Origin of the sequence: Cyanobium sp. CH-040, assembly GCF_024346135.1 — a bacterium.
GTDB lineage: Bacteria > Cyanobacteriota > Cyanobacteriia > PCC-6307 > Cyanobiaceae > NIES-981.
On the sequence record NZ_JAGQCJ010000010.1, the window covers coordinates 55,631 to 110,073 of the forward strand.

The following is a 54,443-nucleotide window of genomic DNA, read 5'->3' on the forward strand; positions in this document are numbered from 1 at the left end:
CAACAACCTCAGCCCCCGCTGCCTGCTGCTGGCGGAGGATGGCGCGGTGCGGCTGCTGGCGCTGGAGCAGGCGGCTCCACTGGGCAACCCGCCGCCCCAGACCCCCGAGCAGCGGCCCCTCGAGGATCTCCTCTACCTCTCTCCGGAGGCCAGCGGACGGCTGCAGCGGACCCCGGACCGTCGCAGCGATCTCTACGCCCTCGGCATCTGCCTCTACGACCTGCTCACCGGCCGTACCCCCTTCGCCGCCAGTGATCCGATGGCGGTGATCCATGGGCACCTCGCCCGCTCTCCCGAACCGCCCCACCAGCTCGAGCCCGGGATTCCGGACGCCCTCTCGGCCCTGGTGCTCAAGCTGCTGGCCAAGCAGCCCGACGACCGCTACCAGACCATCCACGGTCTGCTGGCCGACCTGGGGGAGTGTTCCAGCCAGTTGCAGCGCCTGGGGAGGATCGAGCCCTTCGCCCTGGGCAGTGCCGACCGCGGCGATCGCCTGGTGATTCCCAAGCGGCTGTTCGGCCGTGCCAGCGACCGCCAGCGTCTGCTGGTGCGGGTGGAACAGGCCCTGGCGGGGGCGGTGGCGATGGTGGGGCTCAGCGGGGCGGCCGGGGTCGGCAAATCGAGCCTGATCGACTCGCTGCGGCCAGCCCTGCAGCACCGCCGCTGCCTGGTCGCGGAGGGCAAGTGCGATCAGCTGGGGCTGAACATCCCCTACGCGCCCCTGATCCAGTGCTTCGCGGCGCTGGCGCGTCAGGTGCTGAGCCAGGACGCGGAGGCTCTGCAGGCCTGGCGCCGGCGGCTGCAGAGCGCTCTCGGGGGTGCGGCCCAGCTGCTGGTGGAGGTGCTGCCGGAACTCGGGCTGATCCTCGGGCCCCAGCCCCAGCCCGAACCGCTGCCCCCGGTGGAGGCTCAGAACCGCTTCCGCCAGGTGGTACTGCGCTTCCTGGCGGTGTTCGCCCAGCCGGACCATCCCCTGGTGCTGGTGCTGGACGACCTCCAGTGGGCCGATCAGGGCTCCCTGAGCATCCTTCGGGAGCTGCTGCTCCGCGACGGCCTGGCGAACCTCCTGGTGATCGCCGCCTGGCGGGATCAGGAGCTGGGGCCGGCCCATCCGCTGCCGGCGATGCTGCAGCAGCTCGCCAGTCAGGCAGCCCGGCTGGAGACCATCCAGCTCCAGCCCCTGCAGGCTGACGACGTGAACCACCTGCTGGCGGCCTGCTTCAGCTGCCCGGCCGCCGAGTGCCGGGAACTGGCCCGCCGGTTGCAGGACACCACCGGCGGCAACCCCTTCTTCATCAACCAGTTGCTGCAGAACCTCTTCCGCGAGGGTCACGTGCGCTTCGACGGCCAGCGCTGGATCTGGGATCTGGGGAGCATCCGGGCCGCCACCTTCCCCGATGACGTGGTGAGCCTGGTGCTGGACGAACTGAAGCGCCTGCCGGCGCCGGTGCGGCGCACCCTCACCCTCGCCGCCTGCCTGGGCAACCGCTTCGATGCCACGGCCCTGGCGCTGGTGGGCGGCGAGCCCACCGCCACGGTTCGCCGCCATCTGGGCGCGGGCGAGGCGGCCAACCTGGTGGCCCCTCTGGTGAGCTCCGGGTCACCGGATTCGGCCTACCGCTTCCTGCACGACCGCATCCAGCAGGCGGCCTACGCGGCCCTGGCCGACGAGCGGGAGCGGGCGGCCATTCACCTGCGGGTGGGCCGGCGCATGCTGGCCGGCCGCGAGGCCCTGGCCGAAGGACAGCTGTTCGACCTGGTGGATCACCTCAACCGGGGCCGGCCGCTGATCGACGACCCTCGTGAGCGGCTCGAGCTGGCCGGCCTGAATCTGGAGGCCGCCCGCCGGGCCAAGGCCTCGGTGGCCTACGCCAACGCCCTCGCCTACCTCGAGCAGGGGGTGACCCTGCTGCCGCCGGACGCCTGGCGCCGGCACCATCGCCTCGCCTACGACCTCCACAAGGACCTGCTGGAGTCTCAGTACCTCTGCGGCGCGATCGACCAGGCCCAGGACACCGCCGCCATCCTGCTCAGCCACGTGCGCGACCGGCTGCAGCTGGCGGAGGTGCAGGGGCTGCGGATGATCCTGGCCACGGCCCTCAACCGCATGAGCGAGGTGCTGGAGCTGGGCTATGCGGCCCTGCGCGAGCTGGGTCTGCCCATGCCCCCCACCCCGACCGCGGTGCGGCGGGCCCAGCACCTGGAGACCTGGCGCATCCAGCAGCTGCTGCTGGGCCGCTCGATCCCGGCGCTGGCCCACCAGCCGCCGCTGCAGGACCCCCTGCAGCAGGCACGGCTGACCCTGATGGCCCAGATGATCCCGGCCCTCTACTACCTCGACATGGAGGCCAGCCACCTCTGCTATCTGCGGATGGCCCGGCTGTCGATGCAGCACGGCCACGCGCCGGTCTCGGCCATGGCCTATCTCGGCCTCGGTCGCTTTCTCGGTGAAGAGCGGGGACGTTTCCTCCAGCGCCAGCAGTTCGGCCGGGTGGGTCTGCAGCTGGCGGAGCACTACGGCAGCCAGGCCCTGCTCTGCAAGGCCCATTTCCTCTATGGGGGCTTCATCCACGGCTGGAGCGACCCAGCCCTGGAGGCGACGGGCCACCTGCGCCGGGCCTTCGAGGCGGGGATGGCGTCCGGCGATCTGGTGTGGGCCTGCTACGCCAACAACGTGCTGTGCATGCAGCTGGTGTTCCTGGGCCGCCCCTACGCCGAGATCGAAGCGGAGAGCCAGCGCTGCCTCGACCATGCCCGGCAGGTGGGTGAGCACTACACCCCGGTGTTCTTCCTGGTCACGCGGCAGCTGGCGCGCTGCCTGCAGGGCCGCACCCGCGGCGCCACCGACCTCAGTGACGCCGAGTTCGACGAGCTGGCGCAGCGGACGCTGCTGGAGCAGCGGCCCGAGTTCCGCGTCGCCCTGCACTGGTACCAGCTCTGCAAGACGCAGGTGCTGCTGCAGGCCGGGGAGCACCACCAGGCCCTGGCGATGGTGCGTGCCGCCCGATCCACCCGTGCCGCCGCCTCAGGGTTGCTGCACGCGGCCGAGGATGACCTGCTGCAGGCCCTCTGTCTGGCGGCCGTGCTGCCGGAGGAAGGCGATCCCGCCCTGCGGCGGCTTCATCGCCAGAGCCTGCGCCGCCTGGGGCGCGACCTCGATGGCCGAGCCCGTCTCTGCCCCGCCAACTTCCGCCACCGCGCCCTGCTGGTGCAGGCCGAGACCGCCTGGGTGGACGGCAGGACCGCCCAGGCTCTGGAGCTCTATGGGCTGGCGATTCAGGCGGCCCTGGAGGCCGGTCATGAACCCCTGGCCGCCTATGCCCATGCCAGGGCGGCTGCCCTGCACCGCAGCCTCGGCGACCCGGTGGCCGCCCGCGCCCATGCCGAGGAGGCCCGCTACCGCCGGGAGCGGCTGGGGCAGCTGCGGGCCGCCGGCGAGCAGGCCGCCCCCCGGCAGCCGGTGAGCGGCCTGCTGGGCAGGAGCCTGGATCTGCACAGCCTGATCGAGTCGATGCAGGCCCTCTCCAGGGAGATCCTGCTCGACCGCCTCCTGGATCGGATCGTGGAGATCCTCCTGGCGAATGCCGGTGCCGAGCGGGTGGTGCTCGTGCTGGATGCGGGCGAGCAGGCGCTGATCCAGGCCGAGGGCCGGGCCGACCCCCGGCAGGTGGAGGTGCTGCAGGCCCGGCCGCTGGCCGAGAGCCACGATCTGCCGCTCTCGATCGTGCGCATGGTGCGCCGGCTGCGCCGGCCGGTGGTGCTTGCCGATGCGGCCGCCGAGGGCGAGTTCCGCCACGATCCGCGGGTGATGGCCGCCGGGCTGCGCTCGGTGCTCTGCCTGCCGCTCACCCTGCAGTCGCAGGTGCTGGGGGTGGTGTATCTGGAGAACAACCTGGCTAGCGACGTCTTCGGCAGCCTGCGCCTCGAGACCATCGAAATTCTCGGCACCCAGCTGGCCATCTCCCTGGAGAACGCGCGCCTCTATGGCGAGATGGCGCGGATCAACCGCTCCTACGGCCGCTTCATCCCCCACGAATTTCTGAGCTTTCTGGGCCGCGACAGCATCCTGGACGTGGAGCTCGGGGATCAGATCCTCAAGCGGATGACCGTGCTCTTCGCCGACATCCGCGATTTCACGGCGATCTCCGAGCGGCTGACGCCCAAGGAGAGCTTCGATTTCCTCAACGCCTACCTGCGCCGGGTGGGACCGATCATCCGCGAACACGACGGCTTCATCGACAAGTACATCGGCGATGCCGTGATGGCGCTGTTCCCCCGCAGCGCCGCCGATGCGGTAAGGGCGGCCCTGGCGATCCAGCGCGAGGTGGCCGCCTACAACCGCGACCGCCGCGCCGTCGATGGCGCACCGCTGCGCATCGGCATCGGCATCCACACGGGTGATCTGATGCTGGGCACCGTCGGTGAGGAGGAGCGGATGGAGAGCACCGTGATCTCCGATGCGGTCAACCTGGCGGACCGCGTGGAGGACCTCACCAAGACCTTCGGCTGCGGCATCGCCCTCACCGCCGACACCCTCGAGGACGTCGCCGCTTCCCTGCCGGTGACGGTTCGCTCCCTCGGGGATCTGCAGGTGCGGGGCAAGTCGCTGCCGGTGAAGGTGCTCGAGCTGATCGACGATGGCGGCCACCCCGGCGGCGGTGCCGCCAGGCGGGCCACCCTGGAGCGGTTCGAGATGGGCGTGGAGGCTTTTCACGCCGGCCGCTTCACGACCGCCGCCGAGGCGTTCGCAGCGGTGCTGCGGGAGGATCCGGAGGACACGGTGGCCGCCCAGTTCCTGCGCCGCTGCACCGATGGCTGAAGCCCTGCTGGATCAACTGCTCCCCGCCCTGCGTTCCCCGCTGGGGGCCCTGGCCTTCGTGCCCCTCTACGCCCTGTGGGTGACGCTGCTGCTGCCAGGGGTGTGGGCCTCGATGCTGGCCGGTGCGCTCTACGGTCCGTGGTGGGGCAGTGCGGTGGTGTTCGTGGGCGCCTGCCTGGGGGCCGAGGCCGCCTTCCTGCTGGGCCGCGGCTGGCTGCGGCAGTGGGCCCGCCGCCGCCTCGCCGCCGTGCCCAGGCTGCTGGCGATCGAGCAGGCCGTGAGCCGCGAGGGGCTGCGGCTGGTGCTGCTCACCCGCCTGTCGCCGGCCTTCCCGTTTTCCCTGCTCAACCTCGCCTACGGCCTCAGCGAGGTGAGCCTGCGCGACTACTCGATCGGCCTGATCGGCATCCTGCCGGGCACGATCCTGTTCTGCGGCCTGGGGGCGCTGGCCGGTGATGTGGCCCGCTTCGGCGAGGTGCTCAGCGGCCAGGCCGACGCCACCACCTGGACCCTGCGGCTGGTGGGCGTGCTGGCCACCGTGGGTTCGGTGTGGCTGGTGGGACGGGCGGCGCGGCAGGCCCTGGGCGCCGACAGCGACGCGTGAGCCAACCCCGCAGGACAGCCGCCGGCACCAGTCGAGCCACCGATCAGCGCTGCCTGCGGAGGGACGTGCCCCGGTTTCTGTTCGAACCTGCCGTGGCCGTGTCGGTGGTGGCTGCCACGGCAGTGGCTGTTGGTTTGGCATCGCCAGCGCGCTTCTTGCCGCGCGGTCCGCTGTTCTCGGCAGCCGTCAGTGACACCGGACTGAGGGAACGTCCTTCGGCTGAGACGTGGTTGGCGGGATGGCGGGGATGGATGGATGTGAGGGAGAGAACCACGATGGCGGTGGCCGTGGAGGCGGCGATCGCGATCAGGGCGGTGTGCGGCCGCGCAGCGCCGATGGCCGGTTGTGAGATGGCGGCGGGAAGGGTGGACATGGCTGGGGAGTTCGTGAGGTGGAGGATGGGCTCATCCCCTTGAACACCACAAGCATGTCGGGGTCCATTCCGCTGGGCTCGTGACGCGCTGACTGGCAGCCGTCATGATGAGGGGAGCAACGTGTCATGGAGATGACAGCTGGCCGTTCCCTGAGTTTCCGTGGGCTTCCTGCCTGTGTTCGATAACGGTTGAACGACGCATCAGTTGCCCATCAGCTGCGCCGTGAAGGGCGGCGGCCGTCCGTTGTTTCCCTCGTAACCCTGGAATGCAAGTCGCTCCCTCGTGCGATGTTTCTGAGTTAGCGGCCTTCCCGTTGTTTACTGGACTTGAGGATTCCTTGCTGCAGCGATTTCTTGAGGACCATCGTGTGTTGTTGGTGCCTGCGGCTCAGCAGATTGTCTTCGAGGCGGATTGGAGTGAGGGTCTGTTTCTGATTCGAACCGGGATCGTCAAGGTCCGCAGCATCAATGTTCATGGCGGCGAGGTGGTGGTGGCTCTGCTGGGAATCGGCGACATGTTCGGTGAGCTGGCGATGCTGCAGGGCCATGGACGCCGCTCCGCCGATGTGGTGGCCCTGACGCCGCTCGAAGTGGTGAAGCTGCGCTGGTCGGGTCTTCAGCAGGAACTGCAGCGCTCACCATCGTTCGCCCTGGCGATGGCACGGCTTCAGGCCGCACGCCTCCTGGCCATGGGCAAACGGTTCACGTTGCGGGGAGAAGATGCCACAACCCGCGTTCTGGCCACCCTGCTGGAGCTGGCCCGTTGCAACAGCGATGGTCAGGATCCCCAGGGTGTGATCCCATGCCTCAGTCAGACCGAGATCGCCACCATCAGTGGTTTGGCGAGGGGCACCACCTCCAAGATCCTCACCCAGCTGCGCACCCGCGGCACGCTGGTGGACACCCCCACCGGGCTGCAGATCGCGGATCTCAAGCCGCTGCGCAAGCGAGGCCTGATCAGCTAGGCAGCCGTGCGGTCCCACCGGGGGGTGCGGGGGGCCTGATCCTTAAGCGCCCCTTAAGGACGACTTAACGACGCCATCCGCCCTCCGGCGGAACAGTGGGGCCGCGTGATCGTTCCCGCGGCCTCCATGGCTTCTGCAACTCCGGCCTCGCTGCCGTCCCCCCTGGCGTTTCTGCAGCCGGAGCAGCTCCCCACCCGCCGGCGCACCCAGTCCGTCGACGGGCTCGAGCGTTCACCAGCGGAAACCAGCCTGCTCTCGGGCGCCCAGGATCCGCTCCAGCTGGCGAAGGCGGGCAGCCCTTCAGCGATCGCCAACCGTCCATTCCAGCCCGGCCGTCCTGGCGGCGAAGCTCCTGCCGATCCCATCCTGGGCCAGCTGAACCTCACTCTTGCGGGTGGTCCGCCCCAGGCTGAAATCTCCGCCTCCGTGGGCATCGGCGGGCGCTTCTTCGTGCTCTCCATCGGCGGCGGCAACACGCTGCAGGTGAGCGAGGCCACCGACCCTGCGAACCCCACGCTGCTCACCCGCCAGGATCTGGGCCCTGTCGACACCGGCACGGTGGCGACCTTCGGCAACCTCGTGGCCGTGGGCCTCTCGCCGGCGGGCTACCGCCAGGCCACCAGCCTCGATGAGATGCGCGGGCTGGTGCGCTTCTTCCGCCTGGGCGCCGATGGCAGCCTCACCTTTCTGGAGGACGTGCCGGTGGGTTTCCTGCCCGATGGCATGGCCTTCAACGCCAACGGCACCAAGCTGGTGATCGCCAATGAGGGGGAGGCGAACTGGGGGCCGGAAGCCGCTGATGGCAGTTTCCCGGAGGCCTATTCGGTGGATCCGGTGGGCTCGATCGGCATCATCGACATCACGGCCCGTGGCCGCAGCAATCCCAATTTCCGTTACACCGATCTCGGCTTCGAGGGCCTTGCGTTGCCGGCAGGGCTGCGCCTCACCGGCCCCGCTGGCACCACGGCCGCCCAGGACATCGAGCCCGAGTACGTGACCATCGTGGGCAACACAGCCTTCGTGAGCCTGCAGGAGAACAACGGCATCGCCCGGGTGAATCTGGCCACCAACACGATCGAAGGAATCTTTGATCTCGGCCGGATCGACTACACCCAGGTGACCGTGGACATCAGCGATCAGGATGGTCCTGGCGGCAGCCGGTTGATCAATCCCCAGCGGCTGCCCGCCGACCGCCGGTTCTTCGGCCTGCGCATGCCCGATGGCATCGATGCCTTCAGCCAGCAGAACGGCCTGTTCGTGCTCACCGCCAACGAGGGTGACAGCCGGATCTATCCCGATGTTGAGGACCAGGAGCTCTACAGCGATGAGGAGCGCTCACGTCGGTATGCCGAGTCGCTCTACCGCCGCCTGAAGACGCTCGATGACACCGGCAATCCCGACGAGCGTGTGAACAGCGACACCTCCTTCGGCAGCCGCAGCATCAGCCTCTTCGATGGCCTCACCGGCCAGCTGCTCTGGGACAGCGGCGACGCCCTGCAGAACATCGCCATCGCCCTGGGCCAGTACGACGACGGCCGCAGTGATGACAAGGGGGTGGAGCCCGAAGCGGTGGTGAACTGGCAGGATCCGGTCACCGGGCGCCGCTATGCCATCGCCGCTCCGGAGCGCACCATCCTTGGCGACAACAAGACGTTCCTGGCGATCTTCGACATCACCGACCAGGACCGCAGCCCCCGCACCTACCGGGTGAAGGACGACGCCTTCGTGACCGCGCTGGAGATCGCTGGCAGTGAAGCCGCCGAGGGTCTGCTGGTGGTGCCGGCCAGCCAGAGCCCCACGGGTCGCGACATGCTGATGCTCTCCAACGAGGGGTCGAGCACGGTCGATTTCCTCGATCTCGGTGCCATGGTGCGCCAGCCCTGGACCCGGGGTTCGATCAACGCCACCTACCTGTTCGGCTGAATCCGGTCCGGATCGGGCAGCCGCCAGTCGCGGATCGCCGCGATCAGCACGAACCACACGAGCCGCAGCCGGGCCAGCAGCCCCCTGTGGCCGGCCAGCTCGGCGTATTTGGCCCGGCCGCAGTCGGTCTTGATCCAGCGGTGGATGGGCATGCTGCCCTGGCTCTGCGCTGCGTCCATGGTGCCGCGCGGGGCTGGCTGCCGTCGGGCTGCGGCGGCCTCTGCCTAGGTTGCGGGCAGCGGTGTTCCATGCAGACGGGCCATGCCACCGGTTCCTCCCACCGAGGCTGGCGCCACCGCCGCCACCCCCGCGCCGCAGGCCCGGGCGCCCCACACCGAGCTCCCTGAGGCGCTGCTGCGCGTACTGGGCAGTGATCCCCTCACCGGCCTTGAGGCGGCGGAGGTGGCGCGGCGGCAGGAGCGCCACGGCTGGAACGAACTGCCGGAGCTGCCCGGCAGGCCCGCCTGGCTGAAGCTGCTGCTGCAGTTCCACCAGCCCCTCCTCTACATCCTGCTGGCGGCCGGTCTGATCAAGGCCCTGCTGGGCTCCTGGACCAACGCCCTGGTGATCTGGGCCGTCACGGTGATCAACGCCGTGATCGGGTTCGTGCAGGAGGCCCAGGCCGAAGGGGCGATCGCCGCCCTGGCCCGCTCCGTGAGCACCGAATCCACCGTGCTGCGCGACGGCCAGACCCTGCGCATCCCGTCGCGGGAGCTGGTGCCGGGGGACGTGGTGCTGCTGGCGGCCGGCGACAAGGTGCCGGCCGACCTGCGCCTGCTGGAGCAGCGCGACCTGCAGATCGACGAATCGGGCCTCACCGGCGAATCCCTGCCGGTGGCCAAGGATCCGGCCCCGTTGCCGGCGGATACGCCCCTGGCCGACCGCCGCTGCATGGCCTACGCCGGCAGCTTCGTGACCTTCGGCCAGGGCCGGGGCGTGGTGGTGGCCACCGGCGAGGCCAGCGAGATGGGCGAGATCTCCCGCTCCCTGCAGCAGCGGCTGTCGCTGAGCACGCCGCTCACCCGCCGCTTCGCCCGCTTCAGCCGCGTGCTGCTCTATTTCATCCTGGCGGTGGCGGCCCTCACCCTGGCCATCGGTCTGGGCCGGGGCCAGCCCTTCGCCGAGGTGTTCGAGGCGGCCGTGGCCCTCGCGGTGAGTGCCATTCCCGAGGGCCTGCCGGCCGTGGTCACGATCACGCTGGCCATCGGCGTGAACCGCATGGCCGCCCGCCACGCCATCATCCGCAAGCTGCCGGCCGTGGAGGCCCTCGGCAGCGCCACGGTGGTGTGCTCCGACAAGACCGGCACTCTCACCGAGAACCAGATGACGGTGCAGGTGGTGGTGGCCGGCGGTGTGACCTACCGCGTGTCGGGCACGGGCTACAGCCCCCACGGTGATCTGCTCGCTGCGGATGGTGCCGTGGTGGATCCGCTGCCGGCGCCCCTGGAGCAGGTGCTGCGCTGCGGCGTGCTCTGCAACGACTCGCGCCTGAAGCAGGAGCATGGTGTGTGGACGGTGCTCGGCGATCCCACCGAGGCGGCCCTGCTGGCCGCGGCGGAGAAGGCGGGGTTCACCCAGGCGGGTCTGGAGGCCGTCGATCCCCGCCTCGATGCCATCCCCTTCGCCTCGGAATACCAGTACATGGCCAGCCTCCACGACGGCGAGGAGCGGCTGCTGCAGGTGAAGGGGTCGGTGGAAGCGCTGCTGCCCCGCTGCAGCGGCATGCTCGCCGCCGACGGCGCCTTGGTGCCGCTCGATGCCGCGGTGATCCAGCAGCGGGTGGATGCGCTGGCCGGTGAGGGGCTGCGCCTGATCGCCTTCGCGTCGCGGCGGTTGCCCCACCACCGGCATGATCTCGACCATGCCGATCTCGACGGGGATCTGGTGTTCCTGGGGCTGCAGGGCATGCTTGATCCGCCGCGGCCCGAGGCGATCAGCGCCGTGCAGGCCTGCCAGCGGGCCGGCATCTCGGTGCGCATGATCACCGGCGACCATGCCGCCACGGCCGCGGCGATCGCGGCCCGCATGGGCCTGGGGGCCGACGATCCGGCCAGGCTGCGCGTCTACACCGGCCGCGATCTGGCCGCCATGGATGGCCCGGCCTTCGCCACGGCTGCCGCCGAGGGCCAGGTGTTCGCCCGGGTGGCCCCGGATCAGAAGCTGCGCCTGGTGGAGGCCCTGCAGGCCCGCGGCGAGGTGGTGGCGATGACCGGCGACGGCGTCAATGACGCCCCGGCCCTGCGCCAGGCCGACATCGGCATCGCCATGGGCCGGGGCGGCACCGAGGTGGCCCGCGAGGCGGCCGACATGCTGCTCACCGACGACAACTTCGCCTCGATCGAGGCGGCGGTGGAGGAGGGGCGCACGGTGTACCGCAACCTGCGCAAGGCGATCGCCTTCCTGCTGCCGGTGAACGGCGGTGAATCGATGACGATCCTGATCAGCGCCCTGCTGGCGCGGGATCTGCCGGTGCTGGCCCTGCAGGTGCTGTGGCTGAACATGATCAACTCGATCACGATGACGGTGCCGCTCGCCTTCGAGCCCAAGGCGCCGGACACGATGGTGCGCCCGCCCAGGGATCCGGCCGAGGCCCTGCTCACCCCCCGGCTGCTGCGCCGGATCCTGGTGGTCTCACTGTTCAACTGGCTGCTGATCTTCGGCGTGTTCGAGTGGGTGCGCGGCGGCGGCGGCAGCCTGGAGCTGGCCCGCACCGCGGCGATCCAGGCCCTGGTGGCGGCCCGCATCATCTATCTGCTGAGCGTGAGCCAGCTGGGCCGCACCCTGGCGCTGCGGCTGCTGGGGCGGAACGGCTCGGTGTCCCAGGCGCCGCAGCTGCTGCTGGGGATCGGCCTGGCCGTGCTGGTGCAACTGGTGTTCAGCCAGTGGGGGCCGATGCATGCCCTGTTCAGCACCGCGCCGATCGGCTGGACGGAGCTGGCGGTGTGCGCCCTGGCGATGCTGGCGATGCTGCCGGTGGCCTGGCTGGCCAACCGCCTCGATCCGGACGCCTGAGCGTGTCCACCAGAGCGCTCAGCTCCCCTGGGCCAGCAGCTGCAGCAGCCCCGCCTCGTCCAGCACCGCCACCCCCAGGCTCTCGGCCTTGGCCAGCTTGCTGCCGGCCTCGGCCCCGGCCACCACATAGCTGGTCTTCTTGCTCACCGAGCCCGTCACCTTGCCGCCGGCGGCCTCGATCATGTCCTGGGCCTGGCGGCGGCTGAGGCTGGGCAGGGTGCCGGTGAGCACGAAGGTCTGGCCCTGCAGCGCCGCCGCGCCATCGCCGGCCGGCCCTGAAGCTCCAGCGGCCACCTGGCGCTCCGCCGTGCTCAGCGCCAGGGAGAAGCCGAGCGCCTCCAGCTGCTCCAGCAGTCGCTGGTTCGCGGGGGTGGCAAACCATTGCTGCAGGCTCTGGACGATCTGCTCGCCGATGCCGAACACGGCTGTGATCCGTTCGGGCGTGTCGGCTGCGGCGCTGGCCAGTTCGGCGGCGCTGGGAAAGGTCTGGGCCAGGGCCTTGGCGTTCACCTCGCCCACGTGGTGGATGCCCAGGCCATAGAGCTGGCGGTGCCACGGTTGGGCCTTGGAGGCGGCCAGGGCGCCCACCAGGTTCTCGGCGCTCCTGGCGCCCATGCGCTCCAGGCTGGCCAGCAGCGCCCCGTCGAGCCGGTAGAGGTCGGCGATCGAGCCCACCAGACCCTTCTCCACCAGCTGCTCGATCAGCTTGACGCCCAGGCCGTCCACATCCAGGGCCCCCTTGCTCACCCAGTGACGCAGCGAGCCCCGCAGGATCGCCGGGCAGCTGCTGTTCACGCAGCGGGTGGCCGCCTCCCCCTGCTCGCGCACCAGCTCCGAGCCGCACTCCGGGCACACCTGGGGCAGCTGCAGCGGCACCGCACCGGCGGGGCGCAGCTCCGGCAGCACCCGCACCACCTCGGGGATGATCTCGCCGGCCTTGCGCACCACGATCGTGTCACCGGCGTGCAGATCCAGCTCCGCCAGCCGGTCGGCGTTGTGCAGGGTGGCGCGGCTCACCGTGGTGCCGGCCAGGGGCACGGGCTCGAACTCGGCCACGGGCGTGACCACGCCGGTGCGGCCCACCTGGCAGGCCAGGCGCAGCAGTTTGCTGGGAGCTTCCTCGGCGGCGTACTTGAGGGCGATCGCCCAGCGCGGCGCCTTCTGGGTGAAGCCGGCGTCGGCCTGCAGGCGCAGGTCGTCGAGCTTCACCACCACGCCGTCGGTGGCGTAGTCGAGCGTTTTGCGCTCGTCCTCCCAGCGGGCGAAGAAGGCCTCCACCGCCGCCAGGGAGGGCAGCAGCTCGGCGTTGGGGTTCACCTTGAAGCCGGCGGCCTGCAGCCACTGCAGGGATTCCCACTGACTGGTGGGCCGCGCCGGATCGCCGCCGTTCGCCACCCCGCTGGACTCCCCGTCGTCCGGCAGGTGCAGGGTGTAGGCGAAAAAGTCCAGCCGCCGCGCCGCCACCACCTTCGGATCGAGCTGGCGCAGGGTGCCGGCGCAGGCGTTGCGGGGGTTGGCGAACAGGGCCTCGCCGCGGGCCGCGCGCTCGGCGTTGATCGCCGCGAAGGTGCCATCGGGGATCAGGGCCTCGCCCCGCACCTCCACCCAGGCGGGGGGGTGCTCGAGCTGCAGGCGCAGGGGCACGCTCTGGATCGTGCGCACGTTGGCGGTGATCTCCTCGCCCCGCTCGCCGTCGCCGCGGGTGGCAGCCCGCACCAGCACCCCATGCTCATAGCTGAGGGCCAGGGCGTTGCCGTCGATCTTCAGCTCGCCCACCATCGCCAGCTGGGGCAACGGTTCACCGGCTTGCGGGGTGCGGTCGAGCACCTTGAGCAGTCGGCCATACCAGGCCTCCAGCTCGTCGAGCGAGAAGGCGTTGTCGAGGCTGAGCAGCGGGATGCGGTGCTCCACGCTGCTGAAGCTCTCCGCCGGCGCGCCGCCCACCCGCTGGGTGGGGCTGTCGGGGCTGTGCAGCTCCGGGTGGGCCGCCTCCAGCTCGAGCAGCTCCCGGTAGAGCCGGTCGTAGACCGGGTCCTCCATCACAGGCGCGTCCAGCACGTAATAGGCGTGGGCGGCGTGGTTGAGCAGCCGGCGCAGCTCGGCCGCCCGGGCGGCCTGTGCCGCTGAGGCCGATGTGGGAGCCAACGTTCAGGCGGTCTGGCGGCGGATGCGGTCGATGCGCCACTGCTCGTCGAGCTTCACGAAGGTGAAGTCGAGCGGCAGTTCCTCCTTGGCCTCGGTGAGCAGCTTCACGGTGAGCGTGAGCTGGCCGTCGTTGAGCCTGGGGCGGCCGCTCTTGAGGTTGCGGTACTTGTTGAGCTTCAGGCCGGCCAGGAACTGGATGAACTGCTTGCGGTTCACATGGGTGCGGTAGTTCCTGGTGGTGAGCAGATAGGCGCCGTCCAGCTGGCCGTTGGCGATCTGGGTGAAGAACTGCTTGAGCAGCGGATTGATGCCGCGGGCGCTGAGCACCAGCTTCACCGCGGTGATCGTCCAGTAGAGGAGCAGGGCCCCGGCGCCGGCCAGCAGGGCCTTGGTGCCGATGCCTTGCACCAGTTGCCAGTCCATGGGCCGTTGCATCTGTGTTGAATGGCCCCAGAGTCTGACTGACCAGCCCTCCCCGCAGCGCCCGGCGTGCCGCTCGAACCCCTGCTGCCCCTCTTTCACCGGCTCGACCGCGAGCACTTCGACGGCTGCCTCGCGCCCGCCGGCCGGCCGCTGGTGGCGGTGCGCTGGAGCGACGGCCGCCTGCGCCGCAGCGCCGGCCTCTACCGGCGCGGCCGCGACACCGCCGGCCAGTCGTTCTGCGAGATCGTGCTCTCGCGCCCCCTGCTCGAGCCCCTGCCGCGCGAGGCGCTGCTGTCCACGCTCTGCCACGAGATGATCCACGCCTGGGTGGACCGGGTGCTGCAGGAGCGGGAGGTGCATGGGCCCCGCTTCCGGGCCCGCATGGCCGCCATCAATGCCGCCCAGAGCGAGTTCGTGGTGAGCGTGCGCCACCGCTACCCCCTTCCCGCCGGCCAGGCCGGCCCCTGCCGCTGGATCGCCCGCTGCCCGCGCTGCGGCATCAGCGCTCCCTACCGGCGCCGGGTGCGGGGCCTGGCCTGCCGGGCCTGCTGCGAGCGGCACCACGGCGGTCTCTGGGATGCCAGCTGCCTGCTGGAGTTCGTGGCGGCGGCGGCCTAGGTTCGGCCCACCTGAGCGTGCCCGTGAGCGTCTTTCTCTGGACCCTGCAGTGGGCCGGCGTGGCCATCGCCGCGGTGGGTCTGCTGCGCGAGCGCCGGCTGGCGCTTCGGCGCCGGTAGCGTTGGCCGATGCCTGAGCGACGGTCCGACCAGCAGCGCCCCTACGCAGAGCCGCTCGAGCAGGGCCTCGATCGCCTCGTCAACGCCGGTCGCCAGCTGGTGGATGGGGTCTCCGGCGCCCGCCCCGGCTCCCGCTCCGGCCAGCGCCCGGCCGCCCGCCCCGGCACCGGGCCCGGGCCGGGGCGCTCCCGCCTCGGGGATCTGGGCCGCTGGGTGGAGGACAGGCTGGACTGGATCCTCGAGGACGAGGACGACTGGCGCGAGCCCTGGCAGGAGCCCCGGCCCCGGCGCACCGGGCGGCTGGCACCGGTGGCAGGCACGGATGAACCGCCGCCGCCTGCCGGGGGACGCCGCCGGCCCCTGGAGGCCATCTCCCGGCGCGCCGACCGCCGCCTGCCTGCCGCCGCCGACGGCTGGCCCGACGACACCAGCTTCTCGCGGCCCCGCTGGCAGCGCCCGCTGAGCGATCCCGGCCGTGCCCCCGACCTCAGCGCTGAGGCCGCCCGGGAGGCCTCAGAGGCCGCGCGCGCCCGGGAGGCGGAGCGTCCCCTGCCCCGTTCCAGTCGCCGCCGGCCCGGCTGACTACGCTGGGGCCATCGGCGCAGGGTCCATGAGCAGCCTGGTGGTGGTGGGTTTCCCGAAGGCAGCGGAGGCAGAGGAGGTGCGCCGCGAGCTGGTGGACATCCAGAAGGAGCGGCTGATCGCCCTCGAGGACGCCGTGGTGGTGGAACACGACGGGGACGGCCAGGTGCATCTGCGCCAGGCCGTCAACCTCACCACCGCCGGCGCCCTGGGGGGCGGCTTCTGGGGCACCCTCGTGGGCCTGCTGTTCCTCAATCCCCTGCTCGGTGCCGCCGTCGGCGCCGGCGTCGGCGCCGCCTCCGGTTCCCTCTCCGACATCGGCATCAACGACACCTTTATGCGCGAGCTGGGCGAGACCCTGCCCCGGGGCACCGCCGCGCTCTGTCTGCTGATCCGGGAGGCCACCGCTGACCGGGTGATCGAGCGCCTGAGGGCCCATGCGCCGCACGCCAAGCTGCTGCGCACCAACCTCAGCCACACCGACGAGGATCAGCTGCGCCAGCTGCTCGAGAACGCGGCCCGGCAGGCGGAGGCCCTGCGGCTGGGCTGAGTCAGCTGCAGGCTGCTGCCCCGCTGGCGCAGCTCCTGGTTCACCGGGCGGCGCAGCTGGGGCGGCATCTCCACCGCCATCTCCTCCACCGACACGCTCACGGCGTTCGCTCCCATCAGCAGCGCTTCCAGCAGGTCGGCCCACTGGCGGACCAGGCGCTGCTGGGCCAGGGGCCGCAGTCCCTGCCGCTCCAGCAGCGCGCCGCAGCTGCCGCGGTTCCAGAGGGCGCTGCGGTTGTGGCGGCGGGGCAGGGGCTGCAGGGCCATCCCCCGGTGCAGGGCCTCATGGCTGGGGGCGCCACTGGCCAGCCGCAGGCCGGCCTCGCAGAGGATGCGGCCGCAGTGCACCGCGGAGATGCCGTGCAGACGGCCCAGATCGGTGAGGCTCAGCCACTCGGCCTGGGGGGAAGGGAGGGAGGCGGTCATGGTCGGACACGCGCCATTCGCCACCCAATGCAGCGCTTGCCATGGTCGCTGTCAATCCGTCAACCCCTCCCGGCTCACGAATCCAGACCGGGCGCGGCGCTGCTGCCGGCGGCGGCGGGCCCCAGCCAGCGTTCAAGTTCCGGCGAGAACACCTCCCGGATCACGGTGAGTGGCTCACCGCCGCGGAAGAAGCGGTAGTGGCGGCTCCAGAAGGGGCCACCGTGACCGAAGCGGCTCGCCAGCCACGGTGCCTGCACCAGCGCCAGGCCATCCACTTCCCGGAAGAGCTCGGCCCGGTTGCTGGTGAGGCTGCGCCAGATGGGCTGCTCCCGTTGGCGCAGGTGGGCGTCGGCCTGGCGCTGGTTCCACCAGCTCTCCGCCCAGGCCAGGGTGTGCTGCCCGCAGCGCAGCCACACCTGGCGGCGCAGCAGGGGCAGTGCCAGCTCGGCCACCTCCTGCGGCGGGCGGGCCCCGTCCTGATCCGCCCGGGCCTGGGGGCTCATGGCGATCAGCTCGATCCGCACCGGCAGGCCGGTGAGGGATTCCAGGTGACGGGTGGGGCTGCCGTCTCCCAGAAGCAGCAGCCGCCAGGGGCCCCTGAGCGCTGCGGCCAGCGCATGCATGGATCCCTCCTCCGCCAGATCTCGTTCCCACAGGGGGGTGGGCGACGGGCTGGCCGTGGGGCCCGCTGGGCTGGGTGGCGCACTCAGGCCCGTGGCCGTCATGGCGGTGTGCTGCTCGACAGGCGGCAGCCTAGAAACGCTGCCGGTTGATCAGGAGCCGCTGCTGATGCTGATCCGCCGCTGCTGGCCGTTGCGCTCGATCACCGCCGCGTCGCCGCTGGCCGACTGCAGCCGCCAGCCACTGCTGCCGATGGCATCACCGATGGCCGCGCTGGTGGAGCTTCCCCCCACCTGGAAGATCGCCGAGCCGCCCTGACCGGGCACCTGCACCACGCCCACCAGCTGGGGCAGGGAGGGGTCGTCGGCTGCCGGCGCGGGGCTGGGCTGGCTGGGCCCGGAGCCGGTGGCGGCAGCCGGGGCCGGCTTGCTGACCCGCGCGCTCATGGGCACCTTGAGCACATTGGCCCGTGGTGCGCTGCTGGCCGGCAGGGTGGCCAGCTCCTCCATCCAGGGCTCCACCGGGGGCGGCGGCAGCTCGTCCCCTGCCGCGGCCTGGCCCGCTTCCACGGGATCCAGGGTCGGTGCGGCGGGGACTTCGGCGGCAGCGGTGGTGGGCAGGGTGGCCGGTCCCATGGCGCGCAGCCGCTCCACCAGCAGCATGTTGCGCTCCTGGCGCAGGGCCTGCTGCCCCTGGCTCCAGAGGCTGAGGCCGATCAGGGCACTGCCCGCCAGGGTGGTCACCGTCAGCCCCACGGCAGCGATGACCAGGGCGGGTTGATGCTGCAGGCTGCCGCTCCAGGCGGAGGACATGCGCTGCCTGGCCCGGGAGACGGCGCCGGCGCGCGCCGTGGGCCGGGGGGCCTGCCGTGGGCCGGGGCTGCCGGCGCGGGGCTGGGGGCGGGGCGGCGCAAACGGTGCGGCACCGGCGGGGCCGGGGGTTTCGCACACCTCCACCTCGATGGGCGCCTCGGGCGAGAACACGCGGTTGAGCACCTGCTCTGCGCGGAGTTCCCAGTAGGCCCGGGAGGTGGGGATGGCACGCACGGAAGTCACGGCCGGCACCCGCGGAAAAGTGCACGCAGTGTATCGGCTGCGGATGGAAGCGGCAGTCCAGGTGGGTTTTCGTTCGACTTCGACATGGCACCGACGAAGGTGCTCCGCAGGCGCGGCGATGGGCCCGGCTCAGCCGGCGGTGAGGTTGTAGCCCAGAGCTTCCGCGAGCCGCCGGCAGGACCGCCGCACCTGGCTGATCTCCTGCGCGTTCAGGTGCTGGCTGTAGCTCCCGGTGCCGTCGAACAGGGGCTGGTTGATCTGGCGGTTGCGGTTCTGCGGGTGGCCGATCGCCCCGGCCGCGGGTTCCTGCGCCGGCGCACTCCCGTACCAGCTCACGGGCTGCTCGTGGTAGCCGAGCTGGCCGGCCTCGAAGCTCAGCCCCAGGAACCCCATCACCGGCTCCAGGCACGCCTGGGGGCTGCGCACCAGATCCTCGTAGCGCACCAGGAGCGTCTGGGGGTGCTCCCGCCAGCGCAGCACGCGCGCGTTGTCGTGCTTCCAGCGGCGCAGGGATTTGCCCAGCCGGCCGTAGCGCCGTTTGAGCGAGGCCACCGTGTCCAGCGGGTTGCGGCAGATCAGCAGGATCCGGCTGCTGGGAGCGGCGTCGAGGATGAAGCCGAGGTGGCGCACATGCTTGGGGGTCTTCTCCACCCACAGGTCCGCGCCCGCGGCCTCGCTGTCGCGCCAGAACCGCTCCAGGGCCTCGCGGTAGCGGCCGTAGCGCTCCTTCTTGGCCACGCCGGACTCGCCGGGAATGGCGTGGATGCGCGAGTGGGCCCCCACCAGGCGGGTGAGGATCGAGGTGCCGGAGTGGCCGCAGCCACACACATGCACGCTTCCCCGCAGGGGTGGCCGCCAGAGTCTGCGCATCACACCTCGCGCTTCCGCTTCAGGTCCAGTGCCGGTCGATCCAGGGCACCGGCATCACGAAGCGGCGCAGGTCGCGCCAGTTCCGCTCCTGCAGCAGACGGCGCAGGTGGGCCCGGCGGCCGGCATAGACAGGGGACTGGCCGTTCCACCGGCCCAGCCTCACATCGGACGGGTTGGGCCCCCCCGGAAAGGTGATGATGCGGCTGCCGGCCGGCAGCCGCGCCGGCCGCAGGTAGCGCAGCGGCATCGGGCCCAGGCAGTGCAGGCGGAAGTGGCGCGTCCAGCCCCGCGGCCAGAAGCGCAGCTCCCTGCCCAGGCAGGCGGTGATGAAGTGCTGCTCGTAGCGGAAGTGATCGGCGATCGCCTGGGGATCGCGCCGGAACCGCTCCAGGATCTGCGGATGGGAGCCGATGCGGAAGCGGAACACCGATGTCTGTCCCAGGCCGCTGAGGGGACGGGACCAGTTGCGCTCCAGGATCACGGCGTCGGGATCGCCGTGGCTGAAGTAGGGATCGAGGCTGCCCACGATCACCGAGTCCAGATCGACGAACAGGGCCGTGCCCTGCAGCCCCTCCAGGGATGGCCCCCAGAGGGCCACCTTGCGCCACTTGCCGCGGGTGTGCTGCGGCTCCGGGCAGCCCAGCTCCGGCAGGGGCAGGGTGCGGATCGCCGGGTCGATGCCGGTGGGATCGTCGGTGAAGCACACCAGGGTGAAGGGCGGTGTGATGTGCCGGGCCACCATGCGCTGGAGCCGGTTCACATACTCCGGGCCGTACTTCGTGCCCCATTTGATGCACAGAATCTGCTTGGGTGGCGCGGCTTCGGCGGCTGCGGCGGGCTCGGGCCCGGCGGCTTCGGCCGGGCCGGAATTCGGACTCGGGCTCATGGGTGCCGGGGCTGGGCGGAGGATGGGTCCGGCGGGGGCAGCGTGTAGTTCAGGGCCAGGATCTCCCGGGCGCACACCAGGGCGATGCGCTCCTGACTGGCCGGGTCCAGCACCTCCTGCCAGGGCCGCCGGTCCTGGCGGTGATCACCCTTGGGCCGCTGCTGCGGCAGCGCCAGGGGCTGCTCCAGCCCGAGGCGGCTCGAGAGGGCCAGCAGATCTTCCTGCAGGGATTCGTAGCGCAGCATCACATCGGTGACCGGTGTGTCGTTGATGGTGTAGATGGGCCAGTTGGAGAGCTCCGCTGTAGGGCAGGTGCGCACGTAGTCGGCGAGCGCCATCGGCTGCCGCTGCTTGCGCGTGCGCCAGTAGTAGCTGCTGATCGCCTTGTCGAAGGGGTTGCGCTCCACGCTGATCTTGAGATAGCCGTCCCAGATCGGGAGGGGCAGCCGGGCCCGCACCTCGGCCGCCGGGATGTGGTTGTAGAAGCGCTTGGCCAGCTTCGCCCGGCCCAGCAGCCGGGCCAGATCCCGGCCGGAGTAGCGATGCAGCGGCGCCCGGAAGTTGCGCGGACCCGGCCGGCCCAGCTCCCGGCTGAGCCGCTCATCCTCCGCGGAGATCGGCGTGATCACGTCGCCCGGCTCGAGCAGCAGCGCCCGCAGGGCGATCTCGATGGCGGTGCCGGCCGTCTTCTGGGTCTTGAGGAAGATGAAGCGGTGGCGGTGCGAGATCAGCATGGGCTGCCGACGCTCGAGCGCCGCTTGCTCAGCTCCAGCCAGAGCAGCAGGGCGGTGACGTCGGCGGGGCTGACGCCAGGCAGGCGGGCCGCCTGGCCGAGGGTGACGGGCTGCACGGCGGTCAGTTTCTCCCTGGCCTCGGCGGAGAGCGTGCCGATGGCGGCGTAGTCCACACCGGCAGGGATCGGCCGGTGCTCCTGCTGCTTCACACGGTCGATCTGCTGCTGCTGGCGGGCCAGGTAGCCGCTGTACTTGATGTCGATCTCGGCCCCCTCGCGCACGTCGGCGGCCAGGGCGGGGTCGGCGAGACCGTGGCGCACCAGGTCGGCGCTGTGGAAGCCGGGCCGGCGCAGCAGATCCGCGAGGGTGATCGACCCCTTGATGGCGGCACCGGTGTCGTCCTGCACCGCGGCGGCGGCGGGATCGGTCACCTTCAGGCGCACGGTCTCCAGCCGCCGTTTCTCGGCCTCGATCGCCTCCTGCTTGGCGGTGTAGATGCTCCAGCGGCGCTCGTCGATCAGCCCCAGCTCGCGGCCGATGGGGGTGAGGCGGCGGTCGGCGTTGTCGCCGCGCAGCACCAGGCGGTATTCGCTGCGGCTGGTGAGCACCCGGTAGGGCTCCCGGAGGTCCTTGGTGATCAGGTCGTCGATCATCGTGCCGATGTAGCTGCCCTCGCGCGGGAAGTGCACGGGCTCCTGGCCGCGCACCAGCCGGGCGGCGTTGAGACCGGCCACCAGCCCCTGGGCGGCGGCCTCCTCGTAGCCGGTGGTGCCGTTGAGCTGGCCGGCGGAGAACAGCCCGGCCACCCGCTTGGTCTCCAGGCTGGGCCTGAGCTGGGTGGCGGGCAGGTAGTCGTAGTCCACGGCGTAGGCGGGCCGCAGCATCACGCACTGCTCCAGCCCCGGCAGGGTGCGCAGCAGCTGCAGCTGCAGGCGCTCGGGCAGGCCGGTGGAGAAGCCCTGCACGTAGATCTCCGGCGTGTCGCGACCCTCGGGCTCCAGGAAGATCTGGTGGCTGTCCTTGCCTGCGAAGCGCACGATCTTGTCTTCGATCGAGGGGCAGTAGCGCGGGCCCTTGCTGTCGATGAAACCGCCGTAGATCGGCGTGAGGTGGAGGTTGTCGCGAATCAGCTGGTGGGTGGCGGCGGTGGTGCGGGTGATGTGGCAGCTCATCGGCTCGCCGCTCACCCAGCTGGCGGGGTCGAAGGAGAAGAAGCGGTCGTGGGCGTCGCTGGGCTGCTCCTCCAGCTGATCGAGGGCGATGCTGCGCCGGTCGACCCGGGCCGGCGTGCCGGTCTTGAGGCGGTCCATCCGGAAGCCGAGGGCCTGCAGCGCCTCGGTGAGCCCCTCGGCCGCCTGCTCGCCGGCCCGGCCGGCGCTCATCGACTGGTTGCCCACCCAGATCCGGCCGCCCAGGAAGGTGCCGGCGGTGAGGACCACGGCGCCGGCGGCGTAGCTGCTGCCGAAGTAGGTGCGGATGCCGGTGACGCGCGCTGCCGGGCCCTGGCCGGGATCCCAGGTTTTGCCGCCGCCATCGGCGTCGCCCTCCACCACCAGCCCCGTCACCATCGCCTCGCGCAGGGCGAGGTTGGGGGTGTGCTGCAGCAGCTGCAGCATCTGGCGGGCATAGAGGCGCTTGTCGGTCTGGGCGCGCAGCGCCCACACGGCCGGGCCGCGGCTGGCGTTGAGCACCCGCTTCTGCAGGGCGGTGGCGTCGGCCAGCCGGCCGATCACGCCGCCGAGGGCATCCACCTCGTGCACCAGCTGGCTCTTGGCCGGCCCGCCCACTGCCGGGTTGCAGGGCTGCCAGGCGATGCGATCAAGGTTGAGCGTGAACAGGGCCGTGCTCAGCCCCAGCCGGGCGGCGGTGATGGCGGCCTCGCAGCCGGCGTGGCCGCCGCCCACCACGATCACGTCGAAGGATTCGCTGGGGGGGGTGGGTTCGGTGATGGGTGCGGCGCCGATACCGGCGGCGACGGCCTGCTGGTCCATCGGTTCAGGCTAGGGCTCTCCTTCCAGCAGGGCTCGCGCGTGATGGCGCAGGTGGTCGTCGATGAAGCTGGCCACGAAGAAATAGCTGTGGTCGTAGCCCTCCCGGTAGCGCAGGTGGAGGGGATGGCCGCTGGCCTCGGCGGCCGCCGCCAGGGCCTGGGGCCGCAGCTGGTTCTCCAGGAAGGCATCGGCCGTGCCCTGGTCCACCAGCACCGGCAGGGCGGCGCCATCGGGCCCCACCGGACCCTGGCCGCCGGCCAGCAGGTGGCTGGCGTCCCAGGCACGCCACGCCAGGGGATCGGCACCGAGCAGGTGGCTGAAGGCCTTGCGTCCCCAGGGGCAGCCGCCCGGCTGGCAGATCGGCGCGAACGCCGACACCGAGCGGTAGCGCCCGGGATGGCGCATCGCGCATACCAGGGCCCCGTGGCCGCCCATGGAGTGGCCGCTGATGCCGCGGCGAGCCGGATCCAGGGGCAGCTCCGCCTCCAGCAGCGCCGGCAGTTCCGCCGTCACGTAGGTGTGCATGCGGTAGTGGCGGTTCCAGGGCGGTTCGGTGGCATCCACGTAGAAGCCGGCGCCGTGGCCGAAGTCCCAGCCGCCCTCGGGGTCGCCCGGCACCGCTTCGCCCCGCGGGCTGGTGTCGGGGGCTACCAGGGCCAGGGCCAGCTCCGCCGCCAGCCGCTGGGCGCCGGCCTTCTGCATGAAGTTCTCGTCCGTGCAGGTGAGGCCCGAGAGCCAGTACAGCGCCGGCACCCGCTGGCCCTCCAGGGCCCGGGGCGGCAGGAACACGGCGAACACCGTGTCCCCGTCCAGCGCTTCGGAGCGCACGCGGTAGCGGCGCTGCAGGCCGCCGAAGCAGCGGTGTTCCTCGAACGGCTCCAGGGCGGACATGGCGCGGCTTGGGGAGGGAATCGGGCTGGGGATCAGCCGTGGCTCAGAAGTGGATCACGCTGCGGATGCTCTTGCCCTCATGCATCAGCTCGAAGGCGTGGTTGATGTCCTCCAGCCCCATCGTGTGGGTGATGAAGGTGTCCAGCGGAATCAGCCCCTGCTGGAACTCCTCCACGAAGCCGGGCAGCTCACTGCGGCCCCGCACCCCGCCGAAGGCCGAACCGCGCCACACCCGCCCTGTCACCAGCTGGAAGGGACGGGTGCTGATCTCCTGGCCGGCGCCGGCCACGCCGATGATCGTCGATTCGCCCCAGCCCTTGTGGCAGCTCTCGAGGGCGGCGCGCATCACATCCACGTTGCCGATGCACTCGAACGAGTAATCGACGCCGCCGTCGGTGGCGTCGATGATCACCTGCTGGATCGGTGCGTCGAACTCACGCGGGTTGATGCAGTCGGTGGCGCCGAGCTGGCGGGCGATGGCGAATTTCTCGGGGTTCACATCGATGCCGATGATGCGCGAGGCCCCGGCCATCACCGCGCCGATCACCACCGCCAGGCCGATGCCCCCCAGCCCGAACACGGCCACGCTGCTGCCGGGCTCCACCTTCGCCGTGTTGCGCACGGCGCCGATGCCGGTGGTCACGCCGCAGCCCAGCAGGCACACCTTCTCCAGGGGGGCTGCCTTGTTGATGCGGGCCACGGCGATCTCCGGCAGCACCGTGTATTCGGAGAAGGTGGAGGTGCCCATGTAGTGGTGCAGCATCCGGCCGTCCCTGGAGAAGCGGCTGGTGCCGTCGGGCATCACGCCCCGGCCCTGGGTGACGCGGATCGCCTGGCAGAGGTTGGTCTTGCCGGAGCGGCAGAAGGTGCACTGCCCGCACTCGGGCGTGTACAGGGGGATCACGTGGTCGCCCACGGCCACGGAGGTCACGCCGGGGCCCAGCTCCTCCACGATCGCGCCGCCCTCGTGGCCCAGCACTGCCGGAAACAGCCCCTCCGGATCGGCACCGGAGAGGGTGAAGGCGTCGGTGTGGCACACGCCGCTGGCCACCACCCGCAGCAGCACCTCGCCCGCCTGCGGTGGCGCCACGTCGATCTCGGTGACCTCCAGGGGCTCACCCGGAGCCCAGGCCACGGCGGCACGGGAGCGGATCATCGGCGTGGCGGTGCGGACTGCCCGTATCCTCGGCCCCAGCAGGGGCCCAGGCATCCCGTGGCAGATCCAACCGGCTGCAGCGGGTCCGAGGAGCACCCGCAGAGCACCCTGCCGCGCATCGTCTGGGCCCTGTGGTTCCAGGGCGAGGAGAACGCCCCCGAGATCGTGCGCTGCTGCCTGGCGTCGTGGCGGCGGCTCAACCCCGGCTGGCAGGTGATCGTGCTGGATCGCGGCACGGTGGCCCGCTATGCCGATGTGGGGCTGCCGGAGCCGGTGTTCGCCACGCTGGGCGTGCAGATGCAGGCCAACCTGGTGCGGCTGGCGCTGCTGCAGCGCCATGGCGGGGTGTGGGCCGATGCCACCACCCTCTGCGCGCGGCCTCTCGATGCCTTCATCCACGACCTGGTGGCGCCCAGCGGCTTCTTCGCCTTCACCAACGCCTCCCGCGAGCGTCTGCTCTCCAACTGGTTTCTGGCGGCCCGGCCCCAGCATCCGATCGTGGCCGGCCTGCGCGCGCGCCTGATCGCCTACTTCAGCGCCCATCCGCCCCGGCCCCGCTACCCCCGCTGGCAGCGGCTGCTGCACAAGGCGGCGCGGGAGGTGTTCAAGATCCATCCGGCGGCCACGCGGCTGTGGCTGCGCCGGCCGGTGATCGCCCTCACGGGGCGCTACCCCTACTTCCTCTTCCACTACACCTTCGCCGACCTGCTGGCCCGCGACCGGCCATTCCGCGACCTCTGGAACCGCACCCCGCGACGCCTCAACCGCCCCGGCAAGGCCCTCTCCCGGCTGGCCGTGCGCCCCGCGCACGACGCCGGGGCCGCCGCTGCCCTGGCCGATGCCGCCAGCGGAGGGCTGTTCAAGCTGTCGTGGAAGAATCCGGCCGTGGCCGCCATCCCGGCCGGCACGCTGCTGGCGGCGGCGCTGGCCCCCTACCGCTCCGGATCGGCGGCCGAGGGCTGAGCCCCCGGCGTGGAGGGCCGGGGGCTCGCCGCCGCCAGCGTGTGGGCGGGCAGCGCCTGCACGAACAGCGTGTAGCGCTCCCGGGGCGCCCAGCGGGCCGGGGCCGTCACCGCCGTGAAGCTGCCGGGCTCGGGAGCCTGCAGCCCGGCGGCCTCCAGGCCCTCGAGCAGGCCGGGGAGCCCCCGGCCTTCCTTGGTCTCGGCCGAGGCCAGCAGCAGCACCAGGCCCTCCCCACCGGCCAGCGGCGGCCCCTCGAAGCGCTGCAGCGCCTGGGCCGGCAGCACCGGCACATCCGGGAACACCCGCCGGGCGTTGCCGCCCAGGAAGCTGTCGGAGGCGATCACCAGCACCGGCGCCTGCTGGCGCTCCCGGATCCGCCCCAGCAGCTCCACGACCGGCTCGTTGAGGGCGCTGGTGCGCCCCAGAGCCCCCGCCAGGGGAATCCGGGCCGGCAGTGCCACGCTCACCGCCGCCGCCGCCAGGCCGGCGCTCTGCAGGTAGAGCCGCAGCCGGCGGGATGGCGGGGCGGGTCCGCTCAGCACCGCCAGCAGGACCGGCGCGTAGAAGAGCAGGTTCTGATACCAGCGGTCCTTGATCCGGGTGGCCCCGCTCACCAGGATCACCAGCGTGAGCACCACCGCGATCGCCAGCGGCAGGCGGGCCAGCAGCCGCTGGCCGGGGTTGCCGGGGGGCTGGAGCCGCTTGGCCACCAGCACCAGCCCCACGATCCACAGTGGCGTGAGGAAGGCGATGGCGGTCCAGGCGGCGCTGGCGAGGCCCCGCAGCTGGGCGATCGGAAAGGCCGGGCCGGCCTGCAGCTTGTCGAGGCCGCCCAGGGCGAGATCGGGCTGGCCCAGCGCCCAGAGCAGGTGGGGCGCCAGCAGGCCCGCGCCGACGGCCAGGGCGATCAGCATCCGGGCGTCCAGCAGGCGCCGGCGGAAGGCGGGCAGGCTCAGGCCCGCCAGCAGCGCGCCCAGCAGAAACACGCCGAAGGTGTACTTGCTGAGCATGCCGCCGGCGCCCAGCACCCCCGCCAGCGCGTAGTGACCGGCCGTGGGGCTGCGCTGCAGCCGCAGCAGCTGCAGCAGGGTGAGCGCGGCCAGCAGCGTCGCCAGCACCGAGTGGGTGAGATCGCGCTGCGATTCCCAGGCGAACTGGGGGATCAGGGCGATGCCGGCCACGGCGATGGCCTGCTGGGCGGGGCTGAAGCGCAGCAGCCGGCCGATCTGCAGCAGGCTGGCCACCAGGGCGCTGAGGATCGCCACCTTGAGCACCAGCAGGGGCCACAGGGCCGGGCCGCTGAGCTCCAGCAGCAGCCTGGCCAGCCAGGTGTAGAGGGGCGGCTGGGATCCGTAGCCCCACTGCCAGAGCTGGCTGCGCACCAGCTCGGCGGCCTGGTCGGTTTCGGCGGTGGCGGAAAACAGCCGCTGGGAGGCGGCATTGAGCGCGAACCAGGCGGTCGCCAGCAGCCAGAGGGCCGCCGGCCCCGGCAGCCGCGACGCTGGGGGGGCGGAGCTGCCGGCGATCGCCGCGCCGCCTGGCTGACGTTCAGGCGGCAAGGTTGCGGAAGCGGGTGAACTGGGGCTCGAACAGCAGCTTCACCGTGCCCACCGGCCCGTTGCGGTGCTTGGTCACGATCACCTCGGTGATGCCGCGGTCGGGGGTTTCCGGGTTGTAGTACTCGTCGCGGTAGATCATCAGCACCAGGTCGGCGTCCTGCTCGATCGAGCCCGATTCGCGCAGATCGCTGAGCATCGGCCGCTTGTTGGTGCGCGATTCCACGCCGCGGCTGAGCTGGGAGAGGGCCATCACCGGCACGTTGAGCTCGCGGGCCATGCCCTTGAGGCCGCGGGTGATGCGCGAGAGCTCCTGCACCCGGTTGTCGGGGCTGGAGCCCTCCATCAGCTGCAGGTAGTCGATCACCACCAGGCCCAGCTCGCGCCCCTGTTCGGCCATCAGCCGCCGGCAGAGGGAGCGCATCTCCAGCACGCCGGCGTTGGGTTTGTCGTCGATGAACAGCGGCAGCTGGCCGAGGGTGTTGATGCCCTGGCCCAGCAGCGGCCACTCCTCCTGCTGCAGCCGGCCGGTGCGCAGCCGGCCGCTCTCGATGCCCACCTCCATCGACAGCAGCCGGTAGGTGAGCTGCTCCTTGCTCATCTCCAGGCTGAACACGCACACCGGCAGGTTGTGCAACTGGGCGACGTTCTTGGCGATGTTGAGCACGATCGACGTCTTTCCCATCGCCGGCCGGCCGGCCACGATGATCAGGTCGCTGCGCTGCAGGCCCTGGGTGATGGCGTCGAGGTCGTAGAAGTTCACCGGCAGGCCGGCCACCGCCGTGCCCAGGGAGCGGCTCTCGATCTCGTTGAAGGTGGAGGTGAGGATCTCGGCGGTGGGGGTGAGGCCGATGCTGGGCTTCTCCTGGCTGATGGCGAAGATCTTCTGTTCGGCCTCGTCGAGCACCAGTTCCATCGGCTTGCTCTGGTCGAAGCCCAGGGCGATCACCTCGTTGCCGGAGCGGATCAGCTGGCGGCGCAGGAACTTGTCCATCACCAGCCGGGCCACCTGGTCGATCGAGGCGGTGGAGCTGATGCGCTCCACCAGTTCCACCAGCCGGCCGCTGCCGCCCACCTTCTCCAGGACGCCGGTGTCCGCCAGCCAGGCGGCCATGGCCGTGAGGTCGGTGGGCTTGCCCTGGCTGTGCAGCATCAGGGCGGTGCGGTAGATCTCCCGGTGGGCGCTGAGGTAGAAGGCCTCGGGGCGCAGCACGTCGGCGATCCGGCCGATGGCGTCGGGGTCGAGCAGGATGCCTCCCAGCACCGCCTCCTCGGCCTCCAGGTTCTGGGGCGGCACGGAATCCGGCAGCGCCTCGAACCGCGCTTCGCCGCGGGGCTCGGCGCCGCTCCGCTCACGGCCGTTGGGGTTGAGGGGAACGCTCACCATCGGCAATCGGGGATGCGGGCGGGCCGGGTGTGGCGACCGGGTCGTTCACTCTGCCGGGTCAGGCGTGCTTTGACCAGCGCCCGACGCTGGCGGTGGTGCTGCAACGAAAAAGCCACCCCAGGGGTGGGGTGGCGGAGCGCTGCGGCGCCGGGGCGCAGCTCAGTGGCTGAGCACCTCCAGATTGATCTCGGCGGTCACCTCGGGGTGCAGCTTCACCAGCACCTTGTAGGAGCCGGTGCGGTGGATCTCGGGCACGGTGATGTCGCGCCGGTCCACCTCCTTCTTGGTGGCGGCCTCGATGGCCTCGGCCACATCGCCGTTGGTCACCGTGCCGAACAGCACGTCGTCGCCGCCGGTCTGCTTCTTGACGGTGAAGCGGCCGATGGTGGCCAGGGCGGTGCGGAAGGCCTCAGCCTCCGCCTTGAGGGCGGCCTGGCGCTCGGCCTCCTTGGCCCGGCGGGCCTCAACCTGGCGCATCACCGCCGGCGTCACCGGCACCGCCTTGCCGGTGGGCACCAGGAAGTTGCGGGCGTAGCCGGGGGCCACATCCACCAGGTCCCCGTCCTTCCCCAGGCTGAGGACGTCTTCGCGGAGGACGACTTGTACGCGCTTGGCCATGGTGAAGGTGTGGGGGTCTGATGGCGAGCCGGTCTGAATGCGGGCCGGTCTGATCGTGAGCCGATCTGCCAGCCTACGCGACAGGCCGGGGGCCGGGCTCTAGCGGCGGCGGGAGGAGCGGCTGCCGAGGGCGGCGGCGGCGGGCAGGCGCACCTGGCTGGCCAGGCCGAGGCCGCGCAGCAGGCGGATGTGCAGCCAGGTGAGGTCGATCTGGCGGCCGAAGCCCTGACGGGCCGAGTGGGGGAAGGCGTGGTGGTTGTTGTGCCAGCCCTCGCCGAAGGTGAGCGCCGCCACCCAGGGGTTGTTGCGGGAGCGGTCGCCGCTGTCGTGGGACACCTTGCCCCAGCAGTGGGTGGCGGAGTTCACCAGCCAGGTGCAGTGGTAGACCACCACCAGGCGCAGGGGGATGCCCCACAGCACCAGGGCCCAGCCGCCGGCGCCGGTGACGGTGCCGATCCAGAACAGCAGGCCTGCCAGGGGCAGCTGCAGCACCAGGAACCAGTTGTTCAGCCAGCGGTAGTAGGGGTCCTTGACCAGGTCGCCGGTGAGCCGGGGCACGGCGCCCATGGCCGGGATGGTCTCGAACATCCAGCCCATGTGGCTCCACCAGAAGCCCCGCAGGCTGCTGTGGTGATCCACCTCGGTGTCGGAGAACTTGTGGTGGTGGCGGTGCAGGCCCACCCAGTCGATCGGGCCGTGCTGGCAGCTCAGGGCGCCGCAGGTGGTGAAGAAGCGCTCCAGCCAGCGGGGCACCCGGAAGGCGCGGTGGCTGAGCATCCGGTGGTAGCCGAGGGTCACCCCCAGGCAGGCGGTGACCCAGTAGAGCACCAGGAAGCTGGCCACCGCCGGCACGCTCCAGAAGCGGGGCAGCAGGGCCACCACCGCCAGCACGTGGATGGCCACCATGAAGGTGATGGTGCCCCACCGGGTGCCCCGCTTGATGTGGGGGGCGGGTTCGCCGCTGCGGGGGGTGTGCAGCGTCTCGGCGCGCAGGAAGGCGTCGGCGCCGGTGTTGATGAACGCGGGCTTGCGGGTGCCACGGGACGATGGGCGAAGGCCTGGACGAGCGCCCGGACGGGCTGCTGATCGCGTGGCGGGTGTAGCGGCCATAGCGGACCGGCTCCTGATCAATCGATAGGATGGTAGCAATACGAATTCGGATTGCCGCGAATTCGGATTCCGGGCCCAGCCGTGCCCGGTCCAGTCGTGGAGGAGAGACCTTTGAGCCAGAGCCGTTTGCAGCAGAGCCCTTTGGAGCAGAGCCGTGGGCTACCGGGATGACCTTGCCGCCGGGCGTGTGGCCTTCGCCCACCTGATCCGGGTGTGGCATGGCCGCAACGGCTGGAGCCACCGCGTGCTGCCGGCCCTGGCGGAGGCCCTCGACCTGGGCCGGGTGCACAACTCCCAGCTGTCGATGCTGCGCAACGGCAAGCTCGCCTCGCCGGGCCCTGAGGTGTTTCTGGCCCTGGGGCGGATCAACCGCCTGCTGGCCGAGGAGGTCAGCGGCGGGCGGCTGTCCCCGGGGCTGCGGGATCGCCTCGCCGGCCAGCCCGAACTGCTGGCTGCCCTGGAGACCTCCGCCCTGCCGGTGCAGGCGCCGGGTGAGCCGGTGCTCGGCCCCGGCGAGCTGCTGGAGGTGTTCGTGGGCCTGCGCCAGCCGCCGCCGGCCTTCGATCTGCGCATCGCCGACGGCGAAGCCGCCGCCCTCAGCGCCGCCCTGGCCGACCTGCTCTGCGCCGGCCGCCCCTGGCGTCTCTGCCGGGAGCCGGTGATGGCCGCCTATCCGGTGGGCAAGCGCCAGCGGCGCGAGCGCTTCGCCGAGGTGATGGCCGGCCAGTGCGACTACTCCGCCGCCGAGCTGGACGCGGAGCTGCCCGACCTGAGCCTCACGCTGGCCGCCCTGGGGGGCGCCGGAGAGCACGGGTTGCAGAGCGATCAGGTGCTCGAGCTGCTGCGCCGGCGGGCCCGGGAGCTGCAGGAGCGCGGCTGGGCGTCCCCCGCCGCCGACCAGGACCTGGGCGCGGCGATCCGGGCGCAGCTGGGCTCGGTGGTGGCGTAGTCCGTGGTGGATGGCGTCATGCCGGTGGGCAGCATGGCTCCAGTCCCGTGACGCCCCGGCATCCATGGCTGTCAGCTCCCGCTTTGCCGAACGGCTGGCCGCCGCCCAGGCAGCGATCGCGCCCCTGGCCGCCGCTCACACCGCCGCGGTGAAGGGGCGGCTGGAGCGGGTGCTCGACGCCTTCGCCGCCGAGCGGGTGGGGGTGCAGCACTTCGCCTCGGTGAGCGGCTATGGCCACGGCGACCAGGGCCGGGAGGTGCTCGACCGGGTGGCCGCCCGGGTGCTGCAGGCCGAGGCGGCGGCCGTGCGGCTGCAGTTCGTGAGCGGCACCCACGCCATCGCCGCGGCGCTGTTCGGGGTGCTGCGGCCTGGCGACCGCCTGCTGGCCCTCACCGGCCGCCCCTACGACACCTTGGAAGAGGTGATCGGCATCCGCGGCAGCGGCCGGGGCTCCCTGGCGGAATTCGGCATCCGCTACGACGAGCTCGACCTGCTCCCCACCGGCGGCCTCGACTGGGACGGCCTTGAGGACGCCCTGGCGGTGCCCACGCGGATGGTGCTGATCCAGCGCAGCTGCGGCTACAGCTGGCGGCCCTCTCTGGCGGTGGCGGAGATCGGTGCTCTGGTGGAGCGGGTGAAGGCGATCCAGCCCGGCTGCGTGGTGTTCGTGGACAACTGCTACGGCGAGCTGGTGCAGGAGCAGGAGCCCACGGCCGTGGGCGCCGACCTGATCGCCGGCTCGCTGATCAAGAACCTGGGCGGCACCATCGCCCCCACCGGCGGCTACGTGGCCGGCCGCGCCGAGCTGGTGGAGCAGGCCTGCTGCCGGCTCACCGCCCCGGGCATCGGCAGCGAGGGGGGCACCAGCTTCGATCTCAACCGTCTGCTGTTCCAGGGTCTGTTCCTGGCGCCGCAGATGGTGGCCGAGGCGCTGATCTCAGCCGAGCTCACCGCCCAGGTGTTCAGCGACCTGGGCTTCGCCGTCAATCCCCTGCCCGGCGCCGCCCGCAGCGACGTGATCCAGGCCGTGAGGCTGGGCGATCCCGGGCTGCTGAAGGCCGTGTGCCGGGCTTTCCAGGCCGCCTCGCCCGTGGGCTCCTACCTCGATCCGGTGCCGGCACCGATGCCCGGCTACGCCAGCGAGCTGGTGATGGCCGGCGGCACCTTCATCGACGGCAGCACCAGCGAGTTCTCCGCCGACGCCCCGCTGCGGGAGCCCTACGTGCTCTACGCCCAGGGCGGCACCCACCGGGCCCACGCCGCCATCGCCCTGGAGCGGGCCCTGGCGGCCATCGGCGAATCCCACCGCCTTCCGACAGACTGAGCGGCACCGCGATCCCGGTCCGCCAGCCATGGCGCTCTCCTTCCCCAGCGACTGCCGCTACGCCGACAGCCATGAATACGTGCGTCCCGAGGGCGAGCGGGTGCGCCTCGGCCTCAGCGCCTTCGCCATCGACCAGCTCGGCGACATCGTCTTCGTGGAGCTGCCGGAGGTGGGGGCGGAGCTCAGCGCCGGCCGGAGCTTCGGCAGCGTGGAATCGGTGAAGGCGGTGGAGGATCTGCTGGCCCCAGTCAGCGGCGTGGTGGAGGCCCGCAACGAGTCGGTGCTGGCCAACCCCGAGGAACTGCAGAACGACCCCTACGGCGAGGGCTGGCTGCTGCTGATCCGCCCCAGCGCCCCCGAGCAGATCGAGGCGCTGATGGCCGCCGACGCCTACGCCGCCAAGGTGCAGGGCCAGGGATGACCAGCCGCGACTTCAGCCAGCGCCACCTCGGTCCAGACGCCGCCGAGCAGGAACGCATGCTCCGGGAGCTGGGTCTCGGCAGCCTCGAGCAGCTCGCCGGGCAGGTGGTCCCCGCGGACATCCTGCTGCCTCCCGAGGCCGCCGCCGAGGGACTGCCCCAGCCCTGCGACGAGGCCCTCGCCCTGGCGGAGCTGGCGGCGATCGCCGGCCAGAACCAGGTGCTGCGCTCCCTGATCGGCCAGGGCTACTACGGCACCGCCACGCCGGCCGTGATCCAGCGGCACGTGTTCGAGAACCCGGCCTGGTACACCGCCTACACGCCCTACCAGGCGGAGATCGCCCAGGGCCGCCTGGAGGCCCTGCTCAACTTCCAGACCCTGATCAGCGAGCTCACCGGCCTGCCGATCGCCAACGCCTCGCTGCTCGACGAGGCCACCGCCGCCGCCGAGGCCATGGCCCTGGCCCGGGCCGTGGGCGGCCGCGCCGATGCCCGGCGCTTTCTGGTGGACCGCCAGGTGTTCCCCCAGACCCTGGCGGTGCTGCAGACCCGTGCCGAGCCCCTCGGCATCCGGGTGGAGCTGGTGGATGCCGAGGCCCTGGCCGCCCAGGCCGCCGTAGGCGAGGCGCCGGCGCTGGCCGCCGATGCCTTCGGCCTGCTGCTGCAGCTGCCGGGCAACCGTGGCGGGCTCTGGGATCCGGCGCCGCTGCTGGCCGCCGCCGGCGAGGCCGGCCTGATCCGCGCCGTGGCCATCGATCCCCTGGCCCAGGTGCTACTGGCCCCGGTGGGCGAGCTCGGCGCCGACATCGCCGTGGGCAGCGCCCAGCGCTTCGGGGTGCCGATGGGCTGCGGCGGCCCCCATGCCGCCTTCTTCGCCACCCGCGACGCCTACAGGCGCCAGATCCCCGGCCGCCTGGTGGGCCGATCGCTGGATGCCGAGGGCCGTCCGGCCCTGCGCCTGGCGCTGCAGACCCGCGAGCAGCACATCCGCCGCGACCGCGCCACCAGCAACATCTGCACCGCCCAGGTGCTGCTGGCGGTGATGGCCGGCTTCTATGCCGTGCACCACGGCCCGGGCGGCCTCACCGCCATCGCCGCCCGCATCGCCCGGCTGCGCCAGGCCCTGGCCGCCGGCCTGGCGGCCCTCGGCCTGCAGCCCGAGCCCGGTCCCGGCTTCGGCACGCTGGTGGTGCCCGCCGCCGACCCCGATGGCCTGATCGCCGCCGCCCTGGCGGGCGGCTTCAACCTGCGCCGCCACGACGACGGGGTGGGCATCAGCCTCGACGAGTGCAGCACCGAGGCGGAGATGCGCCAGCTGCTGGCGGCCCTGGCGGCCCCGGATGCCGCAGGCCTGAAGGCTGCCACCGATGCCCTGCAGCAGGCCCTGCAGCAGGGCGACGCCCTCTGGCAGCAGGCCTGGCAGGCGGCCCCCCGGCCCCTGGCCCGACGGCAGGGCAGCTGGCTGGCCCAGCCGGTGTTCCACCGCTACCACAGCGAAACCGAGCTGCTGCGTTACATCCAGCGCCTGGTGGCCCGCGACTTCTCGCTGGTGCACGGCATGATCCCGCTGGGCAGCTGCACCATGAAGCTCAACGCCGCGGCGGAGCTGCAGCCGGTGAGCTGGCCCGCCTTCGCCCAGCTGCACCCCTTCGCCCCCGCCGACCAGCGCGCCGGCTACGGGCGCCTGGCGGCCGATCTGGAGCAGTGGCTGGCGGCGATCACCGGCTTCGCCGGCGTGTCGCTCCAGCCCAACGCCGGCTCCCAGGGGGAATACGCCGGCCTGCTGGCGATCCGCGCCTGGCACCGCAGCCGCGGCGACCAGCACCGCGACGTGTGCCTGATCCCCACCAGCGCCCACGGCACCAACCCCGCCAGCGCCGTGATGGCTGGCATGCAGGTGGTGGCGGTGGCCTGCGACGCGCAGGGCAACGTCGACCAGTCCGACCTGGAGGCCAAGGCCGAGGCCCACGCCGAGCGCCTGGCGGCCCTGATGGTCACCTACCCCTCCACCCACGGCGTGTTCGAGCCGGCCATCCGCCGCATCTGCCAGCTGGTGCACGAGCGCGGCGGCCAGGTGTATCTCGACGGCGCCAACCTCAATGCCCAGGTGGGGCTGTGCAAGCCCGGGCTCTACGGCGCCGACGTGTGCCACCTCAACCTGCACAAGACCTTCTGCATCCCCCACGGCGGCGGCGGGCCTGGGGTGGGACCGATCGCCGTGGCCGCACACCTGCTGCCCTTCCTGCCCGGCGCTTGCGGAGATCACGGGGCGGCGGTGGGACCGGTGGCGGCCGCGCCCCTGGGCAGCGCCTCGATCCTGCCGATCAGCTGGATGTACATCCGCATGATGGGCGGCACCGGCCTGCGCACCGCCAGCCAGGTGGCCCTGCTGGCCGCCAACCTGATCGCCGAGCGGCTCGAACCCCACTTCCCGGTGCTCTACCGGGGGGCGGGTGGCCGGGTGGCCCACGAGTGCATCCTCGATCTGCGCCCCCTCAAGCGCAGCTGCGGCCTGGAGGTGGACGACCTGGCCAAGCGCCTGATGGACTACGGCTTCCATGCCCCCACCGTGAGCTGGCCGGTGGCCGGCACGGTGATGGTGGAGCCCACCGAGAGCGAGTCGCTGGAGGAGCTGGACCGCTTCTGCGCGGCCATGGTCGCCATCCGCGCCGAGGCGGCGGCGATCGAGCGGGGCGAGGCCGATCCCCTCGAGAATCCCCTCAAGCAGGCCCCCCACACCCTGGCGGCCGTCACGGCCGACGACTGGCAGCGGCCCTACAGCCGTGCCCAGGCGGCCTTCCCCGCCGGGGAGGAGCAGCGGGGCCAGAAGTTCTGGCCCGCCGTGGCCCGCATCGACAACGCCTACGGCGACCGCAATCTGGTCTGCACCTGCCCGTCGGTGGAGGAGCTGGCCACAGCGTCAGCGGCCCTGGAGAGCGCCGCCGTGGCGGTGCCCTCGGCGGCCTGAGCGAGATCTGGAGCCCGAGGGCGATCTGGGGCCATAATGTGCCGAGCCGCTACTGAAATCCTCAGGATTTCTTCGGCATTGCGCCCTTGCCTTTGCGGTTCCATCTGCTGGAACTGCAGCGCGGGCGGCCAGCACGTCTTTTCGACACGGGGATCATGAACGGCAGCGACAAGGGGGATCACGACGGCGGCCATGCCGCCACCAGTGCCGCCACCAACGTGGTGAGGGTTCCCTTCGGCGTGCGTCGTCCCCGCCGCACCAGGCCTGAGCGGCCGCAGCGCTGGGCCACCTTGGTGCTGCCCTTCCAGTCCGGTGTCGATCCCACCCCGCCGCCGCAGGCGGCCTGAGCCGGGCCTGAGCCGGGTGGGCTCAGACGCTCGTGAGGTTTCAGGCCTTAACGAGCGTTTCAGGCGGCCATGTTGCGCGTCCCCTGGGCCAGGCGCCAGTCCACAAGGGCCTTGACATCGGCCAGGGAGCTGGCGGGCGCCTGGAAGGAGAGCAACCCAGCAGTTCCGCGGCTGGGTTGCACCAGCCAGCTGAGATCGGCCTGGGGGATCAGCAGGAAGCCCCGATAGCGCACCACCGCGCTCAGCCCGCCGGTCTCGCTCGGATCAGCCGAGGCCATGCAGGCCGCCTTGGGAAGGATCACGGTCATTGCAGTCCCGGCGACGGGAGCCCCGGGAATTGAACTGGTTTTCTACCGATTTCGATGACGAATGATTGCGTTGGCGCCTGAGAGCGCGGTGGCGCCCGAGCGTGGGCAGGCGGGGCGTCGTTGGCCTGCCCGGCCGGCCCATCAGTAGGCCTCGCCGCTGCGCCGCTGGTGCACCGCCGTGGTGCCGGCCGGATCGAGCACGGCCCCCCGCTCCACCTGGGCATACAGCAGCCAGTGGTCGCCGCATTCCATGCGCTGCTTCACGGTGGCCTCCAGCCAGGCCAGCGCCTCTGGCAGGATCGGCTGGCCGCCGGGGCTTTCCTCCAGCTCCAGCCCCGCGAAGCGGTCGGCCCCCGGGGCGAAGGGTTTGAGGAACTGGCGCATCGGTCCGCTCTCGCGGCCGGCGGCGAGCACGTTGAGGGCGAAGCGGTCGCCGATGTGCAGCAGGGCTTCCACGGCCCGGTCCCTGGCCACCGCCACCGTGAACCCCGGTGGCGTGAAGCTGGCCTGGCTCACCCAGCTGGCCACCATCGCGCCATTGAGCCGGCTTTCGCCCGCGCCCTTGGCGGTGGTGAGCACGCACAGCGACCCCAGCACCCGGCCCAGGGCCTGGATCGCCGGTTCGCTGCGGCTCTCCTGCAGACCGCCTGAGGCCGCGCGCCGCTCGCTGCGCCGCTGGGCGGCCCGCAGCTGCCGGCCCAGGCCCGTGCCCGTCTCCTCGATCGCCTTGATGCGGGCCGCATCGGGGCTGAACTTCACCTTGATCGGCTCGAAGGCGAACTGGAAGCCGCCGTCGCGCAGCTTGTTCTCGAGCAGGTCCAGCGCCTCGCCGCTCCAGCCGAAGCTGCCGAACACCCCCACCGGCTTGGCGCGGTCGCCCTCGGCCAGCACCGTGCCCAGCGCCGAGACGATCGGGGTGGGGGCATGCCCACCCAGGGTGGGGGAGCCGATCAGCAGGGCATCGCAGGTGCGGATGGCCTCCAGCAGCTGCTCGGGCTCGCTGAATTCGCAGTTGATGCTCTCCACCCGCACCCCCGTGCGCGCCACCCCCTGGGCGAGGGCATCGGCGATGGCGGCGGTGTTGCCGTAGGCGCTGGCGAACAGCAGGGCCACCGACAGGCTGCTGCGATCGCTGGCCTCCCCCCAGCGCCGGTAGTCGGCGAGCAGGCTGCGCCAGCTGTCGCTGATCGCCGGGCCGTGCCCCGGCGCGATCGTGCGGATGTCGAGCTCCTCGAGCCGGTCGACGATCGACTCCACCTGGCGGGCCATCGGCGCCATCAGGCAGTCGTAGAAGTAGCGCCGGTCCTCCTCGCTGCTGCTGCGGTTGGCTTCCGCCCACGCCTCGCTGCAGAGGTGGGCGGCGAAGAACTTGCCGCTCATCAGCAGGCCGCTGCTCTCCTCGAAGGCCAGCAGGGCGCCGGGCCAGCGTGGCGTGGGGGCCGGGATCAGGCGCAGCACGTGGCCGCCGCCGAGTTCGCGGCTCACCTCGTGCTTCACCACGTCGATCGGTGGCAGGGGCGGCAGATCGCCGCCCTCGGCAGCCTCGGGGCTGCCCGGGGCGCCGGGCCGGCGCTGGCTCCAGAGCTGCTCCAGCAGCCGGGCGCCGGCATTGGAGGCCACCAGCATCAGCCGCGGCCAGCGCTCCGCCAGCTTGCGCAGCAGCGCCACCCGGTTGGGGTTGACGTGCCCCACCACGGCCTTGAGGGCGGCGTCGGCAGGCACCAGGGACTCCAGCCGCTCCAGGAAGGGCGCCGCGAAGGACGCCCCCGGGGGATGCACCAGCACCGGCGGCATCGAGCGCCCGGCGGCCGTGCTGCCGGGCCGGAACAGAAAGCTGTTGGCCGTGGTGCCCCGCTCCAGGCCGTACTCCACCTCGAAGCGCAGCCGGGTGGGGCTCAGACCGCGCAGGCACACCAGTCCGGCATCGATCGGCAGCGCCAGGACGCGGCGGTCGCTGCCCACGGAACCAGGGGCCACGGAACCGGCGGCCGCCATCAGTAGTGGTTCCCCACCTTGCGGTGATGCACGGCGGTGTGGGCCTGGGTGTCGGCCACATTGCCCTGCTCCACCACCGCGTAGATGATCCAGTGGTCGGGACCCTCCAGCCGCTGGGCCACCCGGCAGCCCAGGTAGGCCAGGGCATCGCCGAGCACCGGACCCCCCTCGGCCACGCCCTCCAGGGTGCTCACCCCGGCGAAGCGGTCGGCCCCGGGTGGGAAGCGCCGGAGGAAATGGCGCAGCAGCTGCTGGTGGTTGTCCTCCCGCAGGATGTTGAGCACGAAGCGGTCGCCCACCTGCATCAGCGCCTCGATGGCCCGGTCCTTGGCCACGGCCACGGTGATGCCGGGCGGATCGAAGCTGGCCTGGCTCACCCAGCTGGCCACCATGGCGGAGGAGCGCGTGCCGCCCTCGCCATCGCTCTGGCGTGCGGTCACCACATAGAGACCTCCGCTCAGGCGCCCCAGGGCCTTGTCCAGGTCACCGTCGAGGGCCTTCATGGCGGCGATCGTCTTTGCCTTGGTGAGCAGCTGGCCCAGGTCGGTGCCGGCCTCCTCACAGCGCTGGTAGTCGCCGGTCTGGGGCACCTCGCGGATGCGCAGCGGCTCGAAGGCGCTCTTCTGGCCCAGGGCCCGCAGCTGGCCGGCCACCGTGTCGATGGGCTCGTCGTTGCCGCCGAAGGCGTCGTAGCAGGCCACCCACTGCTTCGGTTTCAGGGCCGCCAGCAGGGTGCCGATGCTGGCCTGCAGCTCGGCATCGGGGCTGGCGGGCCAGGTGGGCACCACCACGGCGCTGGCCTCGCCCACCAGGGCACTGAGTTCCTGGGCGTCGGTGGCGCGCAGGTCCACCAGCTGCACGGCGGCGCCGGCCTTCTGGATGCCGCGGGCGATCGCCTGGCTGAGCCGGTCGCAGAAGCCGTACTGGCTCACGTAGCAGACGGCTGCGTAGGCCTCGCCGGTGCTGCGCTCGGAGCTCCAGGTGCGGTAGTCCTCCACCCAGAGATTGAGGTGATGGCGCAGCAGCGGACCGTGGCCCACGGCGATGGTGGTGACCGCCGGCAGCCCCTCCATGCGCTTCAGGGCCTGCAGCACGCTGCGGGCGTTGGGGCCCATCAGGCACTCGTAGTAGAAGCGGAAGTCGGGCGCGATGGCGCCGGGATCCACGTCGAAGAGGTCGTCCGAGCAGTAGTGCAGGCCGAAGGCGTCGCAGGTGTAGAGGATGCCGGTGCCGTGGTCGAAGGAGAAGATCGTGTCCGGCCAGTGCAGGTTGGGCGCGCTCAGGAACGCGAAGCGGTGGGCCACACCGCTGTCGGGATTGGTGCCCAGATCGAGCTCCTCGCCGCTCTTCACCGCCCGGCTGCGGAACGGCCGGTGCACCTGGTCTTCGAGGAACTGGATCGCCACCTTGGAGGCCACGATCTCGATCTCCGGGTTGAGATCGAGCAGGTGGCCGATCAGGCCGGAGTGATCCGGCTCGGTGTGGCTCACGATCAGGAAATCGATCGCCTGCGGATCGATCTGCTCGCGCAGCAGAGGCAGCCAGGTGTCCGCGAACTTGAGATGGCTGGTGTCGATCAGGGCGGTGCGCTCGCCCCGCACCAGGAAGCTGTTGTAGGTGGTGCCGTTGCGCAGGCCGAACTCGATGTCGAAGCGGCTGCGGTCCCAGTCCAGCGAGCGGATCGCGGTGGTGTCGGCGGCGACCGCCTCGCACTGCAGGCTCAGGCGCGGCGTGGCCGGCGGGCCGGCCTGCTCGGGGGCTTGAGGGGCGGTTGTGGTGGCTGCCATGAACACCCTTGCGGCTGGCGAAACTGTAGGGAGCCCTCCTCGGGGACTGGTCTCACCGTCAGGACGGGTCCCGCAGCCACCACCAGGCGCTGAAGCGGGCCGCCTGGCCGCAGACGCGTCCCTCCGCGTCATGCAGTGTCCACACCCGGGCGGCGCCGATGCGGAAGCGCCGCCCCCGGCTGTCGACGCGGATGCCGCTGTAGCCCTCGATGGCCTCGCCGGCGCGGGCCTGGAGCAGGGCCAGCCGGCGCTCGGCCCGTTCCGCCGCCGGTGCGGTGAGCCGCGAGGGCAGCCCCACCATCTCGGCCCAGGTGCGGCGCCAGAGGCGCAGGGCGGCCCGGTTGGCGTAGGTGAGCCGGGGGCCGGGATCGCCTCCCGGGTCCTCGCCGTCGTGGGCGAGCACCACCACCGGGGCCGCGAACAGGGTCTGAGCCCGATGCTCCGGCCCGCTGTCGGCGTTCAGGCCGGGCAGCAACGGCTCTGCGTAGGCCGCAAGGTGACTCTCGAGGATGCGCCGCGCCAGCGTCAGCCGGGGCTCCACCAGCCAGGGCGGTGGGGACGGCACCATCGGTCGCAGCGTCGGTGGCACGGTCTGATGCGCCGTTCCGTCCTCAGCCACCGGGCTCGCCTTCACCCCGCTCCTGGCCGTTGCCCATCGCCAGGGCCAGGGCCAGGCTGCCCATGCGCTCACCATGGGCGCGGATCTGCGCCAGGAAACGGCGGTTGGCCTCGGGGAAGCGCGGCTCCTCGGCCAGGGGCAGCGGGCCGGCCGCATCCAGGCCGGTGTCGCCCTCCAGGGCCGGGGTGATCACCACCAGGTCGGGATCGAGGGCCGCGCCGTAACGCCACCAGCGGCTGGGGTCGGTGATGGCCGGATGCACCGGTTGCGGCGGGGCCTCCGCCACCGGAGCGTCCTCACCGCTGGCGCGGGACTGGCGGGCCTGCCGGGCCAGGGCCCGGCGGCGCCGCTTGGCCAGATCCGTCAGCAGCTGGGCGCGGGTGCGGCCCCGCAGCTGGAACAGCACGAAGGGATCCTCGCTGAAGCGCTCGCCCATCAGGTAGAAGACGGCGCTGACGTGCTTGCAGGGGTTGATCTTGTCGGGGCAGGTGCACTCGCTGCGCACCTCCTGCAGCTTGAAGGGGAACAGGCGCTTGCCGCTGGCGGCGAAGGCCCGCTCGATGTCCTGCGGCATCACCCCGGCCAGCAGCTGCGCCGACCAGCGCGCCTTCTGGCTGAGGGCCTCGAGCACGTAGCCCCAGTCCTCATCGCTGAGCACATCGAGCCAGAGCTTCACCTTGTAGGGCTCCTCGTCGCTGCCCTGCACCCGGGCATGCACCCGCCGCCCCTCGAAGCGGATCGAGGTCACGTTGCCCGAGCGGGCGTAGTCCCAGGCGCGCTCGAGGCGCTTCTTGAAGCGGTAGCCCTGGATCAGCTCCATCCACTGCTCCACCCACCAGGGCTGCTGGCCGAGGCCTTCCTCGCCGAGCTGGGTGGTGATCGGGGCGGTGGTCATCGCCGTGCGCTGATGGGGTCAGTATGCCGGCCGTTCATGGTGCCGCCTCCGGCGCTGCATCAGGCCTGGGCGAGGCCGGCATCAGGGCGGCGGTGGCCAGGGCCAGCACCACGGCATTGAGCAGGTGCCAGAGGAGATGGGTCCCGACCGGCAGCCAGGGGCAGAGCAGCTGATCGACGCTGCGCATCAGCAGCGACAGGCTGAACACCACACCCGCCGTCAGCAGGCCGGGGCGGCCGCAACGGCGCCGCTCCCGCCAGCCCAGCAGCAGCACCACCACCAGTGTGGGGGCGTAGGCCAGGGAGCCGTTCAACAGCTCGGGAGCCGTGCGGCTGGCCAGGGTCGCCAGCAGGAAGAGGGTCACCAGCAGCAGCGCTGTGGCAGCGCCCGCGGCGGTGCGGCGGCGCAGGTAGAGCCAGAGGAACACCAGCTGGAACAGCAGGATCGGCAGCACATCCGCCAGCAGTGCCCAGGTGGTGGCGAAGGTGTGGAACAGGGTGCTGCCCACGCCGATGGCCACCACCAGCGCGGTGAGGGCGCCGATGCCGGGATCGTCGGCCACCCCCAGCCGCCGGGCCCGGGCCTGGATCCACCAGGCCGCGACCAGGAAGGCCGCGTTGGTGGCGGCGTTGACGGGTTCGGCCAGCAGGCCCGGACCCAGGCGTTCGCAGTAGAGGTCGAGGGTCATGGTTCGCTCAGGGCAACCAGGTCGCGCAGCTGGCCCACGTCCAGCCCCCCCAGCCAGTCCTCGCCGGAGCCCACGATCTCCTCGGCCAGCTTCGACTTCTCGCGGATCATCCGGTCGATGCGCTCCTCCACGGACCCGCTGGTGATGAACTTGTGCACCATCACCCGCTTCTGCTGGCCGATCCGATAGGCGCGGTCGGTGGCCTGGTTCTCCACCGCCGGATTCCACCAGCGGTCGATGTGGAACACGTGGCTGGCCCGGGTGAGGTTGAGACCCACGCCACCGGCCTTGAGCGAGAGCAGGAACAGCTGCGGACCGCGCGGGTCCTCCTGGAAGCGGTCCACCATCGCCTGGCGCTCGGTCTTGCTGGTGCTGCCGTAGAGGAACGGCACCTCCTGGCGCCAGCGGCGCTCCAGGTGGGCCTTGAGCAGGTGGCCCCACTCGGCGAACTGGGTGAACAGCAGGGCCCGGTCGCCGGCCTCGATCACCTCCTCGAGGATCTCCTCCAGCCGCTGCAGCTTGGCGCTGCGGCCGGCGAAGGCGTCGGCACCGTCGCCGGCCTCACCCAGCAGCAGGGCCGGGTGGTTGCACACCTGCTTGAGCCGGGTGAGCAGGGCCAGCACCTGGCCGTGCTTCTGGCCCAGGGGCGCGCGGGCGATGGTGTCGAGGCTCTCCTCCACCGTGCGGTTGTAGAGCTTGCGCTGCTCGGTGCTGAGCCCCACCCATTCGTGCAGTTCCACCTTCTCCGGCAGGTCGGAGATGATCGACTTGTCGGTCTTCAGCCGCCGCAGGATGAAGGGACCGACGCGGGCCTTGAGATCCCGCAGCGAGGCCATGTCGCCGTAGCGCTCGATCGGCAGCCGGTAGCGCTGGTGGAAGAAGGCCTCGTCACCCAGCACCATCGGGTTGAGGAAGTCCATCAGGGCCCAGAGTTCGCTGACGCGGTTCTCCACCGGGGTGCCGGTGAGGGCGATCCGGAACCGGCTCCCCCGGCTGCCCTCGCGGCCCCGCCGGCCGCCGGGGCCGGCGCCGGGCCGGGCCAGATCGCGCGCCGCCATCGACTGCTTGGCCTGGGGGTTCTTGATCGCCTGGGCCTCGTCAATCACCACCCCCTGCCAGTCCACGCTCTCCAGCAGTTCGCTGTCGCGCTGCAGCAGCCCGTAGCTGGTGAGCACCAGATCCACCCCCTTCAGCGCCTTCTTCAGGGCGGCTTCGCTGCTCGGCCGCCGCGGACCGTAGTGCTCCCGCACCCCCAGCTCGGGCGTGAACGCCGCCGCCTCCCGCTTCCAGTTGGTGAGCACCGAGGTGGGGGCCACCAGCAGCACCGGGCGCTTCAGTTCCTCCTCCGCCTTGAGGTGCTGCAGGAAGGCCAGCAGCTGGATCGTCTTGCCCAGGCCCATGTCGTCGGCCAGGCAGGCTCCCTGGTCGAAGCGGTGCAGGAAGGCCAGCCAGCCCAGGCCCCGCTCCTGGTAAGGGCGCAGCTGGCCGGCGAAGCCGGGCGGGGCCGGCAGCGGATCGGGCGCCTTCTGCTGGTGGTACTGCTCCAGCACCGCCTGCAGCCGCGGGCCGGCGGTGAAGGCGTGCACCGGCAGGCGGTGGAAGGTGTCGCCGTCGCTGGCGGTGAGCCGCAGGGCATCGTCGAGGCTCAGCCCCGGATCGGCGGCGCAGAACCGCTCGGCGTTGCGCAGGTCGCTGGGCCGCAGTTCGATCCACACCCCCTTGTGCTGCACCAGGGGGCTGCGCTTGGTCTGCAGCCCCTCCAGGTCGCGCAGGGTGAGCGTCACCCCGCCGATCATGAACTCCCAGCTCCACACCAGGGTTTCGCCCAGAGTGAAGCCGCGCGAGGTTTCCGGCAGCTCGGCCGTGATCGCCAGACCCAGCCGGCTGGCCAGCCCCCCGGAGAGGCTGCCGGGCAGCACCACCCCCACGCCCACGTCCCGCAGGGCCGCCGCGGCGGTGCGCACCAGCACGAAGGCCTCGGCGGGGGTGAGCTGCATGCTCTCGGGCGTGGCCGAATCCAGGCCCCGCTCGATCGGCTCGAACACGCTCAGCGCCCGTCCCAGGCCCTCCAGCAGCAGTTCACTGGGCTGAGGCACCGCCACCTCACCGAGCTGCAGGCGGCGGTCGCCCGCGCTCCAGGCCACCGCCGCCGGCACCCGCAGGCTGGGGTCGGCTTCCGCCTGCAGGCTGAACCTCAGCTCCCAGAGCTCCTCGCCCTCGGGCGGCGTGAACAGCTCCAGGCAGGCCCGCGCCGGGGCCACCCGCCCCGCCACCGCCTCGCGCCAGTGGTGGGTCGCGATGGTGAGCCGCTCCAGCTCCTCCTCGTCGAGCCGCAGGCTGCCGTCGCCCTTGCCCAGGCCCTTCTGCCAGGCCAGCAGCAGCGGGTCGAGCTCCTCGGGGGCGGGCTGGAAGCCGGCCCGCAGCTGGCCGTCGAGCAGGGCCGCCAGCAGGCTGGCCACCCGCAGCCGCCCGCTGCCGGGCCTGCGGCAGGCCAGGGCGGGATCCCCCTCCAGCCCCGCCGCCAGGGCGCAGGTGGCCACCTGGGGGATGCCCATGGCCAGCTCCTCCAGTCGGCGGCGATCGCTTTCGCGGTTGAGCAGGGGCTGCCAACGGGCGCGGCCCTCCTCGATCATCGGCAGCCAGCGGCCCCGGGCGATCAGGCTCAGGGCCCAGCGCTGCAGGTGGCTCCACCAGCGCAGCTCATCGGCCATCTGCGGATGGTCTCCGGCCAGGGGAAGGCCGCTGAGCCACTCGGCGGCACCGGCCGGATCCAGGGCCCAGCCCTCCACCTGCCAGGGCCACCACTCCAGGTGCTTGGGGATGGGCTCGCCCGCCTGCAGCGGCAGGCCGCTCCAGCTGCCCGGGTTCGGCCCGCGCCGGCCCCGTCCGGCCTGGCTGCGGCTGGGCAGGGTGAGCGTGGCCCGGGCCGGCCGCAGCGCCTCGCTCCAGTGGCCGTTGTCGTCGAGCCAGTCGGCCACCTCGTCGGCGCTGAGGGCCAGGGGATGCTGCGGCGCCTCCAGGGCGGGCTGCACCGGCGCGGCCACGCGCCAGGTGTCGCCCCACAGGAACAGCCGGCCCCCGGGACCATCGGGGGGGAACAGCCAGGTGGCGTGCAGCAGGCTCATCCCAGAGTGATCAGGGCCGGTGTGTGTGGGCCTGTGCGCCGGCTCCCTGGCTTTCGGTGCCGCTTTCGGTGCGGCTCGCGGTGCGGCTTGCGGTGCGCAACGGCCACACGCGGTGCGCGAGCCGGCGGGATCCGTGCAGCACCAGGGCGGCGCCGACCAGCGGCAACCAGGCGCGAACGAGTTCCATCATCACAGCCGGCGCGACCGCCACCAGCCAGGCCTCCAGCGGTGGCTGCGGCGCCCCCACGGCGACAGCCGGCAGCCCCAGGCTGTGGATGCCGCAGACGGCGCCCACCAGCCCCGCCTGCAGGTGGCTGTCGTCCGGGTCGACCCGCTGCAGATGAAAGGCCAGCAGCCCGTAGAGAAAACCGCAGCCGCCGGCCCTCAGGGCCGCCTCCAGCCCCAGCGGCAGGCCCAGCAGCAGCGCCGACAGGCCGGCCGTCAGCGCCCAGGCGATCGAGCGCAGGCGCATCTGCTGGCGGGATGGCGGGGTGGCGGCCTGGCTCACGGTGGCGCCCCGGCGGGGTTGGGCCTGTGCGGGCGATCATGCCTGGGTGTGTGCTGCCGCAGCGTTCATGCGTGAGGGACCATTGCCACCTCCGCCCGCGCGCACCCTGCACCTGCACGCCGGGCCCCACAAGACGGCCAGCACCTATCTGCAGGCGCGCCTGCAGCGCAACCGCCGGGCCCTGGAACGGCATGGTCTTCGTTATCCCACGCCCTGGGGGGAGCACTCCCATCGGCACCTGGCCCGGGATCTGCAGGCCGGCCACTTCGGGGCTCTGGAGCAGTTCCTCCTCCAGCAGCGGCGCTGGAGCGGCGATCTGCTGCTGAGTGCGGAACACTTCGCCCCCCTGCTGGCCTCTCCCGAGGCCCTGGCTGCCCTGCGCACCACGGCGGCCGCCGGGGGGTTCGATCTGCACGTGATCAGCTACGTGCGGCCCCAGTCCGGGCTGCTTGACTCCTGCTACGGCCACCGCCTGGCGCGGCTCTATGGCGCGCCGGGTTTCCCCGCCTACGTGCGAGCCCAGCTGGCTGGCCGTCGTCTGTCCGGACGGCACCGGCGCCGCTGGATCCGCATGGGTCCCCTGGCCCTGGACTTCGAGCGGCGCTTTGCCCCGCTGCTGGCCGACACCGGCCTCCGCTCCAATTTTCTCCCCTATCGCTCGCGGCAGCAGGATCCGTTCGCGCAGCTGCTGGAGCTGCTGGCCCTTCCCCAGGGCGACTGGCGGCCCGCACCCCCCAGTCAGGCGAACGAACAGCTGGGCCGCAGGGGGCTGGGGCTGGCCTATCTGGTGAACCGCGAGCTCGACACCCTGCCGATCCGGCGCAACCGGCTGATCGCCGAGCACGGCCTCAACCGCCTGGTGGAGCGGATCCGCGCCCGGACGCGGGAGCGCGGCTGGGTGAACGACCGCTTCAGTGGCTGGGGCGGGCGTTTGCCCGCGCTGCTGCAGCAGCAGCTGGGGGCCAGCAACGATCGCTTCGCCCGCCACGTGTGGGGCCGGAGCTGGGAGCAGGTGTTCGGACCGGCCGCTGCCCCTGCCGATGCGGCGGAGGCCCCCCGGGGCCTGCTGCTGGATCAGGAGCTGGAAGAGGAGGCGCGGGCCCTGGTCAGGGCCTACCGCAGGCGGCTCCCGGCCGCCTGCCGCTGAGCGATCATGCCCTCCTCAGGCCCGCACCGCTCCGCCATGGCCGCTGCCACCCCCGCCACCGGTCGATCCCAGGGCCGTCGCCCCCGCAGCGGCGCCGAGATCCGTGCCGCCTTCCTCGACTTCTACGAGCAGCGGGGGCACCAGCCCATGGCCAGCGCCTCGCTGGTGCCGGACGACCCCACGGTGCTGCTCACCATCGCCGGCATGCTGCCCTTCAAGCCGGTGTTCCTGGGCCAGCAGGAGCGGCCGGCGCCGCGGGCCACCAGCAGCCAGAAGTGCATCCGCACCAACGACATCGAGAACGTCGGCCGTACGGCGCGGCATCACACGTTCTTCGAGATGCTCGGCAACTTCTCCTTCGGCGATTACTTCAAGGAGCAGGCGATCCAGTGGGCCTGGGAGCTGAGCACCGAGGTGTTTGGCCTCAGTCCCAAGAACCTGGTGGTGAGCGTGTTTCGCGAGGACGACGAGGCCGAGGCGATCTGGCGCGACGTGGTGGGCGTGAACCCGAAGCGGATCATCCGCATGGATGAGGCCGACAACTTCTGGGCTTCCGGCCCCACCGGCCCCTGCGGCCCCTGCTCGGAGATCTACTACGACTTCAAGCCCGAGCTCGGCGACGACGGCATCGATCTCGAGGACGACAGCCGCTTCATCGAGTTCTACAACCTGGTGTTCATGCAGTACAACCGCGACGCGGAGGGCACCCTCACGCCGCTGGCCAACCGCAACATCGACACCGGCATGGGCCTGGAGCGCATGGCCCAGATCCTGCAGGGGGTGCCGAACAACTACGAAACCGATCTGATCTATCCGCTGATCGAAACGGCGGCAGGCCTTGCGGGGGTCGACTACCGCAGCCTCGACGAGAAGGGCCAAACCAGCCTGAAGGTGATCGGCGACCACAGCCGCGCCATCACCCAGCTGATCGGCGACGGCGTCACCGCCAGCAATCTGGGCCGTGGCTACATCCTGCGCCGGCTGCTGCGCCGCGTGGTGCGCCACGGCCGCCTGCTCGGCATCGACAAGCCCTTCCTGAGCGCGATGGGCGAGGCGTCGATCGCTCTGATGCGGGAGGCCTATCCGCAGCTGCAGGAGCGCCGCGAGGTGATCCTGGCCGAGCTGCAGCGCGAGGAGGCCCGCTTCCTGGAAACCCTGGAGCGCGGCGAGAAGCTGCTGGCGGAGGTGCTGGCCGCCAAGCCCAAGCAGATCAGCGGCGAGCAGGCCTTCGAGCTCTACGACACCTACGGCTTCCCCCTGGAGCTCACCGAGGAGATCGCCGAGGAGCACGGCCTCACGGTGGACACCGCCGGCTTCGAGGCGGCGATGGAGGCGCAGCGCCAGCGGGCCAAGGCCGCGGCGGTGAGCATCGACCTCACCCTGCAGGAGGCGATCGACCAGGTGGCGGCCACAGCCGAGGCCACCGCCTTCAAGGGCTATGAGGCCCTGGAGCACCCCAGCTGCGTGCTGGCCCTGGTGGTGAACGGCGAGCCGGCCACCCAGGCCAGCGCCGGCGACCAGGTGCAGCTGGTGCTCGATTCCACCCCCTTCTATGGCGAGGGCGGCGGCCAGGTGGGCGATCGCGGCGTGCTGCTGGGCGGCGGCGACCAGACCAGCGTGGATGCGGGCGTGATCGTGAGCATCGACGACGTGTCGCGCAACCGCTCGGTGTTCGTGCACAGCGGCCGGGTGGAGCGGGGTCAGATCGCCGTCGGCGATCTGCTTACGGCGCGGGTGGACTCCGGCTGCCGCCGCCGCGCCCAGGCCAACCACACGGCCACCCACCTGCTGCAGGCGGCGCTCAAGCAGGTGGTGGATCCGGGCATCGGTCAGGCCGGTTCGCTGGTGGATTTCGACCGGCTGCGTTTCGACTTTCACTGCCCCCGCGCCGTGACCCCCGAGGAGCTGGAGCAGATCGAGGCGCTGATCAACGGCTGGATCGCCGAGGCCCACAGCCTGGTGGTGCAGGAGATGGCGATCGAGCAGGCCAAGGCCGCCGGCGCCGTGGCGATGTTCGGCGAGAAGTACGCCGACGTGGTGCGGGTGGTGGATGTGCCCGGCGTGTCGATGGAGCTCTGCGGCGGCACCCACGTTGCCAACACCGCCGAGATCGGCGTGTTCAAGATCATCAGCGAGAGCGGCGTCGCCGCCGGCATCCGCCGCATCGAGGCGGTGGCCGGCCCGGCGGTGCTGGCCTATCTGAAGGAACGCGAGGCGGTGGTGAAGCCCCTGGCCGAGCGCTTCAAGGCCCAGCCGGGCGAGATCGTGGAGCGGGTGGCCCAGCTGGCCGACGAGCTCAAGGCCACCCAGAAAGCTCTGGCGGCGGCCCGCAGCGAGTTGGCGGCAGCCAAGGCCGCGGCGCTGGCGGCCCAGGCGGAAGCGGTGGGGGACTTCCGGCTGCTGGTGGCCCGCCTCGACGGCGTGGATGGCGCCGGCCTGCAAACGGCCGCCCAGGGCCTGGCCGACCAGCTCGGCGATGGCGCCGCGGTGGTGTTGGGCGGCCTGCCCGACCCCGCCGACCTGGGCAAGGTGATCCTGGTGGCAGCCTTCGGCAAGGCGGTGATCGCCGCCGGCCCCAAGGCCGGCACCTTCATCGGCGGCGTAGCGAAAGCCTGCGGCGGCGGCGGCGGCGGACGCCCCAAACTGGCCCAGGCCGGCGGTCGTGACGGGGCTGCGCTGGATGGAGCGCTGGCGCAGGCGCGGGATCAGCTGCGGGCGGCGTTGGGCTGACTCAGAAGCGGAATTGCACCCTGCCGTAGAGCCCATCATCCAGAACCCAGTCGTTCCAGGGCCCTTTGTTGTCATCGGTGGAGAACTGGTGCGCCCAGCCGAGCTCGAAGCTCCAGTTGTTGCCGGTAAGCCAACGCACCAGCAGGCCCCCGGAGCCGATCGTGTCCTTGACAGTGAAGTCGTTGACCTCGGTGCGGATCCCCCCGGCGCCGATGAACGGCACCAGCTGCACGGCGTTGGTGGGGTTCTGCCACACCGTCCAGTTGGCCTCAGTGAGAGCCAGCCAGCCGCTGTCGCCGCTGATCAGCTGGCCAGGCAGGCCGCGGAGGCCCACGTCTGACCCCAGGGAGAACTGCATCGAGGGCAGCAGCGGGTTGAAGGCCCACTGTCCGGCCAGCCGGCTGTTCAGCTGCAGGCGGGGCGCCAGTGTCCATCCGGCTGAGATCACCCCGCCGATGGCTGTGGCCTGGGACGGATCGATGCCGGCCTCCTTCCACTCCTGGCGCTGCTTGTCGGGAATGGTTGCCGAGATCCCGTTCAAGACGTAGGCAGATCCGATCCAGCCGATCCGCTGACCCTGCCCACTGCCGCTGAGGCCCGCCCGCAGATAGCCGTTGCGCGGATTCCGGATGATGTCCGGCAGCTCTGGGGGCAGACTGTCGCCATCGAGAAGGTTGCGGCTGCTGGTGCCGCTGAGCCCCACGAAGGCACTCCAGCGCTGGGTGAGGCTCTCGGAGAACACCCATTCCAGTTGCCCCAGCCCCTGGATTTGTTCATTGGACAGGTCGCCGGCCGGTGGCGGCAGCTCGATCAGATTGCGTCTGCTGGCGCCGAACGCTGCGGTCAGGTAGATGGATTCAGTGAGCGGAATGTTGTAGGTGAGTGAGGTGACTGCGGCACCAAGCTCGGGCTCGTCGTCGCTGTTCAGTTCGCCGTAAAACAGCAGTGTGTCTCCCTGAGTCAGGGCGCCAGGCTTCACGATCGTGGCCACGGCCCGGGCCTCACCCGAGCCGCTGTTGCCGTCGTTCCGGATCGAGACGTCACCCTGCCAGGGCGGCGCACCACCTTCGAGGTTGAGGCTGAGGCTGGCCTGGCTGGGATCGCTGCCGAGGCGGGAGAGGTTGCCGCGCACCTGTTTCACACCAGGCACCCGTCGCAGCAACAGCAGATTGCGTTCGAGTGTGGGCAGGTGCAGGATTGATCCCTGCAGCGATCGCGTCAGCCGGGTCACCCGACGGTTCAGCCAGTCGTCATTCCCCTCCACCCGCAATTCCACGAGGCGTCCTTCCACCACGAGCAGGCGAGCCGGGCTTGTGGTGGTGTCGACGTAGACGCGGCTGTTGACGTAGCCATCCGCAACAAACTGGGCGGTGAGCGCAGCAGCGCACGCCTCCAGTCGCTGCACCGGGTCTTCAATTGCAGTGCACGCGGCCAGGATGGAGCGCAGGCTCTCCACGCTGTAGACCGTGAGCCCCTCCACCGAGGGGAGGGCACTGAGCGGTGCGGGGGGGATGGCCTCTGTTCGTGCCGGTGGTCCGGGCGTCCGCTCGGGTGGCACCGAGGGGGTCTCCGGGACGAGCTCCAGGCTGGGTTGATCCTCTGGTGCCAGAGGTTGGGCTGGCCGTTCCTGTGCCGGGCGCTGTTCTGGCAGACGGACCGGGCCCTGCTGCAGAGGTGGAGCCACCAGCTGGGCAAGCAGAAGAACGGACAAGGGGGGGCACTGGCGACCGATCGGGGGTATTGTGACGGAATCCCCCGGCTTTAACCGAGCAGCGCTATATCTTTTGCGATTCGCTCACCTGAGGACTCCAGCGATCGGCAAGAATACTGATGTGGCTGTTGCTACAGGGCGTCCTTGCTAAAATATGCTAGTCGCGTCCCGGAGCCACTGCCGGAGCCACCGATAGATGCCAATTCGCGGCTTTCGTTCTACCGGCTCTCCGGTTCTTAGCAGTCAGATTTTTCTGTCTTCAGTCCAGTGGCTGCTGCTCGCACCACTCGTTGTTGCCGCGGGCAGTCTGTTGCAACCGCCTGTCGTGGCACAGGTCACTCCACAGACCGGAGCCCGTTCTTTGAATACCCTCGTCAACGAGGGTACAGGGCAGTGTAATACGGGCTCATGCGTGGTCACAGGCGGTACCCAGGCGGGGAGCAACAACCTGTTTCACCGGTTTTCGTCCTTCAATACGGGGGTTGGGACTGAAATTGAGAACGTCACTTTCCAGAACAACGGTCGTCAGTCGGTGTTCGTGGGAGTCACCAACCCCGCCGGGACATTCATCACGGTGCCCGTCGAGCTCAGTAATTCGGGCAACTTGTACTGGCTCTCGCCTGGAGGTTTATCCATCAGTGGTGGAGGATCTTTTCAAAATATCCAAAATCTACAGCTGAGCACTGCCACCGGAATACGGTTCGGGGGAGGTCAATTCTTTGATGCCCTCACAACAACTGCTGAGCAAGCGGCATCGCTGACTGGCAATCCAGTAGGGGGAACCGCTGCCTTTTTCACAGATCCCGCCACTTTGGGGATTTTGGAAGCGTCTCAGAATGGTAATCTGGAACTTGCTCCACTCGTGCTCCTTACTGTAGATCAGAGCCTTCTTCTTGATGCTCAAGAGGGCAATGTCGTTCAGGGCGCGTCGGGCCCAAATGGAATTCGATCTCAGGCTGAAAGTCCGATTGACGTCGAGATCAGGGGAGCGAGCATTGAGTTAAATGGCATTGTGACCACTTCTGGTGGGGGTTTTTCAGCTGTTGCGGCTAGTCAAGTTGCCACTCAAGCTCAGTTTTTGCTCTCTGGATTGATTGATACTGATGGTGGAACAGTCAATATCCGTTCCGACGGCGACACATCCATATCTGGCATCTTGAATACGGCAGGTGGACCAGCCAACATCCTTTCTGGCGGCGATGTGCTGATCTTTGATACAAACGAAGGTTTTGCTGGCATCCTGGATTCAAGCGGTGGTCAAATTACAATAGAAAGCACAAGTGGCTCCATTGCCTCGCAAAACATTGACCTGCCTTCAGGGACTATTAATGCAGGTCTTGGCGAGGTTGCGCTGAAGGCTCTCGGTGATATTGACGTTACAATAGAGCAGGCTTCCAAGATTGCGGCCGAATCAATCTCTGGAAGTGTCAATATTTTCTACGGTCCCCAGTTCGGGTTCGAGTTTGATTCATTCTCAGAGCTGGTTATTGGTCGGGTGGCCAATCCAGACTTCTTCGGTGTTCCACTCACGGTTTCCGGGATCAGCGCTGGCGTTGACTTCAACGTTACAGCCATTGGCGGAATTAGCCTTGCAGACAACATTGTCTTGCGTGGTTCTGATTTTAGTGAGCTCGTAACTGGCAATGACACGTTACCCGGCGCAATCCAGGTTGCTGAAGGAGCTGTTGTCAGAACCCAGTCTGCTGGAGAGATTCAATTTGTCGGTGAGGTCACCAACAACGGTTCTTTGGTCGTCGAGCAGGGTCTTCTCACGCTCATCGGGCCGCGTCACTTCAACAGCGGCTTGATTGAGGTGCAGCAGGGTTCTGAACTCGGCTTTTCCTGTCCCGTCGGGGCGTGTTCGTCCGCTGCAGAGCTGATTCTGCAGACCGGTTCTCGTCTCGCCGGTAACGGCACCGTGAGTGGGCTTGGGCAAGACGAGGTCCAGCGTGGAACTCTCATCCAGCAGTCCGGAAGTGTCGTATCCCCGGGAGCAGGTGATGGTGTGCGCTCGGTTGGGGCTTTGACCTTTGACAACCTGATCTGGGATGTGCAGGAGGGCGCCATCCTGGAATTCGATCTTGCTGGGTCACTGGGGGAAAACGGAGAACCAATTGGAATATCCGATCAGATCTTCTTTTCGGATTCGACGTCTGCGGTTTTCCAGGGGGCCGGACCCGTCTTCAGCATTCGCCTGGCGGATCCGCTGAATCCCCCCCCCAACGACACCACTCTCGCTCTATTACCTTCCGGCATCGAAGGGGTCAATTTTGAAGCCCTCAATGCCAATGCCAATCTGCAGGACCGGATCGAAGGCCAGTTAGTGGAAGGTTCCATCGCCTTCAGATTCGACCGACTCACGCCCCTGCCGCCGGGGCCCGACCCTGGTCCCGGCCCCGATCCTGGTCCTGGTCCTGGTCCTGGTCCTGGTCCTGGTCCTGGTCCTGGTCCTGGTCCTGGTCCTGGTCCTGGTCCTGGTCCTGGTCCTGGTCCTGGTCCTGGTCCTGGTCCTGGTCCTGGTCCTGGT

43 protein-coding genes (1 of these 43 cut by a window edge) are annotated in these 54,443 nt (G+C 70.9%); 17 read left to right on the forward strand and 26 right to left on the reverse strand.

All coding sequences use genetic code 11. From position 1 onward, the window contains the following. Positions 1-4,819: the 3' portion of an AAA family ATPase gene (locus KBY90_RS10280; RefSeq protein WP_254968512.1), read on the forward strand. 377 nt of this gene lie to the left of the window's left edge; the window shows 4,819 of its 5,196 coding nt (coding positions 378-5,196); the start codon falls outside the window, past its left edge; the stop codon is at positions 4,817-4,819. Then, positions 4,812-5,423, forward strand: coding sequence for a TVP38/TMEM64 family protein (locus KBY90_RS10285; protein WP_254968513.1), 612 nt, complete (start codon positions 4,812-4,814; stop codon positions 5,421-5,423). Before KBY90_RS10280 ends, KBY90_RS10285 begins: the two co-directional genes overlap by 8 nt. Positions 5,424-5,466: 43 nt before the next feature. Here KBY90_RS10285 and KBY90_RS10290 read toward each other — a convergent pair whose 3' ends face one another. Then, entirely contained in the window at positions 5,467-5,796 is a 330-nt protein-coding gene (locus KBY90_RS10290; RefSeq protein ID WP_254968514.1) for a hypothetical protein, read from the reverse strand. 266 nt (positions 5,797-6,062) lie between these two features. Here KBY90_RS10290 and KBY90_RS10295 point away from each other — a divergent pair, with 266 nt between their 5' ends. Further along, on the forward strand, positions 6,063-6,761 hold the full coding sequence (locus KBY90_RS10295; RefSeq protein WP_254968515.1) for a Crp/Fnr family transcriptional regulator: 699 nt from the start codon (positions 6,063-6,065) through the stop codon (positions 6,759-6,761). Positions 6,762-6,887: 126 nt separating this feature from the next. Continuing rightward, positions 6,888-8,684: a choice-of-anchor I domain-containing protein gene (locus KBY90_RS10300; RefSeq protein WP_254968516.1), complete on the forward strand. Its 1,797-nt coding sequence runs from the start codon at positions 6,888-6,890 to the stop codon at positions 8,682-8,684. Here the strand turns inward: KBY90_RS10300 and KBY90_RS10305 are convergent. After that, positions 8,669-8,863, reverse strand: coding sequence for a hypothetical protein (locus KBY90_RS10305; RefSeq protein WP_254968517.1), 195 nt, complete (start codon positions 8,861-8,863; stop codon positions 8,669-8,671). The genes KBY90_RS10300 and KBY90_RS10305 overlap by 16 nt on opposite strands. A gap of 82 nt (positions 8,864-8,945) precedes the next feature. On the opposite strand from KBY90_RS10305, the gene KBY90_RS10310 reads away from it, so the two are divergent. Beyond that, positions 8,946-11,696: an HAD-IC family P-type ATPase gene (locus KBY90_RS10310; protein ID WP_254968518.1), complete on the forward strand. Its 2,751-nt coding sequence runs from the start codon at positions 8,946-8,948 to the stop codon at positions 11,694-11,696. An 18-nt stretch (positions 11,697-11,714) separates the two neighbouring features. Here the strand turns inward: KBY90_RS10310 and ligA are convergent, their stop codons facing one another. Together ligA and KBY90_RS10320 are read right to left on the reverse strand one after the other, a co-directional pair. Beyond that, positions 11,715-13,841, reverse strand: coding sequence for an NAD-dependent DNA ligase LigA (ligA, locus tag KBY90_RS10315; RefSeq protein WP_254968519.1), 2,127 nt, complete (start codon positions 13,839-13,841; stop codon positions 11,715-11,717). 3 nt (positions 13,842-13,844) lie between these two features. After that, a complete protein-coding gene (locus tag KBY90_RS10320) occupies positions 13,845-14,264 on the reverse strand; it encodes a hypothetical protein (protein WP_254968551.1) in 420 nt (139 codons plus the stop codon). Between the two features lie 66 nt (positions 14,265-14,330). Here KBY90_RS10320 and KBY90_RS10325 point away from each other — a divergent pair, with 66 nt between their 5' ends. From KBY90_RS10325 to KBY90_RS10335, 3 genes are all read left to right on the forward strand, one after another. Beyond that, positions 14,331-14,882: a SprT family zinc-dependent metalloprotease gene (locus KBY90_RS10325; protein WP_254968520.1), complete on the forward strand. Its 552-nt coding sequence runs from the start codon at positions 14,331-14,333 to the stop codon at positions 14,880-14,882. A gap of 128 nt (positions 14,883-15,010) precedes the next feature. Next, complete coding sequence (locus KBY90_RS10330) at positions 15,011-15,583, forward strand: RNA helicase (protein WP_254968521.1); 573 nt, start codon at positions 15,011-15,013, stop codon at positions 15,581-15,583. 28 nt (positions 15,584-15,611) lie between these two features. Continuing rightward, the gene (locus KBY90_RS10335) at positions 15,612-16,133 is read left to right on the forward strand and encodes a DUF1269 domain-containing protein (protein WP_254968522.1); all 522 of its coding nucleotides are present in this window, start codon (positions 15,612-15,614) and stop codon (positions 16,131-16,133) included. On the opposite strand, the gene KBY90_RS10340 is transcribed toward KBY90_RS10335, so the two are convergent. The 9 genes from KBY90_RS10340 to KBY90_RS10380 form a co-directional block, all read right to left on the reverse strand. After that, on the reverse strand, positions 16,073-16,558 hold the full coding sequence (locus KBY90_RS10340) for a hypothetical protein (protein ID WP_254968523.1): 486 nt from the start codon (positions 16,556-16,558) through the stop codon (positions 16,073-16,075). The two genes, KBY90_RS10335 and KBY90_RS10340, sit on opposite strands and share 61 nt — an antisense overlap. Positions 16,559-16,632: 74 nt before the next feature. Beyond that, a complete protein-coding gene (locus tag KBY90_RS10345) occupies positions 16,633-17,283 on the reverse strand; it encodes a chorismate lyase (protein ID WP_254968524.1) in 651 nt (216 codons plus the stop codon). A 48-nt stretch (positions 17,284-17,331) separates the two neighbouring features. Further along, positions 17,332-18,234 (reverse strand): hypothetical protein, encoded by a 903-nt coding sequence (locus KBY90_RS10350; RefSeq protein ID WP_254968525.1) that lies wholly within the window; start codon positions 18,232-18,234, stop codon positions 17,332-17,334. Positions 18,235-18,363: 129 nt separating this feature from the next. Further along, on the reverse strand, positions 18,364-19,104 hold the full coding sequence (locus KBY90_RS10355) for a sulfotransferase (RefSeq protein ID WP_254968553.1): 741 nt from the start codon (positions 19,102-19,104) through the stop codon (positions 18,364-18,366). A 19-nt stretch (positions 19,105-19,123) separates the two neighbouring features. Beyond that, positions 19,124-19,990 carry a hypothetical protein gene (locus KBY90_RS10360; RefSeq protein WP_254968526.1) on the reverse strand — a complete coding sequence of 289 codons (867 nt, stop codon included), beginning with the start codon at positions 19,988-19,990 and terminating at the stop codon, positions 19,124-19,126. Beyond that, entirely contained in the window at positions 19,987-20,724 is a 738-nt protein-coding gene (locus tag KBY90_RS10365) for a hypothetical protein (protein WP_254968527.1), read from the reverse strand. The genes KBY90_RS10360 and KBY90_RS10365 overlap by 4 nt, the downstream gene beginning before the upstream one ends. After that, on the reverse strand, positions 20,718-22,715 hold the full coding sequence (mnmG, locus tag KBY90_RS10370) for a tRNA uridine-5-carboxymethylaminomethyl(34) synthesis enzyme MnmG (protein WP_254968528.1): 1,998 nt from the start codon (positions 22,713-22,715) through the stop codon (positions 20,718-20,720). The genes KBY90_RS10365 and mnmG overlap by 7 nt, the downstream gene beginning before the upstream one ends. Positions 22,716-22,724: 9 nt before the next feature. After that, complete coding sequence (gene fghA / locus KBY90_RS10375) at positions 22,725-23,606, reverse strand: S-formylglutathione hydrolase (protein ID WP_315858722.1); 882 nt, start codon at positions 23,604-23,606, stop codon at positions 22,725-22,727. 43 nt (positions 23,607-23,649) lie between these two features. Continuing rightward, positions 23,650-24,762: an S-(hydroxymethyl)glutathione dehydrogenase/class III alcohol dehydrogenase gene (locus tag KBY90_RS10380; protein WP_261353234.1), complete on the reverse strand. Its 1,113-nt coding sequence runs from the start codon at positions 24,760-24,762 to the stop codon at positions 23,650-23,652. A gap of 57 nt (positions 24,763-24,819) precedes the next feature. Here KBY90_RS10380 and KBY90_RS10385 point away from each other — a divergent pair, with 57 nt between their 5' ends. After that, complete coding sequence (locus tag KBY90_RS10385; RefSeq protein ID WP_254968529.1) at positions 24,820-25,725, forward strand: capsular polysaccharide synthesis protein; 906 nt, start codon at positions 24,820-24,822, stop codon at positions 25,723-25,725. Here KBY90_RS10385 and KBY90_RS10390 read toward each other — a convergent pair. The 4 genes from KBY90_RS10390 to KBY90_RS10405 all read right to left on the reverse strand — a co-directional run bounded on the left by KBY90_RS10390 (position 25,695) and on the right by KBY90_RS10405 (position 30,396). Continuing rightward, positions 25,695-27,284 (reverse strand): glycosyltransferase family 39 protein, encoded by a 1,590-nt coding sequence (locus KBY90_RS10390; RefSeq protein ID WP_254968530.1) that lies wholly within the window; start codon positions 27,282-27,284, stop codon positions 25,695-25,697. The two genes, KBY90_RS10385 and KBY90_RS10390, sit on opposite strands and share 31 nt — an antisense overlap. Further along, a complete protein-coding gene (dnaB, locus tag KBY90_RS10395) occupies positions 27,274-28,668 on the reverse strand; it encodes a replicative DNA helicase (protein WP_254968531.1) in 1,395 nt (464 codons plus the stop codon). Before dnaB ends, KBY90_RS10390 begins: the two co-directional genes overlap by 11 nt. Before the next feature lie 159 nt (positions 28,669-28,827). After that, the gene (gene rplI / locus KBY90_RS10400; protein ID WP_254968533.1) at positions 28,828-29,286 is read right to left on the reverse strand and encodes a 50S ribosomal protein L9; all 459 of its coding nucleotides are present in this window, start codon (positions 29,284-29,286) and stop codon (positions 28,828-28,830) included. A 99-nt stretch (positions 29,287-29,385) separates the two neighbouring features. Next, positions 29,386-30,396 carry a fatty acid desaturase gene (locus tag KBY90_RS10405; protein ID WP_254968535.1) on the reverse strand — a complete coding sequence of 337 codons (1,011 nt, stop codon included), beginning with the start codon at positions 30,394-30,396 and terminating at the stop codon, positions 29,386-29,388. A gap of 154 nt (positions 30,397-30,550) precedes the next feature. Here KBY90_RS10405 and KBY90_RS10410 point away from each other — a divergent pair, with 154 nt between their 5' ends. The 5 genes from KBY90_RS10410 (at position 30,551) to KBY90_RS10430 (ending at position 36,403) form a co-directional block, all read left to right on the forward strand. After that, positions 30,551-31,345, forward strand: coding sequence for a hypothetical protein (locus KBY90_RS10410; protein WP_254968536.1), 795 nt, complete (start codon positions 30,551-30,553; stop codon positions 31,343-31,345). 64 nt (positions 31,346-31,409) lie between these two features. Further along, entirely contained in the window at positions 31,410-32,669 is a 1,260-nt protein-coding gene (locus KBY90_RS10415; protein ID WP_254968537.1) for an aminotransferase class I/II-fold pyridoxal phosphate-dependent enzyme, read from the forward strand. Positions 32,670-32,697: 28 nt separating this feature from the next. After that, on the forward strand, positions 32,698-33,090 hold the full coding sequence (gcvH, locus tag KBY90_RS10420) for a glycine cleavage system protein GcvH (protein ID WP_254968538.1): 393 nt from the start codon (positions 32,698-32,700) through the stop codon (positions 33,088-33,090). Then, positions 33,087-36,056 (forward strand): aminomethyl-transferring glycine dehydrogenase, encoded by a 2,970-nt coding sequence (gene gcvP / locus KBY90_RS10425; RefSeq protein ID WP_254968539.1) that lies wholly within the window; start codon positions 33,087-33,089, stop codon positions 36,054-36,056. The genes gcvH and gcvP overlap by 4 nt, the downstream gene beginning before the upstream one ends. A gap of 155 nt (positions 36,057-36,211) precedes the next feature. Continuing rightward, a complete protein-coding gene (locus KBY90_RS10430; protein WP_254968557.1) occupies positions 36,212-36,403 on the forward strand; it encodes a hypothetical protein in 192 nt (63 codons plus the stop codon). Between the two features lie 59 nt (positions 36,404-36,462). Here KBY90_RS10430 and KBY90_RS10435 read toward each other — a convergent pair whose 3' ends face one another. The 8 genes from KBY90_RS10435 to KBY90_RS10470 all read right to left on the reverse strand — a co-directional run bounded on the left by KBY90_RS10435 (position 36,463) and on the right by KBY90_RS10470 (position 46,328). Further along, positions 36,463-36,705 carry a hypothetical protein gene (locus KBY90_RS10435; protein ID WP_396122567.1) on the reverse strand — a complete coding sequence of 81 codons (243 nt, stop codon included), beginning with the start codon at positions 36,703-36,705 and terminating at the stop codon, positions 36,463-36,465. A gap of 147 nt (positions 36,706-36,852) precedes the next feature. Then, positions 36,853-38,706 (reverse strand): diflavin flavoprotein, encoded by a 1,854-nt coding sequence (locus tag KBY90_RS10440; RefSeq protein WP_254968540.1) that lies wholly within the window; start codon positions 38,704-38,706, stop codon positions 36,853-36,855. Further along, entirely contained in the window at positions 38,706-40,493 is a 1,788-nt protein-coding gene (locus KBY90_RS10445; protein WP_254968541.1) for a diflavin flavoprotein, read from the reverse strand. The genes KBY90_RS10440 and KBY90_RS10445 overlap by 1 nt, the downstream gene beginning before the upstream one ends. 58 nt (positions 40,494-40,551) lie before the next feature. After that, the gene (locus tag KBY90_RS10450) at positions 40,552-41,061 is read right to left on the reverse strand and encodes an MEKHLA domain-containing protein (protein WP_254968542.1); all 510 of its coding nucleotides are present in this window, start codon (positions 41,059-41,061) and stop codon (positions 40,552-40,554) included. Positions 41,062-41,104: 43 nt separating this feature from the next. Beyond that, the gene (locus KBY90_RS10455) at positions 41,105-42,007 is read right to left on the reverse strand and encodes an SWIM zinc finger family protein (RefSeq protein WP_254968543.1); all 903 of its coding nucleotides are present in this window, start codon (positions 42,005-42,007) and stop codon (positions 41,105-41,107) included. A gap of 34 nt (positions 42,008-42,041) precedes the next feature. Further along, positions 42,042-42,695 (reverse strand): ceramidase domain-containing protein, encoded by a 654-nt coding sequence (locus tag KBY90_RS10460; protein WP_254968544.1) that lies wholly within the window; start codon positions 42,693-42,695, stop codon positions 42,042-42,044. Continuing rightward, complete coding sequence (locus KBY90_RS10465) at positions 42,692-45,820, reverse strand: DEAD/DEAH box helicase (RefSeq protein ID WP_254968545.1); 3,129 nt, start codon at positions 45,818-45,820, stop codon at positions 42,692-42,694. The genes KBY90_RS10460 and KBY90_RS10465 overlap by 4 nt, the downstream gene beginning before the upstream one ends. A 10-nt stretch (positions 45,821-45,830) precedes the next feature. Further along, positions 45,831-46,328, reverse strand: coding sequence for a hypothetical protein (locus tag KBY90_RS10470; protein WP_315858724.1), 498 nt, complete (start codon positions 46,326-46,328; stop codon positions 45,831-45,833). Between the two features lie 82 nt (positions 46,329-46,410). Here KBY90_RS10470 and KBY90_RS10475 point away from each other — a divergent pair, with 82 nt between their 5' ends. Further along, complete coding sequence (locus KBY90_RS10475) at positions 46,411-47,475, forward strand: hypothetical protein (RefSeq protein WP_254968546.1); 1,065 nt, start codon at positions 46,411-46,413, stop codon at positions 47,473-47,475. A gap of 36 nt (positions 47,476-47,511) precedes the next feature. Further along, complete coding sequence (gene alaS / locus KBY90_RS10480) at positions 47,512-50,205, forward strand: alanine--tRNA ligase (protein ID WP_254968560.1); 2,694 nt, start codon at positions 47,512-47,514, stop codon at positions 50,203-50,205. Between the two features lies 1 nt (position 50,206). On the opposite strand, the gene KBY90_RS10485 is transcribed toward alaS, so the two are convergent. Beyond that, complete coding sequence (locus KBY90_RS10485) at positions 50,207-51,763, reverse strand: ShlB/FhaC/HecB family hemolysin secretion/activation protein (protein ID WP_254968547.1); 1,557 nt, start codon at positions 51,761-51,763, stop codon at positions 50,207-50,209. Between the two features lie 349 nt (positions 51,764-52,112). Here KBY90_RS10485 and KBY90_RS10490 point away from each other — a divergent pair. After that, positions 52,113-54,443, forward strand: a 2,331-nt coding sequence (locus KBY90_RS10490; RefSeq protein ID WP_254968548.1) for a DUF4097 domain-containing protein, incomplete at its 3' end; no start/stop codon positions are given.

What these genes read in the sequence shown, in the direction of transcription:
- KBY90_RS10285 (WP_254968513.1), top strand. Translation starts at nt 4,812, where the DNA reads ATGGCTGAAGCCCTGCTGGATCAACTGCTCCCCGCCCTGCGTTCCCCG.
- KBY90_RS10290 (WP_254968514.1), bottom strand. Translation starts at nt 5,796, where the DNA reads ATGTCCACCCTTCCCGCCGCCATCTCACAACCGGCCATCGGCGCTGCG.
- KBY90_RS10295 (WP_254968515.1), top strand. Translation starts at nt 6,063, where the DNA reads ATGCAAGTCGCTCCCTCGTGCGATGTTTCTGAGTTAGCGGCCTTCCCG.
- KBY90_RS10300 (WP_254968516.1), top strand. Translation starts at nt 6,888, where the DNA reads ATGGCTTCTGCAACTCCGGCCTCGCTGCCGTCCCCCCTGGCGTTTCTG.
- KBY90_RS10305 (WP_254968517.1), bottom strand. Translation starts at nt 8,863, where the DNA reads ATGGACGCAGCGCAGAGCCAGGGCAGCATGCCCATCCACCGCTGGATC.
- KBY90_RS10310 (WP_254968518.1), top strand. Translation starts at nt 8,946, where the DNA reads ATGCCACCGGTTCCTCCCACCGAGGCTGGCGCCACCGCCGCCACCCCC.
- KBY90_RS10320 (WP_254968551.1), bottom strand. Translation starts at nt 14,264, where the DNA reads ATGGACTGGCAACTGGTGCAAGGCATCGGCACCAAGGCCCTGCTGGCC.
- KBY90_RS10330 (WP_254968521.1), top strand. Translation starts at nt 15,011, where the DNA reads ATGCCTGAGCGACGGTCCGACCAGCAGCGCCCCTACGCAGAGCCGCTC.
- KBY90_RS10335 (WP_254968522.1), top strand. Translation starts at nt 15,612, where the DNA reads ATGAGCAGCCTGGTGGTGGTGGGTTTCCCGAAGGCAGCGGAGGCAGAG.
- KBY90_RS10340 (WP_254968523.1), bottom strand. Translation starts at nt 16,558, where the DNA reads ATGACCGCCTCCCTCCCTTCCCCCCAGGCCGAGTGGCTGAGCCTCACC.
- KBY90_RS10345 (WP_254968524.1), bottom strand. Translation starts at nt 17,283, where the DNA reads ATGACGGCCACGGGCCTGAGTGCGCCACCCAGCCCAGCGGGCCCCACG.
- KBY90_RS10355 (WP_254968553.1), bottom strand. Translation starts at nt 19,104, where the DNA reads ATGCGCAGACTCTGGCGGCCACCCCTGCGGGGAAGCGTGCATGTGTGT.
- KBY90_RS10360 (WP_254968526.1), bottom strand. Translation starts at nt 19,990, where the DNA reads ATGAGCCCGAGTCCGAATTCCGGCCCGGCCGAAGCCGCCGGGCCCGAG.
- KBY90_RS10365 (WP_254968527.1), bottom strand. Translation starts at nt 20,724, where the DNA reads ATGCTGATCTCGCACCGCCACCGCTTCATCTTCCTCAAGACCCAGAAG.
- mnmG (WP_254968528.1), bottom strand. Translation starts at nt 22,715, where the DNA reads ATGGACCAGCAGGCCGTCGCCGCCGGTATCGGCGCCGCACCCATCACC.
- fghA (WP_315858722.1), bottom strand. Translation starts at nt 23,606, where the DNA reads ATGTCCGCCCTGGAGCCGTTCGAGGAACACCGCTGCTTCGGCGGCCTG.
- KBY90_RS10380 (WP_261353234.1), bottom strand. Translation starts at nt 24,762, where the DNA reads ATGATCCGCTCCCGTGCCGCCGTGGCCTGGGCTCCGGGTGAGCCCCTG.
- dnaB (WP_254968531.1), bottom strand. Translation starts at nt 28,668, where the DNA reads ATGGTGAGCGTTCCCCTCAACCCCAACGGCCGTGAGCGGAGCGGCGCC.
- rplI (WP_254968533.1), bottom strand. Translation starts at nt 29,286, where the DNA reads ATGGCCAAGCGCGTACAAGTCGTCCTCCGCGAAGACGTCCTCAGCCTG.
- KBY90_RS10405 (WP_254968535.1), bottom strand. Translation starts at nt 30,396, where the DNA reads ATGGCCGCTACACCCGCCACGCGATCAGCAGCCCGTCCGGGCGCTCGT.
- KBY90_RS10415 (WP_254968537.1), top strand. Translation starts at nt 31,410, where the DNA reads ATGGCTGTCAGCTCCCGCTTTGCCGAACGGCTGGCCGCCGCCCAGGCA.
- gcvH (WP_254968538.1), top strand. Translation starts at nt 32,698, where the DNA reads ATGGCGCTCTCCTTCCCCAGCGACTGCCGCTACGCCGACAGCCATGAA.
- gcvP (WP_254968539.1), top strand. Translation starts at nt 33,087, where the DNA reads ATGACCAGCCGCGACTTCAGCCAGCGCCACCTCGGTCCAGACGCCGCC.
- KBY90_RS10430 (WP_254968557.1), top strand. Translation starts at nt 36,212, where the DNA reads ATGAACGGCAGCGACAAGGGGGATCACGACGGCGGCCATGCCGCCACC.
- KBY90_RS10440 (WP_254968540.1), bottom strand. Translation starts at nt 38,706, where the DNA reads ATGGCGGCCGCCGGTTCCGTGGCCCCTGGTTCCGTGGGCAGCGACCGC.
- KBY90_RS10445 (WP_254968541.1), bottom strand. Translation starts at nt 40,493, where the DNA reads ATGGCAGCCACCACAACCGCCCCTCAAGCCCCCGAGCAGGCCGGCCCG.
- KBY90_RS10450 (WP_254968542.1), bottom strand. Translation starts at nt 41,061, where the DNA reads ATGGTGCCGTCCCCACCGCCCTGGCTGGTGGAGCCCCGGCTGACGCTG.
- KBY90_RS10455 (WP_254968543.1), bottom strand. Translation starts at nt 42,007, where the DNA reads ATGACCACCGCCCCGATCACCACCCAGCTCGGCGAGGAAGGCCTCGGC.
- KBY90_RS10460 (WP_254968544.1), bottom strand. Translation starts at nt 42,695, where the DNA reads ATGACCCTCGACCTCTACTGCGAACGCCTGGGTCCGGGCCTGCTGGCC.
- KBY90_RS10465 (WP_254968545.1), bottom strand. Translation starts at nt 45,820, where the DNA reads ATGAGCCTGCTGCACGCCACCTGGCTGTTCCCCCCCGATGGTCCCGGG.
- alaS (WP_254968560.1), top strand. Translation starts at nt 47,512, where the DNA reads ATGGCCGCTGCCACCCCCGCCACCGGTCGATCCCAGGGCCGTCGCCCC.